At 70.8% G+C, this 55,419-nt stretch carries 53 protein-coding genes (2 of these 53 cut by a window edge); 20 read left to right on the plus strand and 33 right to left on the minus strand.

What is annotated here, in order from left to right:
• A protein-coding gene (locus ACZ3H8_RS12025) for a helix-turn-helix domain-containing protein (RefSeq protein WP_467400499.1) crosses the window boundary here: on the minus strand, positions 1-83 show its 5' portion. 796 nt of this gene lie to the left of the window's left edge; 83 of the gene's 879 nt are visible here — the first part of the coding sequence; the start codon lies at positions 81-83; its stop codon lies beyond the left edge, outside the window.
• Between the two features lie 151 nt (positions 84-234).
• Here ACZ3H8_RS12025 and ACZ3H8_RS12030 point away from each other — a divergent pair, with 151 nt between their 5' ends.
• The gene (locus ACZ3H8_RS12030) at positions 235-1,968 is read left to right on the plus strand and encodes a glycoside hydrolase family 35 protein (protein WP_467400502.1); all 1,734 of its coding nucleotides are present in this window, start codon (positions 235-237) and stop codon (positions 1,966-1,968) included.
• A gap of 109 nt (positions 1,969-2,077) precedes the next feature.
• On the opposite strand, the gene ACZ3H8_RS12035 is transcribed toward ACZ3H8_RS12030, so the two are convergent.
• Entirely contained in the window at positions 2,078-2,836 is a 759-nt protein-coding gene (locus tag ACZ3H8_RS12035) for a S1 family peptidase (RefSeq protein WP_467400504.1), read from the minus strand.
• Between the two features lie 254 nt (positions 2,837-3,090).
• Here ACZ3H8_RS12035 and ACZ3H8_RS12040 point away from each other — a divergent pair, with 254 nt between their 5' ends.
• Positions 3,091-3,999 carry a hypothetical protein gene (locus ACZ3H8_RS12040; protein WP_467400507.1) on the plus strand — a complete coding sequence of 303 codons (909 nt, stop codon included), beginning with the start codon at positions 3,091-3,093 and terminating at the stop codon, positions 3,997-3,999.
• A gap of 23 nt (positions 4,000-4,022) precedes the next feature.
• Complete coding sequence (locus ACZ3H8_RS12045) at positions 4,023-5,612, plus strand: ankyrin repeat domain-containing protein (RefSeq protein ID WP_467400509.1); 1,590 nt, start codon at positions 4,023-4,025, stop codon at positions 5,610-5,612.
• A gap of 150 nt (positions 5,613-5,762) precedes the next feature.
• Here ACZ3H8_RS12045 and ACZ3H8_RS12050 read toward each other — a convergent pair whose 3' ends face one another.
• The 3 genes from ACZ3H8_RS12050 to ACZ3H8_RS12060 all read right to left on the minus strand — a co-directional run bounded on the left by ACZ3H8_RS12050 (position 5,763) and on the right by ACZ3H8_RS12060 (position 7,981).
• On the minus strand, positions 5,763-6,152 hold the full coding sequence (locus tag ACZ3H8_RS12050; RefSeq protein ID WP_467400512.1) for a ribonuclease: 390 nt from the start codon (positions 6,150-6,152) through the stop codon (positions 5,763-5,765).
• Between the two features lie 115 nt (positions 6,153-6,267).
• Complete coding sequence (locus ACZ3H8_RS12055; protein ID WP_467400514.1) at positions 6,268-7,215, minus strand: SDR family oxidoreductase; 948 nt, start codon at positions 7,213-7,215, stop codon at positions 6,268-6,270.
• 1 nt (position 7,216) lies between these two features.
• Entirely contained in the window at positions 7,217-7,981 is a 765-nt protein-coding gene (locus tag ACZ3H8_RS12060; protein ID WP_467400516.1) for an SDR family oxidoreductase, read from the minus strand.
• Between the two features lie 56 nt (positions 7,982-8,037).
• Between ACZ3H8_RS12060 and ACZ3H8_RS12065 the strand changes: the two genes are divergently transcribed.
• Genes ACZ3H8_RS12065 through ACZ3H8_RS12080 form a run of 4 tightly spaced genes read left to right on the plus strand, consistent with a single transcriptional unit; the run spans position 8,038 to position 11,424 of the window.
• The gene (locus ACZ3H8_RS12065; protein WP_467400519.1) at positions 8,038-8,805 is read left to right on the plus strand and encodes an enoyl-CoA hydratase family protein; all 768 of its coding nucleotides are present in this window, start codon (positions 8,038-8,040) and stop codon (positions 8,803-8,805) included.
• Positions 8,802-9,662 (plus strand): CoA transferase subunit A, encoded by an 861-nt coding sequence (locus ACZ3H8_RS12070; RefSeq protein WP_467400521.1) that lies wholly within the window; start codon positions 8,802-8,804, stop codon positions 9,660-9,662. The genes ACZ3H8_RS12065 and ACZ3H8_RS12070 overlap by 4 nt, the downstream gene beginning before the upstream one ends.
• The gene (locus tag ACZ3H8_RS12075) at positions 9,659-10,375 is read left to right on the plus strand and encodes a CoA-transferase subunit beta (RefSeq protein WP_467400523.1); all 717 of its coding nucleotides are present in this window, start codon (positions 9,659-9,661) and stop codon (positions 10,373-10,375) included. Before ACZ3H8_RS12070 ends, ACZ3H8_RS12075 begins: the two co-directional genes overlap by 4 nt.
• Positions 10,375-11,424 (plus strand): NAD(P)H-dependent flavin oxidoreductase, encoded by a 1,050-nt coding sequence (locus tag ACZ3H8_RS12080; RefSeq protein WP_467400526.1) that lies wholly within the window; start codon positions 10,375-10,377, stop codon positions 11,422-11,424. The genes ACZ3H8_RS12075 and ACZ3H8_RS12080 overlap by 1 nt, the downstream gene beginning before the upstream one ends.
• 473 nt (positions 11,425-11,897) lie before the next feature.
• Here ACZ3H8_RS12080 and ACZ3H8_RS12085 read toward each other — a convergent pair whose 3' ends face one another.
• From ACZ3H8_RS12085 to ACZ3H8_RS12105, 5 genes are all read right to left on the minus strand, one after another.
• The gene (locus ACZ3H8_RS12085) at positions 11,898-13,430 is read right to left on the minus strand and encodes a DEAD/DEAH box helicase (protein WP_467400527.1); all 1,533 of its coding nucleotides are present in this window, start codon (positions 13,428-13,430) and stop codon (positions 11,898-11,900) included.
• Between the two features lie 93 nt (positions 13,431-13,523).
• Complete coding sequence (locus ACZ3H8_RS12090) at positions 13,524-13,727, minus strand: cold-shock protein (protein WP_003969786.1); 204 nt, start codon at positions 13,725-13,727, stop codon at positions 13,524-13,526.
• A 197-nt stretch (positions 13,728-13,924) separates the two neighbouring features.
• A complete protein-coding gene (locus ACZ3H8_RS12095) occupies positions 13,925-15,082 on the minus strand; it encodes an acetyl-CoA C-acetyltransferase (protein ID WP_467400529.1) in 1,158 nt (385 codons plus the stop codon).
• A 17-nt stretch (positions 15,083-15,099) separates the two neighbouring features.
• On the minus strand, positions 15,100-15,717 hold the full coding sequence (locus tag ACZ3H8_RS12100) for a TetR/AcrR family transcriptional regulator (RefSeq protein WP_467400532.1): 618 nt from the start codon (positions 15,715-15,717) through the stop codon (positions 15,100-15,102).
• A gap of 15 nt (positions 15,718-15,732) precedes the next feature.
• The gene (locus ACZ3H8_RS12105) at positions 15,733-16,521 is read right to left on the minus strand and encodes an SDR family oxidoreductase (RefSeq protein ID WP_467400534.1); all 789 of its coding nucleotides are present in this window, start codon (positions 16,519-16,521) and stop codon (positions 15,733-15,735) included.
• Between the two features lie 46 nt (positions 16,522-16,567).
• On the opposite strand from ACZ3H8_RS12105, the gene ACZ3H8_RS12110 reads away from it, so the two are divergent.
• Together ACZ3H8_RS12110 and ACZ3H8_RS12115 are read left to right on the plus strand one after the other, a co-directional pair.
• Complete coding sequence (locus ACZ3H8_RS12110) at positions 16,568-17,713, plus strand: acyl-CoA dehydrogenase family protein (RefSeq protein ID WP_467400537.1); 1,146 nt, start codon at positions 16,568-16,570, stop codon at positions 17,711-17,713.
• Positions 17,713-18,708 carry an acyl-CoA dehydrogenase family protein gene (locus ACZ3H8_RS12115; RefSeq protein ID WP_467400539.1) on the plus strand — a complete coding sequence of 332 codons (996 nt, stop codon included), beginning with the start codon at positions 17,713-17,715 and terminating at the stop codon, positions 18,706-18,708. The genes ACZ3H8_RS12110 and ACZ3H8_RS12115 overlap by 1 nt, the downstream gene beginning before the upstream one ends.
• Position 18,709: 1 nt before the next feature.
• Here the strand turns inward: ACZ3H8_RS12115 and ACZ3H8_RS12120 are convergent, their stop codons facing one another.
• The 3 genes from ACZ3H8_RS12120 to ACZ3H8_RS12130 all read right to left on the minus strand — a co-directional run bounded on the left by ACZ3H8_RS12120 (position 18,710) and on the right by ACZ3H8_RS12130 (position 20,575).
• Positions 18,710-19,183 (minus strand): pyridoxamine 5'-phosphate oxidase family protein, encoded by a 474-nt coding sequence (locus ACZ3H8_RS12120; protein ID WP_467400541.1) that lies wholly within the window; start codon positions 19,181-19,183, stop codon positions 18,710-18,712.
• Positions 19,184-19,274: 91 nt separating this feature from the next.
• Entirely contained in the window at positions 19,275-19,835 is a 561-nt protein-coding gene (locus ACZ3H8_RS12125) for a HutD/Ves family protein (RefSeq protein WP_467400544.1), read from the minus strand.
• A complete protein-coding gene (locus tag ACZ3H8_RS12130; protein ID WP_467400546.1) occupies positions 19,832-20,575 on the minus strand; it encodes a vWA domain-containing protein in 744 nt (247 codons plus the stop codon). The genes ACZ3H8_RS12125 and ACZ3H8_RS12130 overlap by 4 nt, the downstream gene beginning before the upstream one ends.
• 267 nt (positions 20,576-20,842) lie before the next feature.
• On the opposite strand from ACZ3H8_RS12130, the gene ACZ3H8_RS12135 reads away from it, so the two are divergent.
• From ACZ3H8_RS12135 to ACZ3H8_RS12145, 3 genes are read left to right on the plus strand one after another with little or no spacing between them, the layout of a single operon-like run.
• Complete coding sequence (locus tag ACZ3H8_RS12135) at positions 20,843-26,029, plus strand: caspase family protein (protein ID WP_467400549.1); 5,187 nt, start codon at positions 20,843-20,845, stop codon at positions 26,027-26,029.
• Positions 26,026-26,358: a hypothetical protein gene (locus tag ACZ3H8_RS12140; protein ID WP_467400551.1), complete on the plus strand. Its 333-nt coding sequence runs from the start codon at positions 26,026-26,028 to the stop codon at positions 26,356-26,358. The genes ACZ3H8_RS12135 and ACZ3H8_RS12140 overlap by 4 nt, the downstream gene beginning before the upstream one ends.
• Complete coding sequence (locus ACZ3H8_RS12145) at positions 26,355-26,807, plus strand: hypothetical protein (protein ID WP_467400554.1); 453 nt, start codon at positions 26,355-26,357, stop codon at positions 26,805-26,807. Before ACZ3H8_RS12140 ends, ACZ3H8_RS12145 begins: the two co-directional genes overlap by 4 nt.
• A 138-nt stretch (positions 26,808-26,945) precedes the next feature.
• Here the strand turns inward: ACZ3H8_RS12145 and ACZ3H8_RS12150 are convergent, their stop codons facing one another.
• The 3 genes from ACZ3H8_RS12150 to ACZ3H8_RS12160 all read right to left on the minus strand — a co-directional run bounded on the left by ACZ3H8_RS12150 (position 26,946) and on the right by ACZ3H8_RS12160 (position 34,066).
• Positions 26,946-28,406, minus strand: coding sequence for a glutamate synthase subunit beta (locus ACZ3H8_RS12150; protein WP_467400556.1), 1,461 nt, complete (start codon positions 28,404-28,406; stop codon positions 26,946-26,948).
• Positions 28,399-32,967, minus strand: coding sequence for a glutamate synthase large subunit (gene gltB / locus ACZ3H8_RS12155; protein WP_467400558.1), 4,569 nt, complete (start codon positions 32,965-32,967; stop codon positions 28,399-28,401). Before gltB ends, ACZ3H8_RS12150 begins: the two co-directional genes overlap by 8 nt.
• A gap of 370 nt (positions 32,968-33,337) precedes the next feature.
• Positions 33,338-34,066, minus strand: coding sequence for a VIT1/CCC1 transporter family protein (locus ACZ3H8_RS12160; protein WP_467400561.1), 729 nt, complete (start codon positions 34,064-34,066; stop codon positions 33,338-33,340).
• A gap of 209 nt (positions 34,067-34,275) precedes the next feature.
• Here ACZ3H8_RS12160 and ACZ3H8_RS12165 point away from each other — a divergent pair, with 209 nt between their 5' ends.
• The 7 genes from ACZ3H8_RS12165 to ACZ3H8_RS12195 all read left to right on the plus strand — a co-directional run bounded on the left by ACZ3H8_RS12165 (position 34,276) and on the right by ACZ3H8_RS12195 (position 42,104).
• Complete coding sequence (locus ACZ3H8_RS12165) at positions 34,276-35,349, plus strand: ADP-ribosylglycohydrolase family protein (protein WP_467400563.1); 1,074 nt, start codon at positions 34,276-34,278, stop codon at positions 35,347-35,349.
• An 89-nt stretch (positions 35,350-35,438) separates the two neighbouring features.
• Positions 35,439-36,617 carry an ADP-ribosylglycohydrolase family protein gene (locus ACZ3H8_RS12170; protein WP_467401279.1) on the plus strand — a complete coding sequence of 393 codons (1,179 nt, stop codon included), beginning with the start codon at positions 35,439-35,441 and terminating at the stop codon, positions 36,615-36,617.
• Positions 36,583-37,746: an ADP-ribosylglycohydrolase family protein gene (locus ACZ3H8_RS12175; RefSeq protein WP_467400565.1), complete on the plus strand. Its 1,164-nt coding sequence runs from the start codon at positions 36,583-36,585 to the stop codon at positions 37,744-37,746. The genes ACZ3H8_RS12170 and ACZ3H8_RS12175 overlap by 35 nt, the downstream gene beginning before the upstream one ends.
• On the plus strand, positions 37,743-39,221 hold the full coding sequence (locus ACZ3H8_RS12180; protein WP_467400568.1) for an ADP-ribosylglycohydrolase family protein: 1,479 nt from the start codon (positions 37,743-37,745) through the stop codon (positions 39,219-39,221). Before ACZ3H8_RS12175 ends, ACZ3H8_RS12180 begins: the two co-directional genes overlap by 4 nt.
• Positions 39,218-40,105 (plus strand): ribokinase, encoded by an 888-nt coding sequence (rbsK, locus tag ACZ3H8_RS12185; RefSeq protein ID WP_467400569.1) that lies wholly within the window; start codon positions 39,218-39,220, stop codon positions 40,103-40,105. Before ACZ3H8_RS12180 ends, rbsK begins: the two co-directional genes overlap by 4 nt.
• Entirely contained in the window at positions 40,102-41,307 is a 1,206-nt protein-coding gene (locus ACZ3H8_RS12190) for a CaiB/BaiF CoA transferase family protein (protein ID WP_467400572.1), read from the plus strand. The genes rbsK and ACZ3H8_RS12190 overlap by 4 nt, the downstream gene beginning before the upstream one ends.
• Entirely contained in the window at positions 41,304-42,104 is an 801-nt protein-coding gene (locus ACZ3H8_RS12195) for an HpcH/HpaI aldolase/citrate lyase family protein (protein ID WP_467400574.1), read from the plus strand. Before ACZ3H8_RS12190 ends, ACZ3H8_RS12195 begins: the two co-directional genes overlap by 4 nt.
• Positions 42,105-42,209: 105 nt before the next feature.
• Here ACZ3H8_RS12195 and lgt read toward each other — a convergent pair whose 3' ends face one another.
• The 11 genes from lgt to hisI form a co-directional block, all read right to left on the minus strand.
• On the minus strand, positions 42,210-43,169 hold the full coding sequence (lgt, locus tag ACZ3H8_RS12200; RefSeq protein WP_467400576.1) for a prolipoprotein diacylglyceryl transferase: 960 nt from the start codon (positions 43,167-43,169) through the stop codon (positions 42,210-42,212).
• A gap of 138 nt (positions 43,170-43,307) precedes the next feature.
• Complete coding sequence (locus ACZ3H8_RS12205) at positions 43,308-44,150, minus strand: DsbA family protein (protein ID WP_467400579.1); 843 nt, start codon at positions 44,148-44,150, stop codon at positions 43,308-43,310.
• Between the two features lie 63 nt (positions 44,151-44,213).
• On the minus strand, positions 44,214-45,029 hold the full coding sequence (gene trpA / locus ACZ3H8_RS12210) for a tryptophan synthase subunit alpha (RefSeq protein ID WP_467400582.1): 816 nt from the start codon (positions 45,027-45,029) through the stop codon (positions 44,214-44,216).
• Entirely contained in the window at positions 45,026-46,324 is a 1,299-nt protein-coding gene (trpB, locus tag ACZ3H8_RS12215) for a tryptophan synthase subunit beta (protein WP_467400584.1), read from the minus strand. The genes trpA and trpB overlap by 4 nt, the downstream gene beginning before the upstream one ends.
• 338 nt (positions 46,325-46,662) lie before the next feature.
• Positions 46,663-46,935 carry a tryptophan biosynthesis modulator TrpM gene (trpM, locus tag ACZ3H8_RS12220; RefSeq protein WP_467400586.1) on the minus strand — a complete coding sequence of 91 codons (273 nt, stop codon included), beginning with the start codon at positions 46,933-46,935 and terminating at the stop codon, positions 46,663-46,665.
• 8 nt (positions 46,936-46,943) lie between these two features.
• A complete protein-coding gene (gene trpC / locus ACZ3H8_RS12225; RefSeq protein ID WP_356232845.1) occupies positions 46,944-47,753 on the minus strand; it encodes an indole-3-glycerol phosphate synthase TrpC in 810 nt (269 codons plus the stop codon).
• A 151-nt stretch (positions 47,754-47,904) separates the two neighbouring features.
• Positions 47,905-48,342, minus strand: coding sequence for a DUF2752 domain-containing protein (locus tag ACZ3H8_RS12230; protein WP_467401281.1), 438 nt, complete (start codon positions 48,340-48,342; stop codon positions 47,905-47,907).
• 120 nt (positions 48,343-48,462) lie between these two features.
• Entirely contained in the window at positions 48,463-48,774 is a 312-nt protein-coding gene (locus tag ACZ3H8_RS12235) for an HGxxPAAW family protein (protein WP_467400589.1), read from the minus strand.
• A gap of 110 nt (positions 48,775-48,884) precedes the next feature.
• The gene (locus ACZ3H8_RS12240; RefSeq protein WP_467400591.1) at positions 48,885-49,529 is read right to left on the minus strand and encodes a TIGR02234 family membrane protein; all 645 of its coding nucleotides are present in this window, start codon (positions 49,527-49,529) and stop codon (positions 48,885-48,887) included.
• A gap of 17 nt (positions 49,530-49,546) precedes the next feature.
• Complete coding sequence (locus ACZ3H8_RS12245) at positions 49,547-51,031, minus strand: anthranilate synthase component I (RefSeq protein ID WP_467400593.1); 1,485 nt, start codon at positions 51,029-51,031, stop codon at positions 49,547-49,549.
• Between the two features lie 11 nt (positions 51,032-51,042).
• Positions 51,043-51,408 (minus strand): phosphoribosyl-AMP cyclohydrolase, encoded by a 366-nt coding sequence (gene hisI / locus ACZ3H8_RS12250; protein ID WP_467400596.1) that lies wholly within the window; start codon positions 51,406-51,408, stop codon positions 51,043-51,045.
• Positions 51,409-51,492: 84 nt separating this feature from the next.
• Between hisI and ACZ3H8_RS12255 the strand changes: the two genes are divergently transcribed.
• Complete coding sequence (locus ACZ3H8_RS12255; RefSeq protein WP_467400598.1) at positions 51,493-52,128, plus strand: TIGR03085 family metal-binding protein; 636 nt, start codon at positions 51,493-51,495, stop codon at positions 52,126-52,128.
• 94 nt (positions 52,129-52,222) lie between these two features.
• On the opposite strand, the gene hisF is transcribed toward ACZ3H8_RS12255, so the two are convergent.
• From hisF to hisB, 6 genes are all read right to left on the minus strand, one after another.
• Positions 52,223-52,978, minus strand: a complete 756-nt coding sequence (gene hisF, locus ACZ3H8_RS12260; RefSeq protein WP_467400601.1) for an imidazole glycerol phosphate synthase subunit HisF — start codon at positions 52,976-52,978, stop codon at positions 52,223-52,225.
• A complete protein-coding gene (locus tag ACZ3H8_RS12265) occupies positions 52,975-53,385 on the minus strand; it encodes a RidA family protein (RefSeq protein WP_467400603.1) in 411 nt (136 codons plus the stop codon). The genes hisF and ACZ3H8_RS12265 overlap by 4 nt, the downstream gene beginning before the upstream one ends.
• Positions 53,382-54,107, minus strand: coding sequence for a bifunctional 1-(5-phosphoribosyl)-5-((5-phosphoribosylamino)methylideneamino)imidazole-4-carboxamide isomerase/phosphoribosylanthranilate isomerase PriA (priA, locus tag ACZ3H8_RS12270; RefSeq protein ID WP_467400605.1), 726 nt, complete (start codon positions 54,105-54,107; stop codon positions 53,382-53,384). The genes ACZ3H8_RS12265 and priA overlap by 4 nt, the downstream gene beginning before the upstream one ends.
• Positions 54,107-54,748 carry an imidazole glycerol phosphate synthase subunit HisH gene (gene hisH / locus ACZ3H8_RS12275; RefSeq protein WP_467400608.1) on the minus strand — a complete coding sequence of 214 codons (642 nt, stop codon included), beginning with the start codon at positions 54,746-54,748 and terminating at the stop codon, positions 54,107-54,109. The genes priA and hisH overlap by 1 nt, the downstream gene beginning before the upstream one ends.
• Complete coding sequence (locus ACZ3H8_RS12280) at positions 54,745-54,912, minus strand: hypothetical protein (RefSeq protein ID WP_467400611.1); 168 nt, start codon at positions 54,910-54,912, stop codon at positions 54,745-54,747. Before ACZ3H8_RS12280 ends, hisH begins: the two co-directional genes overlap by 4 nt.
• Before the next feature lie 97 nt (positions 54,913-55,009).
• Positions 55,010-55,419 carry the 3' portion of an imidazoleglycerol-phosphate dehydratase HisB gene (gene hisB / locus ACZ3H8_RS12285; protein WP_307664069.1) on the minus strand. It continues 184 nt past the right edge of the window, so the window shows 410 of its 594 coding nt (coding positions 185-594); its start codon lies off the right edge, out of view; it ends in the stop codon at positions 55,010-55,012.

Genomic DNA, 55,419 nt, shown 5'->3' on the forward strand with positions numbered 1-55,419 from the left:
TGGAGGCCGACGCCGAGACAGACGAGGCCGAGGCGGTGATGGACGGGGCCGGGAGTGAAATAGCGCATCCAGGTGTGGTACATCCGCCTTCGTCCTTTCCCTGGGCGCCGGAGGCTCCGCACTGCGTCCAATCAGCGCCGATCTTTGTCCATGGACCGGCCCGCCGCCAGGGGGCGATCGTGTCGGCAACGGGTACGAGCGCCCGGAGGTGGACCGAGCGCATAAGGGGTGTCGGTGGGTGAGTTCACTGTGGGCGATGAGGACTTCCTGGTGGACGGGCGGCCGGTGCGGCTGCTGTCCGGGGCGCTGCACTACTTCCGGGTGCACGAGGCGCAGTGGGGCCACCGGCTGGCGATGCTGCGGGCCATGGGCCTCAACTGCGTGGAGACCTACGTCCCCTGGAATCTGCACGAACCGGAGCCCGGCCGGTACGCCGACGCGGACGCCCTCGCCCGGTTCCTCGACGCCGCGCACGCCGCCGGGCTGTGGGCGATCGTGCGGCCCGGTCCGTACATCTGCGCCGAGTGGGAGAACGGCGGGCTGCCGCACTGGCTGACCGGTCGGCTCGGACGGCGCGTGCGCACGGACGACGCCGAGTATCTGGGGCATGTGGAACGCTGGTTCACCCGGCTGCTGCCGCAGGTCGTGGAGCGCCAGTCCGGCCCCGGCGGCGGTCCGGTGATCATGGTGCAGGTCGAGAACGAGTACGGCAGTTACGGCTCCGACCAGGGCTATCTGCGCCATCTCGTGGACCTGCTGCGCGGCTGCGGGGTGACAGTGCCGCTGTTCACCTCCGACGGGCCCGAGGACCATATGCTGACCGGCGGTTCGGTGCCGGGGGTGCTCGCGACCGTGAACTTCGGCTCGGGGGCGCGCGAGAGCTTCGAAACGCTGCGCCGCCATCGGCCCACCGGGCCGCTGATGTGCATGGAGTTCTGGTGCGGCTGGTTCGACCACTGGGGCACGGACCATGTCGGACGGAATCCGGCGGACGCGGCCGTGGCGCTGCAGGAGATCCTGGCGGCCGGGGCCTCGGTGAATGTGTACATGGCGCACGGCGGGACGAGCTTCGGAGGCTGGGCGGGGGCGAACCGCGCGGGCGACATGCACGACGGTGCGCTGGAGCCGACCGTCACGTCGTACGACTACGACGCGCCGATCGACGAGGCCGGCCGGCCCACGGAGAAGTTCTCGCTGTTCAGGGACGTGCTGGCGCTGTATCAGGAGAGTCCGCTGCCGGAGCTGCCGGAGCTGCCGCCCGCGCCGCCCGCTCTGGGCGCGCCGGTGCGGGCGGAGTTGGGCGAGTGGGCGCCGCTCGGCGACGTACTCGAGGCCCTCGGTGACGCGGAGGTGGACTCGCCCGTTCCGCCGACGTTCGAGGAGCTGGGCGTGGACCGCGGCGTGGTCCGCTACCGGGTGGACGTGCCGGGGCCCAGGGCCGCGTACCCGCTGACCGTGAGCGGGCTGCGGGATCTGGCGGTGCTGTACGTGGACGGGGTGCGGGGCGAGTTGGGCGACCTGGTGGCCGGGCCCGCCGCGGTCGAGCTGTGGGTGGAGTCGCTGGGGCGGGTCAACTACGGGCCGCTGACGGGCGAGTCCAAGGGCATCACCGGCGGCGTACTGCACGAGCGGCAGTATCTGCACGGCGTACGGGCCCGGGCGTTGCGGCTGGCCGCCTTCGACGAGGCGGGCGCGGTAGCGAAGGTGCCCTTCCGGTCCGCGGAGGCGGGTGGCGGTCCTGGGCTGTACCGGGGTACCGCGAAGACCCCTGCCCCCGGGGACGCCCGGCTCGAACTGCCCGGCTGGGGACGGGGGTTCGTCTGGGTGAACGGCTTCTGTCTGGGGCGGTACTGGAGTGCCGGGCCGCAGCGGTCCCTGTTCGTCCCGGGCCCTGTGCTGCGGGCGGGCGCGAACGAGGTGTGGGTGCTCGAGCTCGACGGCGCGACCGGGGACGTACGCCTGGCCTGAGCGCGCCGCCAGGGACGAGCGCGCCGCAGGGACAAACGCGCCCATGGCCAAAGGAGGGGCGGGTGTTGGACTGACGCGTCCAACACACCTACCCCTCCCCGCTCAGGTTCTAGAGGCCTGCCGCGGCGGACTTGATGGCGGCGGCGAAGGTGGACACCTCGGTGTAGACACCCGGGAGGTTGGGCCGTGCGCAGCCCTCGCCCCAGCTGACGATGCCGACCTGGATCCACGCGTTGTTGTTGTCCTTGCGGAACATCGGGCCGCCCGAGTCACCCTGGCAGGTGTCGACACCGCCCTGCGGGAGACCGGCGCAGATCTCCTCGCGGGAGACGAGCTCGGGGTAGGCCTGCTTACAGCTGGCGTCGGAGACGAAGGGCACCTTGGCCTTGAGGAGGTAGCGCTGCTGAGCGCCGCCCTCGCGGGCCGCGCCCCAGCCGGCGACGTCGAACGTGCCGTTGTCGAGCGCCTTCGTCTCGGCGATCTTCAGGGTGGGCAGGTTGATCGGCTTGGCGAGCTTGATCAGCGCCCAGTCCTTGCCCGTGCCGTTGTAGCCGGGGGCCTGGAGGACCTTGGTCGACTTGACCTTTATGGCGCTGGGGCTCTGCAGGTCGACGACGCCCGCGGTCGCGGTGATGCTGGTGTTGTTGCCGGAGCCGTTCACGCAGTGGGCGGCGGTCAGCACGATGTCCTTGGCGTACAGCGCGCCGCCACAGCCCATGGAGAGCCGGACCATGAACGGGAATTCGCCCTGGGCGGCGCGGGTTCCGCCGACGACGGGCGGCGCGGCGGCCGAGGCCGATGTGGGCTGGAGGCTGATCGCGGCGAGGACGACGGCGCCGGCCGCCGCGCATCTCTGGAGCACACGCATAAGCTTCAACGGACTGCCTTTCGTGGGGGGTTGAGCCTTTCGCTCGCGCCGGATCCACGCAGCATCGTCCGCGCTGACATGGGCCCGACAAAGCGTGATCCGGATTATGGAGAGTGGATCACCCGTGCCACAAGGAGCAGTTTTCGGCCACCGTCACGGCGGGGATTCGCCCACCGTCACCAGCGGGGATTCGTCGCCGCTTCGCCGTAGAGTTGAGTCGGGCCGACCGTCGTGCATGGGGGTACGGGGACGTGGTGGCGAAGGACAGTGAGGTCGTACGCGGCTATCCGCACCTCGACACCGTGCGGGCGGCCATCACCGCGCTGCACAGACGGCTCTCACCCGAAGGCGTGCTCTCCTACGCGCCCAGCGTCCTGCCCGCCGATGTGGCCTTCGCCGACCATGACGATCTGCACCTGGGCGCACAGCGCGTCGCCCACGCCCTGGTCCAGCATCTGCATCTGCCCGAGGCCCGGGTGATCGTGAGCTTCCGCGAGATGCACCACGCCGCGAGCGTCGAACTCACGGCGGGCCCCGAGTACTTCATCGAGCTGAACGACCGCTTCCGCACCCACCGCAGGGACATCGGCGCCGCCCTCGCCCACGAGATCATGCATGTGCTTCTGCACAGGCTCGACCTGTCCTTCCCCGGCACCCGCGCCAACGAGATCCTCACCGACACCGCGACCACCTATCTCGGCGCGGGCTGGCTGCTGCTCGACGCGTTCCGGGAGGACAGCCTCTCCAGCCAGAAACTGGGCTACCTCACGCCCGAGGAGTTCGGTTACGTCCTCGCCAAGCGGGCGATCGCCTTCGACGAGGACCCTTCGCCCTGGTTCACCAGCCCGCAGGGCTACACCGCGTACGCAAAGGGCCGTGCCCAGGCGCTGCGCGACGCCCAGCGGCCGCCGCTGACCACCGCGGGCTGGACGGGCCGCCACCGCTATGCCAAGGAACGGCGCTACGCCATGGAGAACCCGGACCGGGCCGCCGCCCACCACCCGGACGCCGGCTCCTCCTCGTACGCCTTCGAGCACGGCCCGGACGGGCTGCGCGTCTCCTTCCCCTGCCCCACCTGCCACCAGCGCATCCGGGTGCCCGTGCGCGGACGGGTGCGGGCCCGCTGCGGGCTGTGCCGGACGATTCTCGAATGCGACACCTGACCGATCTTCCGTACGCTCGAAGCATGACGAAAGAACCGGCGGCGGACGTCCGCGCGCTGTTCGAGGCGGTGCACAGCGGCGCGGACGACGCCGTCGTGGGACTGCTCCGGGCCGGGGTCCCCGCAGATGTGACCGATGAGGACGGGCAGACCCCGCTCTATCTGGCGGCGGTGAGCGACGAAGTCGGGATCGTCCGGGTGCTGCTGGCGGCGGGCGCCGATCCCGGGCACGCGAGCGGCCCCGAGGACGGGGACCTGCCGCTGTGCGGGGCCTCGGTCGGCGGGCACACCGAGGTGGTACGAGCGCTGCTCGCCGCGGGCGCACCGCCCGACCAGCAGGAGGCATACGGCTTCACGGCGCTGCGGTGGGCGGTGACGCAGGGCCACGCCGCGACCGCGTGGGCGCTGCTCGAGTACGGCGCCGACCCCGACCTGCCGGGCCCCGGCGGCGAGCAGCCGCTGGTGCTGGCCACCCGCCGCGGCTCCCCGTCGACCGTGCGGGCCCTGCTGCGGCACGGCGCCGCCGCGAAGGAGGCGGCACTCGCAGAGGCCCGGCAGTGGCTCGTACGGGATGTGGAGCGGGAACTGCGTGAGGGGCTGTTCCGTGCGTTCGCGAAGGACGAGGGGTACGAGGCGGTGGCGCACCGGATCGAGGAGGACGGCGGGGTGACCGTCGTCGTCGAGCTGCTGCGGGACGGCACGCTGTTCGCGGGCAATGAGCAGCAGACCGGCCACGCGGCGATCGTGACGCTGCTCGAAGGGGAGTTGGGGGTCCGGACGCCGTACGCGGAGCTCGCCGAGCGGGCCCTGCGCTGCGGGGACCCTGAGCAGGACGACTGGATCGAGTCGGTGCTGGCGCTGTGGGGCCGCGGCGACGAGGAGACCTTCCAGGCGGCGTCCGCGTGGTGCGCGAGCGACGACCCGATGAGGCAGGCGTTCGCGGCGGATGTGCTGGCGCAACTGGGCTTCGCGAGCCCTGGTTCCGGTTCAGGTTCGGGGTCGGGTTCGGGGTCGCGTTCACGTCCGGGCTCGAAGGCTCCGGGCGAGTCGGCCGGACAGGACACCCGGCGGCCGTTCGCCGCCCGTGCGCTGCCCCTGCTGCGCGAGCTGTCCCGCGAGGCGCGGGAGCCCGAGCTGATCCAGGCGGTCGTCCTCGGGCTCGGGCACCACGGGGACGCGGCCGCGCTGCCGGAGATTCTGCGGCATGCCGCCCACCCGGACGCGGAGGTGCGCAACCAGGTGGCGCTCTCGCTGTTCGGGCTTGTGCCGGGCGACCATGCGGAGGGCATCGAGGCGCTGATCGCGCTGAGCCGGGACGCGGACGCCCATGTCAGGGACTGGGCGACCACGGCGCTCGCGGGCGTGGACGCGGATACGGCCGAGATACGCGAGGCGCTGGCGGCGCGGCTCGGCGACCGTGCGGAGACCGCGGCGGAGGCGGCCCGGGGCCTGGCGATACGTCAGGATCCGCGTGCCGCACCGGCGTTGGCCCGGATTCTCGCGAACGAAGACCCGGACGGGTACGCCCGCGACACGGCAGCCGAAGCCGTACGCCACGTACACGACGAGAAGCTCAGGCGGCGGCTCGAGCAGACCGCGCCGCGCCACCGCTGACCCGACGGCAGCCTCGGCCACCCAGGCCCCTCCCGCCCCGGCATCCGGCGGGAGACTTCATGGCCGCGCCACTCGATGGCGAAGTCGCCGGCCGGTGACCTCCGCCCCGTCGATCACACAGGTCCTGGTCACGGGGCGGAGGATTCCGGCTCAGCAGCCGTGGTCGACGAGGTCGAACGAGGCGTAGTGATCGGCGGTGTAGTAGTCCTCCTGGGCCGTGTCACCCGTGACGATGCGGCGGGCGCCGCGGTTGGAGGAGCCAGGAGTCTTGACGGTGTACTCGTGGTAGTACCCGGTCGAGTGCGACGGCAGGATGCCCTCGCGGTTCTGGAAGACCGTGCCGTCCTGGGGGTACGGGTACGGCCCGCCCGACTCGATCAGATCGAGCGTGTCGTGCGCCTGGGAGGGGAGGTCGGAGTAGCAGATGTCACCGACTGCGGCCGCGGTTGTGGGGGTGGCCGTGGCCTGACCGCCGATGAGGAGAGTCGAGACGAGGGCGGCGATGCCACCGAGGGTGGCGATTCGTGGGGGGATTCGCATACGCACTATTGATGCGCGTAGAACTTGACGGGTCAATGTCAACTAAGTCGAATTTCCCGGAAGTTAACCGGGTCGCGGGCGGGCGGTGTACGACCTTCACCTGTTGTCCGCGCGGCTATCGCACCCCGTACACAGGCTGCGGCTGCTCCGCCTCGGTTAGCAGCTTCAGCGCCGCGACGCCCGCATCGGCGGGGGTCCAGCGCGTGCCCTTGTCGACGGTGGGGCCCGGCCGCCAGCCCTCCATGACGGTGATGCGGCCGCCCTCGGCCTCGAAGACGCGACCGGTCACGCCGGCGCTGTCGGCCGAGCCGAGCCAGACGACGAGCGGCGACACGTCCTCGGGCAGGGCGGCAAGTCCGGCGAAGGCCGCCTCGGTCATACGCGTACGGGCCGCGGGCGCGATGGCGTTGACCTGGACTCCGTACCGGCTCATCTCGGCCGATGCGACCAGTGTGAGGCCGATGATCCCGGCCTTGGCTGCGGCGTAGTTGCCCTGGCCGACGCTGCCCAACAGCCCTGCGCCCGAGGTGGTGTTGACGACCCGGGCCGCCACCGGCCGTCCCGCCTTGGCCTCGGCACGCCAGTGCGCGGCGGCATGCTTGAGGGGCAGGAAGTGGCCCTTCACATGCACCCTCATCACGGCGTCCCAGTCGTCCTCGTCGAGGTTGACGAGCATGCGGTCGCGCAGGAAGCCCGCGTTGTTGACCAGGGTGTCGAGCCGTCCGTACGTCTCCAGCGCGGCGGCGACGAGAGCCGAAGCGCCATCGGTCGTGGCGATGTCGCCGCCGTGCGCCACGGCTTCGCCGCCCGCCGCCCTGATCTCGTCGACGACCCGCTGAGCGGGTCCGCCCGATCCGCCGGTCCTGTCCAGGCTCCCGCCCAAGCCCCCGTCCAGGCCGACGTCCAGGTCGTTGACGACGACCTTCGCTCCCTCGGCGGCGAAGGCGAGCGCATGGGCCCGCCCGAGACCGCGTCCGGCGCCGGTGACGATGACGACACGTCCCTCGCACATGTTCCTGCCGGGGGTCCGGGGGGTGTCCCCCGTGATGGCACTGCCGGTCATCTCACTTCTCCTTGTTGACAGTTGCAGCATCGAGGAAGGCGGGGCGCTCCCCGCCCCCGTGCACGAGCAGCGAGGCTCCGCTCACATAGGCCGCACGCTGCGAGGCGAGGAAGACGGCCGCTTCGCCGATCTCCGAGGGCTCGGCGAGCCGCCCCAGCGGCACCGTGCGGCCGACCGCCGCGATGCCTTCCTCGTCGCCGTAGTGAAGATGGGACAGTTCGGTGCGGACCATGCCGAGGACGAGCGTGTTCACGCGGACTTCCGGCGCCCACTCCACGGCCATGGAGCGGGCCAGGCTCTCAAGACCGGCTTTGGCCGCCCCGTACGCCGCCGTGCCCGGCGAGGGGCGGCCGCCGCTGACGCTGCCGATCATCACGATGGACCCTCGGGACGCTCTGAGGTGCTCGTGGGCGGCGAGCGAGGCGGTCAGCGGCGCGGTGAGGTTGAGCTCGATCACGCGGGCATGGCGGGCGGCGGCGTCTGCGCATTCGCCTTCGGCGAGCAGCCGGTAGGACGTCCCGCCGGCGTTGTTGACGAGGGCGTCCAGCCGCCCGTGCCGCGCCACAACCCCGGCGAAGAACTCCCCCACCGCGGCCGGATCACGCAGATCAAGCGGTACGAACTCAGCTCCGGCGACTGGGACTTCGGGCGGCCTTCGCGCACAGACCACCACTTGGGCGCCAGCCCGCAGGAACGCCCGGGCGATGCCGGCGCCGACGCCTCGCGTGCCGCCGGTGACGACGGCGACCCTCCCGTCCAGCTCCATCGGCTGCTACCTTCCTCACCTAACAAATGTTTGGTGGAAAGGTAGCTGATCCGCTCATGGGTGTCTCCACCGCAAGCCCCGAGAAAGGCATCTGTGTCGTCACGGTCGACTTCCCACCCGTCAACGCCTTTCCCGCACAAGGCTGGTACGACCTCGCCGACGCGGTACGGACAGCAGGCCGCGACCCCGGGATCCGCTGCGTCGTACTCACCGCGGAGGGCCGCGGCTTCAACGCGGGAGTCGACATCAAGGAGCTGCAGCAGGATGTCGGCCACCGCGCCCTGGTGGAGGCGAACCGCGGCTGCTACGAGGCCTTCGCCGCCGTGTACGAGTGCGAAGTGCCCGTCGTCGCCGCCGTGAATGGCTTCTGCCTGGGCGGCGGCATCGGACTCGTCGGCAACGCGGACGCGATCGTCGCCTCCGACGACGCCACCTTCGGGCTGCCGGAGCTGGACCGCGGCGCACTCGGCGCGGCCACCCACCTCGCCCGGCTCGTCCCCCAGCATCTGATGCGCGCGCTGTACTACACCTCGCGCACCGCGACCGCACAGGACCTGCACGCCCACGGCTCGGTCTGGAAGGTCGTCCCCCGCGCTGAACTGGCCGATACAGCACGGGAGTTGGCGCGGGAGATCGCCCGGAAGGACGGGTACCTCATCCGGCTCGCCAAGGCCGCCATCAATGGCATCGACCCCGTCGACGTACGCCGCAGCTACCGCTTCGAGCAGGGCTTCACCTTCGAGGCCAACCTCAGCGGGGTCGCCGACCGCGTCCGCGACACCTTCGGCAAGGACCCCTTCGGCAAGGAGGACCAGCAGTCGTGACCGACAAGACGATGACACCCGAAGAGGTCGTGGGCCGCCTCCGCAGCGGAATGACCATCGGCATCGGCGGCTGGGGTTCGCGCCGTAAGCCCATGGCGCTGGTGCGGGCACTGCTCCGCTCCGAAATCACTGATCTCACCGTGGTCTCGTACGGCGGCCCCGACATCGGCCTCCTCGCCGCCGCCGGCCGGATCCGCAAGCTCGTCACGGCCTTCGTCACCCTCGACTCGATCCCGCTCGAACCGCACTACCGCGCAGCCCGCGAGCGCGGTGACTTCGCCCTCACCGAGATCGACGAGGCGATGTTCATGTGGGGGCTGCACGCCGCCGCCAACCGGCTGCCATTCCTCCCGGTACGGGCGGGCATCGGCTCCGACGTGATGCGGGTCAACCCCGGGCTGCGCACGGTGACTTCGCCGTACGAGGAGGAGGGAGCCCGCGAGGAGTTCGTCGCCGTACCGGCCCTGCGGATGGACGCGGCGCTGGTCCACCTGAATCGCGCGGACCGGCTCGGCAACGGCCAGTATCTGGGACCCGACCCGTACTTCGACGATCTGTTCTGCGAGGCCGCCGACGCCGCATACGTCTGCTGCGAGCAGCTGGTGGAGACCGCCGAGCTCACCAAGGACGCCGCCCCGCAGACCCTGCTGGTGAGCCGACACTCGGTCACCGGCGTGGTCGAGACCCCGAACGGCGCGCACTTCACCTCCTGCGCCCCCCACTACGACCGGGACGAGGTCTTCCAGAAGCTGTACGCGACCACCCCCTGGCCCGAGTTCGCCGAGCGCTTCCTGTCCGGCGTCGGCGAGCACCATTACCAGTTGGCCGTCCAGACCTGGCACGAGGAGCAGCGGTGACCGTCAGCCGATCCGAGTACTGCGTGATCGCGTGCGCCGAGGCGTGGCGCGACAACGGCGAGGTGCTGGCCAGCCCCATGGGCCTGATCCCGTCCATCGGGGCCCGGCTGGCCAAACGCACCTTCTCGCCCGATCTGCTGCTGACCGACGGCGAGGCGATGCTGGTCGGACTCGACGGGACGGTCGAGGGGTGGCTTCCGTACCGCCGGCATCTGGCCATGGTCACCGGTGGCAGGCGGCACGTGATGATGGGTGCCGGCCAGATCGACCGCTTCGGCAACCAGAACATCTCCTGCGTCGGCGACTGGGAGCGGCCGAAGCGCCAGCTGCTGGGGGTGCGCGGCGCTCCCGTCAACACCCTGAACAATCCGGTCAGTTACTGGGTGCCGAAGCACTCCGCGCGGGTCTTCGTCGGGCGCGTCGACATGGTGTGCGGTGTCGGCTACGACCGAGCGGCCGGGGCGCGCTATCACCGTATCCCTAGGGTGGTGTCCGACCTGGGCGTCTTCGACTTCGCGACCCCCGACCGCTCGATGCGCCTGGCGTCCCTGCATCCCGGCGTCACCGTCGAGCAGGTCCGGGAGGCGACCGGCTTCTGCCTGGTGATCGGCGACGACGTCCCCTGCACACGCGAACCGAGCGCCGATGAGCTGCGTCTGATCCGCGACGTCATCGACCCGAAGGGCCTGCGCGAGCGCGAGGTCAAGGGCTGATGGAGACCGCCCTCACCAAGCTGACCGGCGTCAGGCACCCGGTCGTGCAGACCGGCATGGGATGGGTGGCCGGCCCCCGGCTGGTCTCCGCCTCCGCCAACGCCGGCGCACTGGGCATCCTCGCCTCCGCCACGATGACCGCCGACCAGCTGCGGCAGGCTGTCCGCGAGGTCAAGTCCCGTACGGACGCGCCCTTCGGGGTCAATCTCCGCGCCGACGCCGGCGATGCCGGGGACAGGGTCCGGATCATCATCGACGAAGGCGTACGGGTCGCCTCCTTCGCCCTGGCGCCCTCCCGCGAGCTGATCGCCGAGCTGAAGGACGCGGGCGTGATCGTCATCCCCTCGGTCGGGGCCCGCAGGCACGCCGAGAAGGTGGCTGCCTGGGGCGCGGACGCGGTGATCGTCCAGGGCGGCGAGGGCGGCGGCCACACCGGCGATGTGGCAACGACCGTGCTGCTTCCGCAGGTTGTGGACGCGGTCGACATTCCTGTGATCGCGGCCGGGGGCTTCCATGACGGGCGGGGGCTGGTCGCGGCGCTCGCCTTCGGCGCGGCGGGCATCGCGATGGGGACCCGTTTTCTGCTCACGTCGGACTCGACCGTGCCGGACGCGGTCAAGGCCCGATATCTGGCGGCGAGCGTCAAGGACATCACGCTCACCACCGCCGTCGACGGGCTTCCGCACCGGATGCTCCGTACGGATCTCGTCGACTCCCTTGAACGGGCGGGCCGTACGAGAGCACTGGTGCAGGCCGTCCGCCGGGCTGCCGGCTTCAAAAGGATCTCGGGCCTGTCCTGGTCTCAGATGATCCGCGACGGTCTGGCCATGAAACACGGCAGGGAGCTGAGCTGGAGCCAGGTCCTGCTCGCCGCCAACACCCCCATGCTTCTCAAGGCATCCATGGTCGAGGGCCGCACCGACCTGGGCGTGATGGCCTCGGGGCAGGTCGCCGGGCTGATCGAGGACCTCCCCAGCTGTGCGGAGCTCGTCGCCCGGGTGATGTCCGAGGCCCGGCACGTGCTCGGCGCCCTGCCCGTCGCAGAGTGATCCTGGCTTCGAGGTCAGGCCTCGATCGTCGGCGTCGCGGCGAGGGAGGGCGGCGACGCCTGACGGGGCGAGGTTTGTTGCGCGGGCTCGGTGACGCCGGCCGGGCGCGGGGGGTCGCCGGGGGCGTGTGGCTCGGGCTGCGGCCGCTGCGGGTAACTGGGGGGCAAGCCCCCAGACCCCCGTACGCCCTTCGGGCGCTGTCCTCAATCGCCGGACGGGCTTGGATTTCCCGGACGAAGTCTGGGGGAGATTGAGGCCCGGGGCCCGGGGCGGAGCCCCGAACTCAGCGCCGTCGGCGTCCGAGGCTCGGAGTCCGGGGCAGAGCCCCGTGATTCAGCCTCGCCGGCGTTTGAGGCGCGGGGTCCGGGGCGGAGCCCCGGTCAGGGCCGAATGTTCAGCCCCGCCGGCGATTGAGGCGCGGGGTCCGGGGCGGAGCCCCAGGGGGACGTCCGCGGCCGCGACCCCGCTGCGCGCTAGACCGCCGTGCGGCGGCCCCCCTGCGCCCCGCCCTGCGCGCCGCGGCCAGGGCGGCCGCCCTGGCCACCGCGGCGGCCGCGGGTGCGGGCGCCGGACGCGGTGCCCGACTGGGCGCCGCCGCGGCCGCCCTGGGCCGGGACCTGGGCGCGGCGGCGCTGCGGGCGCTGCTGGACCACCGGCTGCGGCACCTCGATCGCGATCGCGACCCCTGACGGCTCACGCGCCCCGGTGAGGCGGCTGAGCTCTTCGTCGCTCGACTTGATCCTCGCCGTGCGCGGGGCGATACCCGCGTCCGACATCAGCCGGGTCATCTCACGCCGCTGCTCCGGCAGCACCAGCGTCACGACGCTCCCGGACTCGCCCGCCCGCGCGGTGCGCCCACCGCGGTGCAGATAGTCCTTGTGGTCCACGGGCGGATCGACGTTCACGACCAGGTCGAGATCGTCGACATGGATCCCACGGGCCGCCACATTCGTCGCGACCAGCGCGGTGACCTGCCCGTTCTTGAACTGGTCGAGCGTGCGGTTGCGCTGCGGCTGCGAGCGGCCGCCGTGCAGGGCCGCCGCCCGTACGCCGCTGGCGAGCAGCCGCTTGGCGAACCGGTCGGCGCCGCGCTTGGTGTCCACGAAGAGGATCACCCGGCCGTCGCGGGCCGCGATACGCATGGCCACGGCCTTCTTGTCCGTCTCGTCCGCCACGTGCAGCACATGGTGCTCCATCGTGGTGACCGCGCCCGCGGACGGGTCGACGGAGTGCACGACGGGATCGGTGAGAAACATCCGTACGAGCCGGTCGATGTTCTTGTCCAGTGTCGCCGAGAACAGCATCCGCTGACCGTCCGCCTCGACCTGCTTGAGCAGCGCCGTGACCTGCGGCATGAAGCCCATGTCGGCCATCTGGTCAGCCTCGTCGAGGACGGTGATCGCCACCCGGTCGAGCACGCAGTCGCCGCGCTCGATCAGGTCCTTGAGCCGCCCGGGCGTGGCCACGAGCACCTCGGCGCCGCGCCGCAGCGCGCCCGACTGCTTGCTGATCGACAGCCCGCCGACGACCGTCGCCAGCCGCAGCTGCACGGAGGTCGCGTACGGCGAAAGGGCGTCGGTGACCTGCTGTGCGAGCTCACGCGTCGGTACGAGGACGAGCGCGAGCGGCGCCCGCGGCTCGGCGCGCCGGCCCGCGGTGCGGGCGAGCAGCGCGAGCCCGAACGCGAGGGTCTTGCCGGATCCGGTGCGCCCGCGGCCGAGTATGTCGCGGCCGGCGAGGGAGTTCGGCAGCGTCGCTGCCTGGATCGGGAAGGGCTCGGTCACGCCCTGCGCCGCGAGGGTCTTCAGCAGGGCAGCCGGCATGTCCAGCTCGTCGAACGCCTCGACGGCAGGCAGCGCGGGTGTGATGGATTCCGGCAGCGTGAATTCCTGCGGGGGCGCCACCTTGCGGGCGGGAGCCTTGCCGGAACCCTTCACTGGGCCCTGGGCGCGAGAATTGACCGGGCGCTTTCGGGTCGGGCGGGCCGGGCGTTCGGAGCGAGTCATGCGGATATTGCCCTCCTGGGCATGTGAGACAGCACAAGCCGGGGCCCGCACCTTCACGGTGCGGGCCCCGGCTGCGAGGTTCGCGTCCAGCTATTAGGCCGGGACGATGTTCTCCGCCTGCGGGCCCTTCTGGCCCTGCGTGACGTCGAAGGAAACCTTCTGGCCCTCCTGGAGCTCGCGGAAGCCCGAGGTGGCGATGTTCGAGTAGTGGGCGAAGACGTCGGCGCCGCCGCCGTCCTGCTCAATGAAGCCGAAGCCCTTTTCCGAGTTGAACCACTTCACGGTTCCAGTAGCCATGTCATTCTCCTAAAACAGGGGCAAGCCGGAAACCCACACCTCGTGAGTTTCCCGTCGCGATATTGAGCCCCATCCGGAGAAGCCGGAAACAATAATGTGCGCCTGAGGAAGCATTCCCGTCAGGCGCACACAAAGTTCATGGGTACCAAAACTGCAACGCCCTCACCGTAGCACGCCCGCGCCGAAAAGGCTCGTGTTCACAGCCGTTCGATGATCGTGACGTTGGCCTGACCTCCCCCTTCACACATCGTTTGCAGACCGTACCGGCCTCCCGTGCGCTCCAGTTCATGCAGGAGCGTCGTCATCAGCTTCACGCCCGTGGCGCCCAGGGGATGGCCCAGTGCGATCGCGCCGCCGTTCACGTTGACCTTGTCCGGGTCCGCGCCGGTTTCCTTCAGCCAGGCGAGCACTACGGGCGCGAAGGCCTCGTTGATCTCGACCAGGTCGATGTCGTCGATCGACATGCCGGTCTTCTTCAGCGCGTACGCCGTCGCCGGGATCGGTGCCGACAGCATCCGGATCGGGTCCTCGCCCCGTACGGAGAGATGGTGGATCCGCGCCCGCGGGGTGAGGCCGTGCTCGGCCACGGCCCGCTCGCTCGCGATCAGCATCGCCGCCGCGCCGTCCGAGACCTGCGAGGAGCACGCGGCCGTGATGGTGCCGCCCTCCAGGACCGGCTTCAGGGCCGCCATCTTCTCCAGCGTCGTGTCGCGCCGCGGACCCTCGTCGGCCGTCACGTCTCCGTATGCCACGAGCTCCCGCTCGAAGCGGCCCTCGTCGATCGCGCGGATCGCACGCCGGTGGGAGGTGAGTGCGAACACCTCCATGTCGCGCCGCGAGATCCCCCACTTCTCCGCGATCAGCTGCGCGCCGTGGAACTGGTTGACCGGCTGGTCGCCGTACCTGGCCCGCCAGCCCTCGCTGCCCGCGAACGGGCCTTCGGTCAGCCCGAGCGGCTCGGCGGCCTGGCGGGACGCGAACGCGATCGGGATCTGCGTCATGTTCTGGGTGCCGCCGGCGACGACCAGGTCCTGGGTGCCCGAGAGCACGCCCTGCGCCGCGAAGTGCACGGCCTGCTGCGACGACCCGCACTGGCGGTCGATCGTCACGCCCGGGACCTCTTCGGGCAGTCCCGCCGCCAGCCATGCCGTACGGGCGATGTCGCCGGCCTGCGGGCCCACCGTGTCCAGGCAGCCGAAGACGACGTCCTCGACGGCGGACGGGTCGACTCCGGAGCGTGCGACCAAGGCCTTCAGTACATGCGCGCCCAGGTCCGCCGGGTGGACCTGGGCAAGGCCGCCCTTGCGCCTGCCCACCGGGGTGCGTACCGCTTCGACTATGTAGGCCTCGGCCATGACAACTCCTCGATCGGTTACGTACGTACGGCGATTCCGTCCAGCACCATCGACAGGTACTGCCGGGCGATCTCCTCGGGGCTGTGCTGCCCGCCCGGCCGGTACCAGGAGGCGGCCACCCACACGGTGTCGCGCACGAACCGGTAGGTGAGCCGGATGTCCAGGTCGGCACGGAAGACCCGGTCCGCGACGCCGCGCTCCAGCGTCCCGAGCCACGCCTTCTCGAATTTCTGCTGCGAGTCGGTGAGGTAGTGGAAGCGGGGCTGGGCCGCCAGATGCCTGGACTCCTTCTGGTAGATCGCGACGGCGGCGCGGTGCCGGTCGATCTCCCGGAAGGACTCGGTGACGAGGGCCTCGATGGTCTTCCTGGGCCCGAGCCCGGCGGCGAGCACGGCGTCGTATCCCTGCCAGAGCTCGTCGAGGAAGGTGGAGAGGATCTCGTCGAGCATCGATTCCTTGGAATCGAAGTGGTAGTAGAGGCTGCCGGCGAGCATCCCCGCCTCGTCCGCGATCTTGCGGACGGTGGTGGCGTTGTACCCCTGGGCGGCGAACACCTCGGCGGCGGTGTCGAGGAGCTCGCGGCGGCGCTCGGGCGAGGCGGTCACCTGGGTCTTCTTCTTGCTGTTGGTCGGCACCCGACCATTCTCGTCCTACGCATGCTGGCTGCTGACGGAGAGGACCTCGCCGGTCAGGTACGAGGAGTAGCCGCTGGCCAGGAAGACGATGGCGTTGGCGATCTCCCACGGTTCGGCGTACCGCCCGAAGGCCTCCTTGGCGGTCAGCTCCTGAAGCAGTTCGGCCGATGTGACCTTCACCAGGTGCGGATGCATGGCGAGGCTGGGGGCTACGGCGTTGACGCGTACGCCGTACTCCGCGGCTTCGATCGCCGCGCAGCGGGTGAGCGCCATGACTCCGGCCTTGGCGGCGGCGTAGTGGGCCTGGCCGGCCTGGGCGCGCCAGCCGACGACGGAGGAGTTGTTGACGATCACCCCGCCGCGGCCGGTCGCCCGGAATGAGCGCAGGGCGGCCCGGGTGCAGCGGAACGTGCCGTTGAGGGTGACGTCGAGGACCTTGTCCCACTGCTCGTCAGTCATGTCGACGAGTGGGGCGGTGCCGCCGAGGCCGGCGTTGTTGACCACGATGTCGAGGCGGCCGTGGTCCCGTACCGCCTTCTCGAACAGTGCCTGGACCTGGGCCTCGCCGGTGACGTCGCAGGGCAGTGACGTCACGGTGGCTGTGCCGAACTCCTCGGCGAGCGCGGCCTCGGTCTCCTTGAGGCGGCGTGCGTGCGCGTCTGAGATGAGGATGCGCGCACCCTCCTGAAGGAATTTCCGGGCGGTCGCGCCGCCGATCCCGGCGCCGGCCGCGGCGGTGATCACGGCCGTACGGCCTTTCAGCAGGTCGTGACCCGGTACGTACTGCGCCCTGTTGTCCGTCACGGCGGCAGGTTAACCTACCAAACACTTGTTAGGGAAGGATGCGCGAATGGACCTGCACCACTCCGCCGACGAGCAGGCCTTCCGGGCCGAGGCCCGCGCCTGGCTCGCCGCGCATGTGCCCGCCGAGCCACTGCCGTCCCTGGAGACGCGGGAGGGCTTCGCGGCGCACCGCGCGTGGGAGGCGCGGCTCTACGCGGACCGCTGGTCGGTCGTCTCCTGGCCACGGGAGTACGGCGGCCGGGGCGTCGACATCTTCCAGTGGCTGATCTTCGAGGAGGAGTACTACGCGGCGGGTGCACCGGGCCGGGTCTCTCAGAACGGCATCAACCTCCTCGCCCCCACGCTCTTCGACCACGCCACGCGGGAGCAGCGGGCCCGCGTGCTGCCCGCGATGGCGAGCGGCGAGGTGATCTGGGCGCAGGCCTGGTCGGAGCCCGAGTCGGGCTCCGACCTCGCGTCGCTGAAGTCCCGCGCGGTGCGGACGGACGGCGGCTGGCTGCTGAGCGGGCAGAAGACCTGGTCCTCACGGGCGGCCTTCGCGGACCGGGCGTTCGGCATCTTCCGCACCGACCCCGATGCGCCGAAGCCGCATCACGGCCTCACCTACCTGATGTTCGACCTGTCGGCGCCGGGTGTGACGGTGCGTCCCATCGGCCGCCTCGACGGCAAGCCCGCCTTCGCCGAGCTCTTCCTCGACGAGGTCTTCGTCCCCGACGAGGACGTGATCGGCGAGCCGGGTCAGGGCTGGCGGATCGCGATGTCCACGACGGGCAACGAGCGGGGGCTGACGCTGCGCTCCCCCGGCCGTTTCCTCGCCGCGGCGGACCGTCTCGTACGGCAGTGGCGCGCGAGCGCCGATCCCGCCGACACGGCGCTGCGCGACCGGGTCGCGGACGCGGTGATCGGCGCGCGTGCGTATCAGCTGTTCACCTGCGCGAACGCCTCGCGCTTCGCGGCGGGGGCGAACATCGGCGCGGAGTCGAGCCTGAACAAGGTCTTCTGGTCGCAGTACGACATCGCACTGCACGAGACCGCGCTCGATCTGCTGGGCCCGGCCGGGGAGTTGGCGGAGGGCGAGTGGGCGGAGGGATACGTCTTTTCGCTCGCCGGGCCCATCTACGCCGGTACGAACGAGATCCAGCGCGACATCATCGCCGAGCATCTGCTCGGCCTTCCGAAGGGCCGCCGCTGATGCGTTTTCTGCTTGATGACGAACAGGCGGCGTTCGCCCGCTCGCTGGACGCGCTGCTGACGGCGTCGGACACACCGTCGACCGCCCGCGCCTGGTCCACCGGGAACCACGCGCCTGGCCTGGCGCTGTGGTCACGCCTGGCCGAGGCGGGGGTCTTCGCGCTCGCGATCCCAGAGCCGTACGAGGGAGTGGGCCCGCTCCCGGTCGAACTGTCGGTGGCCTTCATGGAGTTGGGCCGCCACGCGGTGCCGGGCCCGTTGGTGGAAACGGTGGCTGCGGCGGCGCTGCTGACGCGTCTGGGCGAGCTGGGCGACGCGTCCTCCGCCAAGCGGCTGCTGCCGGGGCTCGCGTCGGGCGAGTCGACGGCGACGCTCGCGATGGCAGACGGCGGACCGTACGCGCTGGACGCGGACGCGGCGACGGTGACGCTGGTGGTGTCGGCCGCGGCTGCTCCGGGCGCCGAGCTGCGTATCGCGGCCCGGCACGGCGTGGCGCAGGCGTCCGCCGACCCCGCGCGGCGGCTGTCCGTGCCCGCCGACGGGGGCGAGGTGCTGGCCGCCGGGCCGCACGTGGACGCCGCCGCCGCGTATGCCGCGGACGTCGCGCGTCTCGTCACCGCCGCGCAAGCCCTCGGCGTCGGGCTCGCTCTCCTCGACCGGACCGTTGCGTACGTCAAACAGCGCACCCAGTTCGGGACCGCCATCGGGTCCTTCCAGGCGGTCAAGCACCGGCTGGCGGACACCCTCATCGGGCTCGAGTTCGCCCGGCCGCTGCTCTACGGGGCCGCCCTGTCGATGGCCCCCGCCGATATCGCCGCGGCGAAGGTGACCGCGGGCGAGGCCGCGTACGCCGCGGCCCGCACCGCGCTCCAGCTCCATGGAGCGGTGGGCTACACCGACGAGCTCGACCTCTCGCTCTGGCTGCGCAAGGCGCGTCCGCTGCGCGACGCCTGGGGCACCCCCGCCCAGTGCCGGGCGCGGGTGCTGGGCGTATGACTCAGCGGCGCCGCTGCGTGCGGACGGCCGCGCCCGGCTGCCAGGTCCGTACGACCAGTTCCTCGCCGTCGACGTACGTCTGCACCACCTCGCCCAGCTCGACGCGGAAGAGATGGAACGGCTCCGGCGGCTTGACCTCCGCCACGAACCGGGCCATCTCCGCGGCTTCGGTGACCTCCACCGCGCGCCCGGCGATCCGGACGTCACCGCCGCCCATGGAGTCGTCGGCGCCCGGGTTCGTGTGGATCGCGAAGCGCGGATCGCGCTGGAGGTCCTGCGCCTTACGGGAGCCCGGCATCATGCCGAGCCACAACTCACCGAAGCGGAACGTCACCTCAAGACCCGTCACCCGCGGCGAACCGTCCTTGCGCAGCGTGGCCAGCACATGGTGCTTGTACTGCTCGAATCGCTTCTGCACGGTCTCCGCGAAGCCCGGCTCCGCCGCCCGGAAGTCTGCCCATGAATTCAATGTCATGGAGCCATGAAACCGGGAAAGCAGGACATCTCCTGTCGGGATTGGCCCGCCCCCGGCACCGCCCCGGCCCCGCCCCGTGTCCCGCCCCCGCTCACCGGCTCTGCAACGTGACGACCGCCGCATGCCCCTCGGTACGCAGCGAGCCGGGCGAGTCGTCCAGCACCGCCGCGTCGTACTGCCCGAGCGTCACGCGCGCATCCTCGAGGACCGTGGGCCCGTCCAGCGCGACGATCACGACCGTCGAGCCGGGCTCCACCACAACCCGAAGTCCGCCGCGCACCACCGAGGTCAGGCACGCCGTACGGCCCCTGCGGTGCATGACGTTGAAGTTGACGACGGGCCCGCCGAGGAGGCGTCCGTCCGTTTCCACATCACCGGGGAAGTCGTAGGGCCGGTACCGCTCGTCGGCCAGTGTGCGCTGCCCGCCGACCGTGAGGTCCATCCCGGCCCCCTCGACCACGGTCAGGGTCCGGTCGATCCCGGAGAACGCGGAGAACGGTCCGTCCGCGCCGACGTCCGCGAGGCTGATCCGCCAGTCGAAGGCGTCCATCCCGGCGCCCTCGGGCGAGACGGCGATCTCACGGGTGACGCCGCCGCCGTTCTTCCACGGCACGGCCGCCCGGTCGGCTGCCCTGAACACCCGTACCGTCATCGCACGATGCCCTGCGCACGGGCCGCCGCCAGCCAGCTGGGGAACTCGGCGACCAGCCGGTCGTAGAGTTCCACGTCCGGGACCTGCCGCGGGTCGAGTCCGGCGTGGAAGAAGCCCGCGTTGTCGACGGCGCGCTTGGCGGGCACGGCGAGTTCGTCGAGCTTGTGCAGGAAGTCGAACTGCGAGCTGCGCTTGTTGCCGAAGCCGATGAACTGCCAGAACAGCGGCAGCTTCGCGGCCTTGCACAGATAGCGTTCCGCCGCGTGCTTGCTGATCGGGCCGCCGTCCGTCTGGAAGACGACCAGCGCGGGCGCGGTCGAGCCGCTGTCGATGTAGTGGTCGATAACCGCGTCCATGGCCAGGTGGTAGCTGGTCTTGCCCATGTGCCCGAGGCCCGCCACGATCTCGTCGACCCGGCCGCGGTGGTTCTCCAGGGCGATGTCCGTGACCGCGTCGATTTCCGTGGAGAAGAAGACGACGGGCACGGATCCGTCGTCGTCGAAGTGGGCCGACAGACCGAGCACCCGGTCGGCCAGCGCCTGAACGCTGCCGTCCTTGTAGTAGTCCTTCATGGAGCCGGAGTAGTCGAGCACCAGATAGACGGCCGCGCGCTCCCCGCTCAGCCGGTGCTTCTCCAGACAGACACCGGCGCTCTTGTAGAGGCTGACGAGCGCGGGCGCCCGCTCCTCGATCTTGCGGAGGCTAACGGCCGGTCCTGCGGTGGTGGGCGCTACGGCCATGAAGCGGCTCCGTTCGACGGCTGTGACGGTATGCCGAGATTACCGTCACCCCTTGACCTGGAAGGCGGGCAGCTCGAAGATCCGCTGCTTGCCCGCATCGTCCATCAACTCGACCAGCGGCAGCACCAGTTCCCACAGATCGACTGACTCTTAGTCAATAGTGTGGAATGGAAAGGGATTCGACGCTCTGAGTGACAACCTGCTCGTACGATGGGGGGATTGGGCTGACATGGCACGACAGGCAGGCGCGAAGGGCATCGATTCAGCGTGGCATACGGGACGTACAGGAGTGGAGGCCGACGACGCGCACTGCTCATCGGCATCACCGAAACCCCTTCACTCCGCCAGGTGCCGGACCTCGCGCAGCGCTTCCCGCACCTCGTCTGCGCCGACCGGGACGTCGAACTGATCGGCAAGGCGCTGGAGCAGTCGGACTACCTGGTCACGGCCCATCACTCGGGCCATCCCGAACAGCAGAACCGGAACGTGGGTCGCGGCACACTGCTGGGCCGGTTGCACGATCTCTTCGCCTCGTGCGAACCCGGTGACACCGCGTTCGTCTACGTCTCCTGCCACGGCGAGTCCGTGAATGGCCGCGACTACCTCGTGCCGGCCGACGCCCAGCCGGGAGATCTGCGTCCCGATGGCAGCAGGGGACTTCTGACCGGGACTCTGCTCGGCGCCGACCCTCGCGACCTGCTCGACGGGCTGAAGCCCGGCGTGACCGCCGCCATCTGTCTGGACATGTGCCGCACGGCCAGCCCCCGAAACCCGGCCGAGACCGAACAGACTCTCCTGGTCAACGGCGGAGAGGACGTGTTCTGGCTGCACAGCTGCGCTTCCGGTCAGCAGTCCTTCGCCGATCCCCACGAGGGCAGTCACTTCGGCCGGGCACTCGCCGAGGCTCTCTCCCCCACCAGCCCGCCGACGACGTTCGGCGAGATCGTCGAGTACACACGGAAGACCGCACGTCGGCTGGCCAAGGATCTTCCGTTCCCGCCTCCCGAGATCCAGCCGTTCATCCCGCACCAGCGGCGGGAGGCGGCGGACGAACTCCCGCTCTGCGAAGGCTCCCAGGAGACCCTCCGCTGGACCAAGTCGCTCACCGAATCGGCCCTCTGGGCCCACACATCCGGGAGCCCAGCCGCTCATGACCGGGTCAAGGCCCGGCTCACCGGCCTCGTCCTCAAGGTCGCCGAGAGCCGGTCCGGGATCGGTGCCCATCTCGACGACCCCTGGGGCGATCCCGCCCACCCCGTCCGGGTCGAGCGGTATCTCACCGACCTTGTGCGCCGGTCCGGACTGCGGGACAGCGAGATGCTGTCGCCGGCAGAAACGGCCGTTCTGCTCGCCGCCCCTGTCGTGTACGAGGGCGTCGTGGCCGTGGCACTCGGGGAACTGTCCGCCATCTTCGGCGACCGGCTGGACGGAGACGGATCACCGCAGGCCGACGGTGCCCTTTGCCCGAGCGAGCATCAGCGCCTGGTCCGCAGTGCCGTCGTGGATGTGTGCCGCTCCCATGCACGGGTCCAGCGCATGGCCGAGGCGCTGCGCCGCCGTCGGCTCGCCGAGGCCGCCCTCGCCGCCGACCACTGGCTGCGGCACCGCTACATAGCGGACTGGGACAGGCTCTGGGAGCGCACAGGTGACTACCCGAGCATCGACGCCCTCATCGAGATGACCGTCGACGCCGTCATCGCGTCGGCAGAGGACCCGTCGGCGCACACGCCCACCGACGCCGAACGCCATGCCATCGACCGCCAGGTGCGCCAGGTCCTGGGCCACGTGACCGTACGTCCCGGAAGCAGCCCCCGCATCAACGAGGCCCATCAGGACGACGACTGGAACCACTACCCGCCCGTCCCCGGAAGCCAGTGGCGTGGCGGCGACCTCGCCCACCTGCTGTGGACGGCGGGGCTGCTCGCGGCGGACCCGCGCCGGATGTCCAGCGTTCTCATCGACCATCTCACCGCACACAAACCGCTGGTGCCGCGGGAAGTCATTCCCGTGCTCTCCACCGGCTACGCCTACGACGACACCCGGTTCCCGGCAGGTGACGGCGCCTATGGTCTGGCCGTGCGCTTCCGGTGCCCGCACCCCGCCCTCCATGCTGCGATTGAGGAACTCGTCGCGTGCGCTGACGCGGCGGTGCGTTCCCTGCACCGGCACTGGCACAAACAGGGTACGAGCGCGCCCGCGCTGTTGCGCGGACTCCCTGTCGAGGTGACCACTGAGCATCTGATCCCGTACGAGGGCGAGTACACGAAGCCGCTGGAGCGACTGAGACTGGCCGAGGACGAGATCCGCCCGTTGCTGATGGGCACCCAACTGTACGGGGACCGCACCCTCGCCGTACGGGAGCTGTACCAGAACGCCCTGGACGCGTGCCGCCACCGCGACATGCGCGTGCAGTACGGCGTCCGGCGGGGCCGCCCCGACCCCGGCTGGCGCGGAAGTATCACCTTCACCCAGGGCTGGGACGAGGAGGGCCGCCCGTACATCCAGTGCGAGGACAACGGCACCGGCATGTCGAGGGAGAAGCTCACCTCGATGTTCGCCCGTGCGGGCAAACGGTACGAACAGGACCCGGACTTCCTCCAGGAGCGCCGCAACTGGCGCCGGTACGGCATCGACGACGTGGCGATGAACAGCCGGTTCGGCATCGGGGTGTTCAGCTACTTCATGCTGGCGGAGGAGGTCGTCGTCTGGACCGGAGCGGTCGACTTCCACGGCAAGGCCATGGGGCAGAGCGCCCTGCGCGCGGACATCCACGCGGGCTCGAACCTGCTCCAGATCCGTCCAGACGCAAACGCCCCCGTCAACGGTGGAACCCGCGTCCGTCTCTACCTCACGGCGCACGAGGAACCCCTTCCTTCGTTGGTGGACACCCTCAACTCGCTTCTGTGGGTGAGCGACTACGACGTGAAGGCGGTGGAACTCGCCGAGGACGATCCGGGACGGACCGTGCGCAGTTCCCGCTGGCGGCCGAACGAACTGCGCTCACAGCGCCAGTGGCGCGACAGCAGGACGTCCGGAGAGGGCACGTGGATCGTCCAGGGCCCTGGAAGACTCCTGTTCGACGGCGTCACCATCAAGGACTCTCCGCGCAAGTTCGGTTATGTTTTCAACCTCCGGGAAGCGCACCATCCCGAGCTCAGCGTGAACCGGAACGAGTTGCTCTCCTACGACGAGGACCGGGTCATGGAGGCGCTCCTGGCCTCGGTCGGGCCCGCGCTCGAAGGCTGCGTGTGGGCTTCCATGAACTGGCTGTGGCGACTGACGCAGGCCGAACCACGGCTCGCGCTGAGGGTGTTGGCGGAACTCTCCGGCGACACCCGTTGTCTGCTGGAAGTGCACGACGAAGAATTCCAGGAAGAGCGGTATACGACATACCTGCTCCTCGCGGATGTCGGCTGCCTCCCCTTCGACGGCTCGGTGTTGAGTCATGGCACGGGGAGAGTACGGGCCGGGTCAACTCTTTCGGCATGGCGAAAATCCCTGCTCCAGGCTCCCGAACAGGAGCAGCAGTTCCTGCCTGAGGGCTATCCCACACCCTCCGTTCTCGACTTCGCCCTCTTCCCGGAAGAGCAACCGGTGGACGGCTGGAAGGGGCTGCTACCGGCCGCGGTATCGCTGCGAGTCCCGCTGCACGAACTTCTGCGCGCCCTGCGCCGATATGCCGTCGTCGGCGCCTTCGTCCCCGCGACGGGAGACATCCGGGCTCTTCGTTCCCTCCGCCTCGACGCGCTCGCTGTGGATCTTTACGATGCGTATCAGCACGTATCCGACTACAGGGAAGACATATCACCAGCCGTCCACGCGCCTTTGCTCCTGACTGCCTCGAAGCACGATGTCACCCTCGGGCACACCCTCGAGGCCCTTCGCACCCTGAAGGCCATCGACCGGCGGCTGCCCTCTCTGCCGCAACTCGAGCCGGCGCTGCTGGGCGAACGGTTCTCCACGTCCGACGTCGAGTTGCTGATCGGCTCGGTGGACGAGGACAACGACGAGCGCGATTGGCACCCGGGGGTCGTCGACGCATTTGAGCTGATCCAGCGTACCGACGACCCCGCCTCCCGGGTCTATCTGGCCGACCGTGTGCGCGTCCTCGCGCCGCTGGGCTTCTCCCTCGCCGCCGAACCGTCCGACGAGACGCTGAACTCACCATCCCTGGACAGGGTCCAGCGAGAGCTGCTGTCCGTGGACATCGACGGCGTAGCGCCGTGGTACCGGGGCGAGGTGCCGCTCATGCATGTGGTGCTGTGCTCCGCCCACCATGAGCTCACACTTGACGACGTCAGCAACATCATCGACGAAACCAGCGAAGCCACAGGTGTGCGGACGCCGGCTCTCCCCGACGGAACCGGCGAATCGACCGCTCCCGCCTGGCTTCGTCCCGTGAACTACGACCCCAGGGAGCCGGACCGCCTCATCGGCCCCTGGGAGATTGTCTGCAGCCTCCCGGACGACGAGGCCACGTTCGACAACCTGGACGCCAGGCTGGCGGAAGCATCGGAGGAGATCGCACTGCTCGAAGCGTGCGGTGTACTCACCGAGGGGTGCCGTTCCCAGCTCGAAGCCATCCAGCCACGGCTGGCGAGCATCCAGGCGATTCTCTTTCCCGCCCCTCACCGGGGTTCGGCCACCTCACGTCGCAGTCGGTTGGCCTATGAAGTCTCCAGGGACTTCGACCGGGAGGAGGTCACTCCTGCCTATCTCCTGTCTCTCGCGATGCGGGGCGAGACCACGCTCGGAGAGGTCGTCGCCAGGTTCGCCGGCCTGCCCGAAGACCTGCCCCTGTCCGTCGTCGCGCTTCCGGACGAGGCCATGGCGCTGGCCCCCACGCCAGACCTCGCCCAGCTCCTGCTGGGCGCCAGGAACGTCCAGAGCCGTTTCCGGGGGCGGCTGACCGTCCGCTCTTTGTTGCTGCATTGCAAGTCACAGCGGATCAGCCTTGGCACATGTGTCGACATGCTGGCTCCCTACGCCGTCATCGGCGCCCCTCCCGTGCCCGGCGAATTCACGGGCGAAGACGCCCTGGCGATCAGAGACCTGCACCCCGACATGTTCGACATCGCCGCTTTCGAGGACGACCTCCTCGGCTCCGCGCCCCTCGACCCGCTCCGACTCGTCCTCGTCGCGGGCCGCTTCGGCTGGACCCTCGAAAAGGCCTACGCTCGCTTCGCGCCCTTCCGCTGCCTGGGACTCGACGTCACGGTCCGCGAGCCCACCCCGGAGGAGGCGGACCTTGTACCTGACTGGCGCGACGTCATCGTCCTCACCGAGGAGCTGACGGGGCGCGCGCCCGCACTCTCGGGGCCCGTCGACCCCGACCACATCGCGCTGTGCGCGGAGGAGACCGATCTTTCCGAGGCCGAGGTGCGTGAGCGGTTCGCCCGCTACAGCGCACTCTTCTCCCTCGTAGTCCCGTCAACAGAGGTGCAGGATCGATGAGTTCAGTTAGGTCCTACGACGAGACGGTCACCCGCGGAACACCCGTGACCGGCTTCCAGTGGATACGGCGCCGTGACGGCCAGGACCGGTACGAGGCGACCGGAACCTGCCCGGTCTGTCAGTGCTCCATGACCAAACGCTGGCCGGTCGGGCAGTATACGGTCGCCAAGGGAGGCTTCCTGGGCCGCGAGGCGGCGCCGGACTCCTCCACGCCCTGGTACACGGTCTGCACCTGCCGCTCGCTGCACATGGGGCGGCCTGCCGGCGAAGACGGCGGCTGCGGGGCCGGGCTGTTCATCGCCCTGCCTGCCACCGGGCTTCCCCAGTGAGCGGGTTCGGCCCGGAACAGCTGCGGGACGCGGACCGCAGGGCGCGGGCGATGGCCGAGCCGCGGCGTCAGCTGGAGGAGGCCAGGACACAGGCCGAGGGGTACCGGAACTTTCTGGCATCGCTCACCGGGCTACTCACTACGGTCTTCGTGCTCAAGGGCCAGGAGAGTCTGAGCAAGCTGCCACATTGCCACCGGACATGGGTGATCGCCCTTCTCGTCACCGGCTTCGTCGCCCTGATCAGTGCGTCGTGGCTGGCGGTTTCCGCGGTTCACGGCCGGCCGGGCGAGACCCGGGTACTGGAAGCCACCCACATCCTGCGCTACGAGACCACCCGCACTCGGACGATCTGGAAGCTGGTGGAGTGGGCACGCTGGCTCGGACTGCTGGGCGTGGTCTGTGTCGCGGCGGCGGTGCTGGTGACCTGGCTGGCCCCTTCTTCCGCTTAGGCCCCGCGCAGACGCACCGCGGCGCCTGCCCAGTCCGGTCGGGGAAAGGGGCAGGCGCCGCGTTACAGGGTCCGGGGGGTGAGCCCCGGTTCTACCAGCCCGTACGTCGTTGTACGGGACGTCCATTGGGGGTGGAACTCAGACCGTCAGCGCACGGTCCGTCGGGCGGATCGGAGCCGGCAGTTCGCTCGCCCCCGTCAGGTAGCGGTCCACGCCGCGCGCCGCCGAGCGGCCCTCGGCGATCGCCCACACGATCAGCGACTGACCACGGCCCGCGTCACCCGCGACGTACACGCCGTCGACGTTCGTCGCGAAGTCCGCGTCCCGCGCGACGTTGCCCCGCTCGTCGAGCTCCAGGCCGAACTGCTGGACCAGACCGTTCTCCTGGTCCGTGCCGGTGAAGCCCATCGCGAGGGTGACCAGCTGCGCGGGCAGCTTGCGCTCCGTGCCCGGCTTCTGGGTGAGCTTGCCGTCGACGAACTCCACCTCGACCAGGTGCAGGAACTGCACGTTCCCCTCGTCGTCGCCCTCGAAGTGCGTCGTCGAGACGGAGTAGACCCGCTCGCCGCCCTCCTCGTGCGCCGAGGTGACCTTGTAGAGCATGGGGAACGTCGGCCACGGCTGGCCCGACGGCCGCTCCTCGCCGGGACGCGGCATGATCTCCAGCTGGGTGACGGAGGCCGCCCCCTGGCGGTGGGCCGTGCCCACACAGTCCGCGCCGGTGTCGCCGCCGCCGATGACGACGACGTGCTTGCCCTCCGCGGTGATCGGGGGAGCGACGAAGTCACCCTCCTGCACCTTGTTGGAGAGCGGCAGGTATTCCATCGCGAAGTGGATGCCGTTCAGCTCACGGCCGGGAACGGGCAGGTCGCGGGAGACGGTCGCGCCCGCCGCGATGACCACCGCGTCGTAGCGCCGGCGGAGCTTCGCCGCGTCGATGTCACGGCCGATCTCCACCTCGGTACGGAACTTGGTGCCCTCCGCGCGCATCTGCTCGATACGGCGGTTGATGTGCACCTTCTCCATCTTGAACTCGGGGATGCCGTACCGCAGCAGCCCGCCGATGCGGTCCGCGCGCTCGTACACCACGACCGTGTGACCCGCCCGCGTCAGCTGCTGCGCCGCGGCCAGACCAGCCGGGCCCGAGCCGATGACCGCGACCGTCTTGCCGGAAAGCCGCTCCGGCGCCTGGGGCCGTACGTCATTGCTGTCCCAGGCCTTGTCGATGATCGAGACTTCGACGTTCTTGATGGTGACGGCCGGCTGGTTGATGCCGAGGACGCAGGCCGACTCGCACGGAGCGGGGCACAGCCGGCCGGTGAACTCCGGGAAGTTGTTGGTCGCGTGCAGCCGCTCGCTCGCGGCCGCCCAGTCCTCGCGGTAGGCGTAGTCGTTCCACTCGGGGATGAGGTTCCCCAGCGGACAGCCGTTGTGGCAGAACGGAATGCCGCAGTCCATGCAGCGCCCGGCCTGCTTGCTGATGATCGGCAGCAGCGAGCCGGGAACGTAGACCTCGTTCCAGTCCTTCACGCGCTCCGCGACGGGGCGGGTCTTGGCGACCTCGCGCCCGGTGGTCAGGAAGCCCTTGGGGTCAGCCATTGGTCGCCGCCTCCATCATCTTCTCGGTGGTCTCCTGCTCGGAGAGACCGGCGAGCTCAGCGGCGTCCTTGGCGGCGAGCACTGCCTTGTACGTGGTCGGGATGATCTTGCTGAATCGGTCCGCCGCGACGGACCACTCGGCCAGCAGCTTCGCTGCGACGGTGGAACCCGTCTCCTCCTGGTGGCGGCGCACGACATCGTGCAGCCACTCCTTGTCGGCGTCCGAGAGGGCCTCGATGGCACCGACATTGCCGACGTTGACGTTGTCGCGGTCGAGATCGATGACGTACGCGACACCGCCGGACATGCCGGCTGCGAAGTTACGTCCGGTCTCGCCCAGCACCACCGCGTGGCCGCCGGTCATGTACTCGCAGCCGTGGTCGCCCACGCCCTCCGAGACGACCGTGGCGCCGGAGTTACGGACGCAGAACCGCTCGCCGGTGCGGCCGCGCAGAAACAGCTCGCCGCCGGTCGCACCGTAGGCGATGGTGTTGCCCGCGATGGTGGAGTACTCGGCGAGGTGGTCGGCGCCCCGGTCCGGGCGGACGATGACGCGGCCGCCGGAGAGACCCTTGCCGACGTAGTCGTTGGCGTCGCCCTCCAGGCGCAGCGTGACGCCCCGCGGGACGAACGCGCCGAAGGACTGGCCCGCCGAGCCGGTGAAGGTGATGTCGATGGTGTCGTCGGGCAGGCCCGCACCGCCGAACTTCTTCGTCACCTCGTAACCGAGCATCGTGCCGACGGTCCGGTTGATGTTGCGGATCGCGACCTGCGCGCGGACCGGCTGGGCTTCCTCGGCGGTGGCGGCGTTCAGCGCTTCGGCGGCGAGCTCGATCAGCTCGTTGTCGAGCGCCTTCTCCAGGCCGTGGTCCTGCTCGACCAGCGCGTAGCGCACCGCGCCGTCCGGCAGCTCGGGGACGTGGAAGAGCGGAGCCAAATTGAGGCCCTGCGCCTTCCAGTGGTCCACGGCCCGCTCGGTCTCGAGGAGTTCGGCGTGGCCGACGGCCTCCTCGATCGTACGGAAGCCCAGCTCGGCGAGGAGCTCACGGACCTCCTGGGCAATGAACTCGAAGAAGTTGACGACGTACTCGGCCTTGCCGGAGAACCGGTCCCTCAGGGTCGGGTTCTGCGTGGCGATGCCGACCGGGCAGGTGTCCAGATGGCAGACGCGCATCATGATGCAGCCGGAGACGACGAGCGGCGCGGTCGCGAAACCGAACTCCTCGGCGCCGAGCAGCGCGGCGATGACGACGTCACGGCCGGTCTTCAGCTGGCCGTCGGTCTGGACGACGATGCGGTCGCGCAGGCCGTTGAGCAGCAGGGTCTGCTGAGTCTCGGCGAGGCCGAGCTCCCAGGGGCCGCCCGCGTGCTTCAGCGACGTAAGGGGAGAAGCGCCGGTGCCGCCGTCGTGGCCGGAGATCAGGACGACGTCCGCGTGCGCCTTGGAGACACCCGCGGCGACCGTGCCGACGCCGACCTCGGAGACCAGCTTCACATGGATGCGGGCGGCCGGGTTGGCGTTCTTGAGGTCGTGGATCAGCTGAGCCAGGTCCTCGATGGAGTAGATGTCATGGTGCGGCGGCGGGGAGATCAGACCGACGCCCGGGGTCGAGTGCCGGGTCTTGGCGACCCAGGGGTAGACCTTGTGGCCGGGCAGCTGGCCGCCCTCGCCGGGCTTCGCGCCCTGCGCCATCTTGATCTGGATGTCGTCCGCGTTGACCAGGTACTCGGAGGTCACACCGAAGCGGCCGGAGGCGACCTGCTTGATGGACGAGCGGCGCTCCGGGTCGTACAGACGGTCCGCGTCCTCGCCGCCCTCACCGGTGTTGGACTTGCCGCCCAGCTGGTTCATGGCGATGGCGAGGGTCTCGTGCGCCTCGCGGGAGATCGATCCGTACGACATCGCGCCGGTGGAGAAGCGCTTGACGATCTCGGAGACCGGCTCGACCTCGTCGACGGAGATCGGCCGGCGGTCCGACTTGAAGCCAAACAGGCCGCGCAGCGTCATCAGCCGCTCGGACTGCTCGTTCACACCTTCCGTGTACTTCTTGAAGATGTCGTACCGCTTGGTGCGCGTGGCGTGCTGGAGGCGGAAGACCGTCTCCGGGTCGAACAGGTGCGGCTCGCCCTCACGCCGCCACTGGTACTCGCCGCCGATCTCCAGCGCGCGGTGCGAGGCGGCGATGCCGGAGGCCGGGTACGCCTTGGCGTGCCGGGCGGCGACCTCCTTGGCGATGACGTCGAGTCCGGCTCCGCCGATCTTCGTGGCGGTGCCGTTGAAGTACTTCTCCACGAACGCCTCGTCGAGGCCGACGGCCTCGAAGACCTGCGCGCCGCGGTAGGAGGCGACCGTCGAGATGCCCATCTTCGACATGACCTTCAAAACGCCCTTGCCCAGCGCGTAGATCAGGTTGCGGATGGCCTGCTCGGGCTCCAGGCCCTCTATGAAGGTGCCGGCGCGGACCAGGTCCTCGACGGACTCCATCGCCAGGTACGGGTTGACGGCGGCCGCGCCGTAACCGATGAGGAGCGCGACATGGTGCACCTCGCGTACATCGCCGGCCTCGACCAGCAGGCCCACCTGGGTGCGCTGCTTGGTGCGGATGAGGTGGTGGTGCACGGCGGAGGTGAGCAGCAGCGACGGGATCGGCGCGTGCTCGGCGTCCGAGTGCCGGTCGGAGAGAACGATCAGGCGGGCGCCGTCCTCTATGGCGGCGTCGACCTCGGCGCAGATCTCCTCGATACGGGTCGCGAGGGCGTCGCCGCCGCCGCTGACGCGGTAGAGACCGGAGAGGGTCGCGGCGGTCATGCCGGGCATGTCGCCGTCGGCGTTGACGTGGATGAGCTTGGCCAGCTCGTCGTTGTCGATCACCGGGAAGGGCAGCGTGACCGACCGGCAGGAGGCCGCGGTCGGCTCGAGCAGGTTGCCCTGCGGGCCCAGTGAGGAGTGCAGCGAGGTGACGAGCTCCTCGCGGATGGCGTCCAGCGGCGGGTTGGTGACCTGCGCGAACAGCTGGGTGAAGTAGTCGAAGAGCAGCCGGGGGCGCTCGGACAGGGCCGCGATCGGGGAGTCCGTACCCATGGAGCCGAGCGGCTCGCCGCCGGTCCTGGCCATGGGCGCGAGAATGACGCGCAGCTCCTCCTCGGTGTACCCGAAGGTCTGCTGGCGGCGGGTGACCGAGGCGTGGGTGTGGACGATGTGCTCGCGCTCGGGGAGGTCCTCGAGCTCGATCTCGCCGGCCTCCAGCCACTCCTGGTACGGCTGCTCGGCGGCGAGGGCCGACTTGATCTCGTCGTCCTCGATGATGCGGTGCTCGGCGGTGTCGACGAGGAACATCTTGCCGGGCTGAAGGCGGCCCTTGCGGACGACCTTGGCCGGGTCGATGTCGAGGACGCCGACCTCGGAGGAGAGGACGACGAGTCCGTCGTCGGTGACCCAGTAGCGGCCGGGGCGCAGGCCGTTGCGGTCGAGGACCGCGCCGACCTGGGTGCCGTCGGTGAAGGTGACGCAGGCCGGGCCGTCCCAGGGCTCCATCATCGTGGAGTGGTACTGGTAGAAGGCGCGCCGGGCCGGGTCCATGGAGTCGTGGTTCTCCCACGCCTCGGGGACCATCATCAGCACGGAGTGGGGCAGGGAGCGGCCGCCGAGGTGCAGGAGCTCCAGGACCTCGTCGAAGGACGCGGAGTCGGAGGCGTCCGGCGTACAGACCGGGAAGATCCGCTCCAGCTTCTCCGCCCCGAAGAGCTCGGAGGCGAGCTGCGACTCGCGGGCGCGCATCCAGTTGCGGTTGCCCTTGACCGTGTTGATCTCGCCGTTGTGCGCGACGAAGCGGTACGGGTGGGCGAGCGGCCAGCTCGGGAAGGTGTTGGTCGAGAACCGCGAGTGCACGAGCGCGACGGCGGTCGCCAGGCGGCGGTCGGAGAGGTCCGGGAAGAAGGGCTCCAGCTGGCCGGTGGTCAGCATGCCCTTGTAGACGATGGTGCGGGCGGAGAGCGAGGGGAAGTAGACGCCGGCCTCGCGCTCGGCGCGCTTGCGCAGCACGAACGCCTTGCGGTCCAGTGCGATGCCCTTGCTGGCGCCGTCCGGTCCGTCCGACACGAAGAGCTGGGAGAAGGCCGGCATGGTGGCGCGCGCGCCGTTGCCGAGCAGATCCGGGGTGACCGGGACCTCGCGCCAGCCGAGGACCGTCAGGCCCTCCTCGGCGGCGATCTTCTCAATGCGTGAGACGGCTCCCGTGGAGTCGTCGGCCGGCAGGAAGGCGATGCCGACGGCGTAGGAACCGGCTTCGGGAAGTTCGAAGTCGCTGGCCTCACGCAAAAATGCGTCCGGGACCTGAAGCAGGATGCCGGCGCCGTCACCCGAGTCGGGCTCGGAGCCGGTGGCACCGCGGTGCTCGAGGTTACGCAGTACGGTCAGCGCCTGCTCGACCAGCTCATGGCTGGCAACACCGGTGAGGGTGGCCACGAACCCGACGCCGCATGCGTCGTGTTCGTTACGGGGGTCGTACATCCCCTGGGGGGCGGGGCGACCGTCCATGGGCGACCAGGCGTCGGAACGCATCGGCACTCCCGTCGTCGTCGTGGCATATGCAACTGCCGAGGGACGACGTTGGCCCTCCGCGAAATTTCGTGCAGGTTACATGATGGAGTGCTTCTCGGAAAGCGGATAGCTCGTTCCAGCATGCGGACACCGCGCAAAGCGGTGAAGGTGGGTCACAGTCGGACAGATCGATATCCGCCGGCCCATCGCAGAGCAGGCTCCATTGCCCACAGCGTCTACGGCTCATGCCCAGTGGTTAAGGACTCGAAACCGCAGAGTAACGGCTACATATGTAGCTCCATGCATAGTGTCTCACCTGAGGCGGTTTTCTCAGAGAGGGCGTACGTCACAACCTTCGGGGGCGACCGGCCCGGACCGCAAGGGCCGCGGGTCAGAGAGCCGCGCCGAACAGCGCCCCGAGCCCGTAGGTGACGGCCGCCGCCACGCCGCCGAGGACCAGCTGGCGCAGTCCGCTGTACCACCAGCTGCGCGCGGTCACCCGGGCGACGAGCGCACCGCAGGCGAAGAGCCCGACCAGAGCGAGCAGCACCGCGGGCCACAGGGAGCTCGCGCCGAGGAGATAGGGCAGAACGGGCAGCAGCGCGCCCAGCGCGAACGAGCCGAAGGACGAGACGGCGGCGACGGTCGGCGACGGCAGGTCGTCCGGGTCGATGCCGAGCTCCTCGCGGGCGTGGATCTCCAGCGCCTGCTCGGGGTCCTTGGAGAGCTGCATCGCCACCTCGCGGGCGAGCGCGGGCTCGACGCCGCGGGCCACGTACAGCGCGGCGAGCTCCTCCATCTCATCGACCGGGTGCTTACGCAACTCCCGCCGCTCCACGTCCAGTTCGGCCTCGACGAGCTCTCGCTGGGAGGCCACCGAGGTGTACTCACCGGCCGCCATCGAGAAGGCGCCCGCTGCGAGTCCGGCGAGCCCCGTGATGATGATGGTCTGCTGGGACACGGCGCCGCCCGCGACACCGGTCATCAGGGCGAGGTTGGAGACCAGTCCGTCCATCGCGCCGAATACCGCGGGGCGCAGCCAGCCGCCGTTGACATCACGGTGGGTGTGGTTGTCACGGTGCGCCGCGTGGAGCGTCGCCCCGGTTTCGATGATGGACACAGTTCTCCCCTTCTCCGGCAGCGGGCCCGGTGGTCCCGCTCCCCCCTCAACACCCTCGAAAATACGCACTATGTAAGGGGCCCGCCAGCAAGGCAGGCCGTACTTACCTGTAGTCAGGCGGGTGACAGACACGTTTCTCAGACTCGTCGCGCGCCGCATGTGGCACAGATGCAGGAACAGGCTCGGTGCGCGCGAAAGGGGCCCGCCCCATGGAGTTGATTGCATGCAATCCCGCTGATCCCGCCGCCCGCGCCCCCACCGCCCCTGTTACGGCCGCCGCAGTTACGACCGCCGCCGTACTCCGCGACCGGGCCTGTGGCGCACTGCTCGGCCTCGCGGTGGGCGATGCGCTCGGCGCTCCCGCCGAGAACATGCGGCCGTCCGAGATCCGCCGCCGGTGGGGCCGTATCGAAGGCTTCGTGAGCGAGGACCCGGCGGGTACGGACGACACGGAGTACGCGATCTTCTCCGGCCTGCTGCTGGCGCGGCACGGCTCGGCGCTGACCGTCGCGCATGTCGAGAAGGCGTGGCACCACTGGATCGCGGATCTGGACGAAGGCCCCTTCCGCGGGGCGGGGTTCAGCGAACGCGGCACCCTGGAGAACCTGCGGCGCGGGCTCGCCGCCCCGATCTCTGCCCAGCACCGGCACGCGTGGAGCGACGGGCTGGCGATGCGCGCGGCGCCGTTCGGCGTCTTCGCGGCGGGCCACCCGGCGGAGGCGGCGCGGCTGGTCGCGATCGACGGCACCGTCAGCCACGACGGCGAGGGCATCTACGGCGGGCAGGCGGTTGCGGCGGGCGTCGCCGCGGCGATGGCGGGCGAGGGCCCGGCCGGGGTGATCGGAGCGGCGCTCTCGGTGGTTCCGATGGACTCCTGGACGGCCCGCTCCCTGCGCCGCGCGGTGGTCGCGGCCCAGCGCACCCATGCGCACACCCTGGCAATGGAACGGGCGGTCCGCTCGGCGGTGGTGATCGGCGGCTACCCGTGGACGGACCTGGCCCCGGAGGCGGTGGGCCTGGCGTTCGGCGCGTTCGCGGCGGCGCGCGGAGACTTCCGTACGTCGGTTCTCACCGCGGTCAACATGGGCCGCGACGCGGACACCACGGCGGCGGTCGCGGGCGCGCTGGCCGGGGCGATGTCCGGGGCCACGGCGATCCCCCCGGAATGGTCCTCGGCCATCGGCCCGGTCCGCGGCAGCTGCCTCCCGTCGATGACCGGCTACCACGTCCTGGACATCGCGGAACTGCTCACCCCGGACGACGACCCACAGGCGGCGTCATGACGTGCGAGCCGCGGTGGCGCGAGGACGCGGGACCTGCCGAGCCTGCCCCGGCAGGCCCGCCGCCGAGCGTCTCCCAGGGGCTCTGGGGCATGCCCGCGGGCTCCGGCCGCACACCGTCCCGTCCCATCGAAGGGCTGCTCCTCGGGCTCGCCGCGGGCGACGCCGCCGGGTGGCCGTCCGCGCGGCATCGGGCCGCGCGGATGCCCGAGTGGACCCGTCGGCTCACCCGTGAGCTCGACGACTTCGCCGAGCAGAACGCGACCACCACGCTCCCCGTCCCCATCGCCCTCAACCAGTCCCCCGAACCCCTCCGCCTCGGCCCCTCCGACGACGCCGAGTGGGCCGCCTTCGCCGCCGAGACCGTGCTCACCGCCGCCGGTGATCTCTTCGCCGGGCTCGCGCCCGGCCGCCGGATGCGCGCCGCCGTCGATCTCGCCTGGAACTCCCTCGCCAGCGAGGTCGCCGCGGCCGCCGACCGTGCTCCCGAGGTCGAGTCCGCCGTACTCCCCCTCCGCGCCCGGATCTCCGTACGCGCCGGGCTCGGCAATCTCGCCACCGGCCTCCGCCCGCCCGCCACCGGCCACGACAACCCGCACTTCTTCGACGACGCCGCCTGCGTACGTGCCGCCGTCCTCGCCGTCGTCCACCCCGGCGACCCGGCCGCCGCCGCCGCGCTCGCCGAGTTCGACGCGCGTTACAGCCAGGACGGCGACGGGGTGCACGGCGCCCGCGCCATGGCCGCCGCCGTGGCCGCGGCGCTCGGCGGCGCGCCCGTCGACGACGCCGTCGACGCCGCCCTCGCCGAACTCCCCGACGCCACCGAAATCGGCCGCAACGCCCAGCACGCCGTCAAGCTCGCCCGCGACGCCCACGGCGCCTTCGAACTCGTACCGCTCCTCGAGCACCAGATCGTCGACCACGTCTACAGCTACGGCATCGCCGCCGCCGAGACCGTCCCCGTGGCCCTCGCCCTCGCCACCGCCGCCCGCGGCCGGGTCGCCGAAGCCGTGCCCGCGGCCGCCTGCCTGTCCCGCGTCGCCGACTCCGCGCCCGCCCTCGCCGGCGCCCTGACCGGCGCGCTCGGCGGCGGGGATGCCGTGCCCGCCACCTGGCGCGACGCCTGCCGCACCCTGGCCGGCTGCGCGCTCCCCCGGCTCGCCGGCACGGATCTCGTCGAACTCGCCGGGCTGCTCGCACACACGGAACTGACCGCCCCGGGTGGACAATTCCGGCATGACGACGACACTCGCGACGCTCACACTCGATGACCGGATCAGCGGCAGCCTGATCGGCGCGGCGGTCGGTGACGCGCTCGGCGGCCCGGTCGAGGGCTACACCCCGGAGCAGATCGTGGAGCGGCACGGCGGCCGTGTCCACGGCATCGTCGGCCCGTGGCACGGCGACGAATGGCGCACCGCCCGCCCCATCGCGCCGTACCACAAGGGCGACGGACACGTCACCGACGACACCCTCATGACGCACGCGCTGATCCGCGTGTACACCACCGTCCGCGACCACCTCGACGCCTACGCCGTCGCCGACCATCTGGTCCCCGACCTGATCTCGACCCCCCGCTGGATTCCGGAGCTCGAGGCGGAGGCGCTCCCCGTGCAGCGCGTCTTCCTCGCCGAGAAGTGGATGGTGGCCCGCCTCCACTACGGGCACAACGACCCCCGCGAGGCGGGCGTCGGCAACATCGTCAACTGCGGCGCGGCGATGTACATGGCCCCGGTGGGCCTGGTCAACGCGGCGCATCCGGCGGCCGCCTACGCCGAGGCCATCGACATCGCGGGCGCGCACCAGTCCTCGTACGGGCGTGAGGCGGCGGGCGTCTTCGCGGCGGCGGTCGCCGCGGCGTGCCTGCCCGGCGCCACGCCCACAACGGTCGTGGACGCGGCACTCTCGCTGGCCAAGGACGGCACGGGCTCGGCGATCGAGGCGGTGGCCGAAGTCGCCCCGCACCACACGGACTTCGAGTCGGCGCTGGCCCCGCTCCGAGCGGCCGTCGCCCCCTTCGACACAGTCGGCCCGGACTACCGCGCCCCGTCGCTGGCCGCCCGCCGGCCTTCCCGGCTGCACGCCATCGAGGAACTCCCGATCGCCCTGGGCATGCTTCTGGTGGGCGGCGGCGACTACCGCCGTACGGTCCTCGGAGCCGTCAACTACGGCCGCGACTGCGACTCGATCGCCACGATGGCAGGGGCGATCGCGGGCGCGCTCCACGGCGAGTCCGCGGTGCCGAGCGACTGGGCGAAGACAGTCGCCGAGGCCAGCCGCCTCGACCTGCACTCCCCGGCGGCGGCGCTGACCGCGGTCACCCGCGAGATCTTCGCCCGCGACACGACCCGCCGCCGCACCCACGAATCGGCGTTCGCCCGTCTGACGGATCCGCGATGACCGGCCTCCGCCTCACCTGGGTCCAGCCGGAGGACCTGGTGCGCCACGAACTGCGCCAGGCGGACGAGGACGGCCGCGACGCGACGGAGATCCGCACCCGCTGGGCACGCGCGGGCGGCCCCGAGTCCCCGCCGCGGGGTGGAGCGTCTCCGGCACCCGCGCCACCGGAGCTGAGGGCCCTGGCGTACGAGCTCCTGGACGAACTGGCCCTGCTGCCGTCCCCGTTGACGGAGCAAGAGCCGACGCCGCTCGCATTGATCAAGGCCGCCTGCCCGGCCTGGCCCACGCGCGAAGCGCCAAGGAACCGGGGGGCTGGAGGCTTGCCCCGAGTTTCGGGAGGGGGGTACTCCCCCTGGCTGCGCCGGGGGCACCCCCACCCAGGCGAAGCTCTGGGGGAGGGCGGGCCAGGGGAGAGACACCCCCGCCCCAACACCCTGCACGCCTCCTGGCTCGGCCGCGCCATCGGCTGTCTCCTCGGCAAGCCGGTCGAAAAGCTCCCCCTCCACGCCATCCGCAGCATCGCCCGCGCCACCGGCAACTGGCCCCTCCACACCTGGTTCACCGCCAAGGGCCTCCCCCCGGAGCTCGCCGCCGCACACCCCTGGAATCGCCGGTCCGCCGGCACCTCACTCGCCGAGAACATCGACGGGATGCCCGAGGACGACGACCTCAATTACCCCCTCCTCAACCTGCTGCTCCTCCAGCGCCACGGGAAGGCGTTCACCACCGCCCAGCTCGCCCAGCTCTGGCTCGACGAGCTCCCGGCCGGCCGTACCTTCACCGCCGAGCGCGTCGCCTACCGCAATCTCCTCTCCGGCGTCGAACCCCCGCTCACCGCCGGCCACCGCAACCCTTTCCGGGAGTGGATCGGTGCCGCCATCCGCGCCGATGTGCACGGCTGGACGCACCCCGGCGACCCCGCGGCCGCCGCCGCGCAGGCCCATCGCGACGCGTCGCTCACCCACACCGCGAACGGCGTCTACGGCGCGATGTTCATCGCGGCCACCATCGCCACCGCAGCCGACGGCCGGAGCGACGTCCACCAGTGTCTGCGGACCGGCCTCACCGTCGTCCCCCCGCGCTCCCGGCTCGCCAATGCCATCCGTCTCGGCATCGCCACCGCCCGCGCGGAACCCGACTTCGACACCGTCGTGGACGGGCTTCACACCGCCCTCGGCCACCACCACTGGGTCCACGTCGTCCCCAACGCCGCCCTCCTCGCCGCCGCACTCACCCACGCCGACGGCGATTTCACCGGCTCCATCTGCCGTGCCGTCTCCGGGGGCTGGGACACCGACTCCAACGGCGCGACCGCCGGTTCCGTCGCGGGCCTGCTCGCCGGCCACCCCGCCGCGATCCCCGACCGCTGGACCACCCCCCTCAAGAACCGTCTCGCCACCTCTGTCGCCGGCTTCGACGGCATCGGCTTCGACACCCTCGCCCACCTCACACACCAGGAGGCACTCCGCCCATGACCGGCATCGCGGTGCTCGGCAGCACCAACATGGACCTCGTCGCGTACGTCTCACACGCGCCGAAACGCGGAGAGACCGTCACCGGAAGGGAGTTCCTCACGATCCCCGGCGGCAAGGGCGCCAACCAGGCCGTCGCCGCCGCCCGCGCCGGCGGCGACGTCGCCATGATCGGCGCGGTCGGCTCGGACGACTTCGGCGTACGGCTACGGCACACACTTGAATCGTCCGGCGTCGACACCGACCTTCTGCGCACCGCGGAAGGCCCCTCCGGCACCGCGCACGTCGTCGTCGACGACGAAGGCGGCAACTCGATCGTCGTGATCCCCGGCGCGAACGGCACCGTCACCGCGCTCGCCCCCGGCGACGAGGCTCTCATCGCTTCCTCCGTCGCGCTGCTCCTCCAGCTCGAACTCCCCCTGAGCGCCGTGCTGGACGGCGCCGAAGCCGCGCGCCGGAACGGTGTACGGACCGTCCTCACCCCCGCCCCGGCGCAGCCCCTTCCTCCCGAACTCCTCGCCGTCACCGACCTGTTGGTGCCCAATGAGCACGAGGCGGCCACCCTCGCCGGCGTCGCCGACCCGCACCTGGCCGCCGAGGCGCTGCTGCGCCAGGTGCCCGAGGTCGTGATCACGCTCGGCTCGGCGGGCAGCCTGTACGCGGCCCGGGGCACGGCTCCCGTCACCGTGCCCGCGCCTCGCGTACGGGCCGTCGACACGACCGGCGCCGGCGACACCTTCGTCGGCGCCCTCGCCGTCGCGCTCGTCGAAGGCAGGCCCGTACAACAGGCCCTGACCTGGGCCTCGGCCGCCGCCGCCCTGTGCGTCCAGCGCCCCGGCGCCTCCACGTCCATGCCGTACCGCTCAGAGATCGACGACGCCTCATGACCCAGACTCCCCCGCCGGCCGCTCCCCTCACCGGCCTGCGCGTCCTCGACCTGGCCACTCTCTTCGCGGGCCCGCTCGCCGCCACCATGCTCGGCGACTTCGGCGCGGAGGTCATCAAGGTCGAGCACCCCACCCGGCCCGATCCCTCCCGGGGCCACGGCCCCGACAAGGACGGCGTCGGCCTGTGGTGGAAGCTGCTCGGCCGCAACAAGCGCACCGTCACCCTCGATCTGTCCACCCCCGGCGGCCGCGAGACCCTCCTCCGTCTCGCGAAGACCGCCGACGTGATCATCGAGAACTTCCGCCCCGGCACCCTGGAGAAGTGGCAGCTCGGCTGGGAGGAGCTGAGCACAGCCAACCCCCGCCTCGTGCTGACCCGCGTCACCGGCTTCGGACAGTTCGGCCCGTACTCCCACCGACCCGGCTTCGGCACCCTCGCAGAGGCGATGAGCGGCTTCGCCTCCATCACCGGCGAGCCCGAAGGTCCGCCCACCCTCCCTCCGTTCGGCCTCGCCGACTCGATCGCGGCGCTCGCCACCGCGTACGCCGTCATGACCGCGCTCACCGCCCGCACCGCCACCGACCGCGGTCAGGTCGTCGACATGGCAATCATCGAGCCGATCCTGACCGTGCTCGGCCCGCAGCCCCTCTGGTACGACCAGACCGGGTACGTACAGAAACGGACCGGCAACCGCTCCTGCAACAACGCCCCGCGCAACACCTACCGCACGGCCGACGGCTCCTGGCTGGCCGTCTCCACCTCCGCCCAGTCCATCGCCGAACGCGTCATGCATCTGGTCGGCCGCCCGGACCTGATCGACGAGCCGTGGTTCAGCACCGGCAGCGGCCGTGCCGAGCACGCCGACGTGCTCGACGAGGCGGTCGGCGGCTGGATCGCCTGCCGCACCCGCGCCGAAGCCATGGCCGCCTTCGAGAAGGCCGAAGCGGCGATCGCACCGATCTACGACGTCCGTGACGTCATGGAAGACCCCCAATACCAAGCGCTGGACACCATCACCGAGGTCCCCGACCCCGAACTCGGCACCCTCCGGATGCAGAACGTCCTCTTCCGGCTCTCCGAGACCCCGGGCGCCATCCGCTGGGCAGGCCGCCCGCACGGCGCCGACACGGACGAGGTCCTCAGCGAACTCGGCCTGTCCCGGGCCGAAATCACCGCTCTGCGCGCCCAGGGCGCCCTATGACCACACCCCTCACCTGGCTGTACGCCCCCGGAGACCGGCCCGAGGTCGTGCACAAGGCCCTCGCCTCCAACGCCGACGTCGTGATCGTCGACCTGGAGGACGCCGTCTCCCCCGACCGCAAGAAGTACGCGCTGGCCGCCACAGCCGAACTCCTCGCTTCCCCCCAGACGCTTCCGGTCCATGTCCGCATCAACACCCCCCATGACATCGAGGCCCTGACCGCACTCCCCGGCCTCTGTGCTCTGCGTATCCCCAAGGTCGCATACGCCACTGACATCCGGCGGATCGCGGCCCGCGCCCCCGGCGTCCCCCTCTATGCGCTCCTCGAATCGGCTCTCGCCATCGAGCACGCGTATTCCATCGCCACCGCACACCCCGCCGTCCACGGCATCGCCATCGGCGAGGCAGACCTCCGCGCCGACCTCGGCATACGGGACGGCACCGGCCTCGACTGGCCGCGTACCCGCATCGTGGTCGCCGCCCGCGCGGCCGGTCTGGCGCCACCGGTCCAGTCCGTCTTTCCCGACATCCGTGACCTGGACGCCCTCTACGCCTCCTGCACCCACGGCCGCGCTCTCGGCTTCCTGGGCCGGGCGGCCATCCACCCCCGCCAGCTCCCGGTCATCGAGCGGGCGTTCCGCCCCACGCCCGAGGAGATCGAGGCGGCGGAGGAGGTCGTCAAGGCGGCGGCCACGGACGAGGGCGCGCTGGCCCTGCCGGACGGCCGCTTCGTGGACGCCGCGATTGTGGCCGCGGCGCAGCGGACCCTCGCCCTCGCGCGACGCGAGGGCGGATAGGAGCGGAGGAACGGAGGGGCAGAGGAGCATGCGGGGAACGCACGAGGCCGCCGGGACCTCTCGGTCCCGGCGGCCTCGTCATGTAAGTCGCGCAAGCGCCCGCGGTCAGCCCTTCTTGGCCGACTCCGCGTCCGCGTCTGCGCCCGAGTCCTCCGCGGCAGCCTCGTCCCCGTCCGCCGGGTCCTCAGCCAGGTCGCCCGCAGCATCGTCCGCCTCCGGCTTCGCAGCCGCCGCCTTCGCCGACTTGTCGGGCCTCTCCGGCTCGACGATCTCCTCGCGCCCGGGCCGCACCCGCGCCGAGATCACCATGTACGTCACCGCCAGCACGAAGACGACAATCGAGGTCCACACATTGAGGCGCAGCCCCAGCACGTGGTGCGCCTCGTCGACCCGCATGTACTCGATCCAGGCCCGGCCCACGCAGTACGAGGCGACGTAGAGCGCGAACGCCCGGCCGTGTCCCAGCTTGAAGCGCCGGTCGGCCCAGATGACCAGCAGCGCGACGCCGATGCACCACAGGGACTCGTACAGGAACGTCGGGTGGTAGAGGCCCGCCTCGCGGTTCGTACCCTCGGTGATCTTGAGGGCCCACGGCAGATCCGTCGGCTTGCCGTACAGCTCCTGGTTGAACCAGTTGCCCCAGCGGCCGATCGCCTGCGCTATGGCAATGGCGGGCGCGAGGGCGTCCGCCCAAGCCGGCAGCGGGATCCCGCGGCGGCGGCAGCCGATCCAGGCGCCGACCGCGCCCAGCGCGATCGCGCCCCAGATGCCGAGGCCACCCTCCCAGATCTTGAAGGCGTCGACCCAGTTCTCACCCTCGCTGAAGTACAGCTGGTAGTCGGTGATCACGTGGTACAGCCGGCCGCCGACGAGACCGAAGGGCACCGCCCAGACGGCGATGTCGGCCACGGTGCCGGCCTTGCCGCCGCGAGCGATCCAGCGCTTGTTGCCGTACCAGACGGCCGCGAAGACACCGATGATGATGCAGAAGGCATAGCCGCGCAGCGGGAGCGGTCCGAGGTGGATCACTCCGGTCGACGGGCTGGGAATGTAGGCAATATCCATGGCAGGACCGACGCTACCCTGCCGGGCAGGACGCACGGCAACCCACCCGGCAACTTCTGGATAACGAGCCGCGCCCCGGACGTACGCCGAATGTACGTGGATGTACGCCGATGTACGCCAGGAGGCGGCCCGGGGCCGTCAGGAGGAAGCCGGGCCGCCCGGACTCGGCGTGGACCGCTTGGTGCCCGGCTTCTTGCCCTTGTTCGCCTCTTCGACCCACTTCTTGAAGTTGGCGACGGAGATCTGCTCGGAGCCCTTCTGCGGGAAGACGGACTCCCCGTTGAGCAGCACGGTCGGGGTACCGCGGAAGCCGCCGTTCTTGAAGGCGGTGTTCGACTTGGTCACCCAGCTGTTGTGCTTGCCGTCCTCCACGCAGCTGCGGAATTCGGGCGTGTCCAGGCCGTCGACCTTGCCCGCGAGCTCGATCAGCCTGCTGTTCTGGGCGAAGGCGTCGTCGGTCTCCGGCGGCTGGTTCTGGTACAGCACGTCGTGGTAGGGGGCGAATTTCCCCACGTCCTGCGCACACGCCGCGGCGTTCGCCGCGTGCAACGAGCCGCTGCCACCCATGTTCCCGTCGATGATGGTGGCGAGGTGGTACTCGATCTTGAGCTTGCCCGCCTGCTCCAGCTCATGGATGGTGTCCCGGAGAGTGTTCTCGAAAGCGGCGCAGGCCGGGCAGCGGAAGTCCTCCCACACCGTGAGCGTGGACGGGGCGTCGCTCGCGCCCACCGGGATCGCGAGCTGGTCCTTGCCCTGCACGCCCGCGGGCGCGAGGAGCGGACCGGCGTCCGAGCCGCCGTCCTTCTTCTTCCCGGCGTTCGCGGCGATCACGCCGACGACGGCGGCGAGGCCGAGGACGCCGACCACCGCGGCGGAGACGATCAGCAGCCGCCGTCGTTTCTCGCGGGCCTTCTCCGACTCACGTTCCTGTTGGAGCCGCTCGCGCGCGGTCCGCTTCCGTTCCTGGTTCTTCTCGCTCACATCCGGCAAACGAACCGGGGAGGCATGTGCATGCCTCCCCGGTCCGAGATCCACCCTTATGAGCTACGCGTCCCGGCGCACGCCTTCGGCGAGTTCGGCCGCCAGTTCCCGCACCGCTGCCAGGCCCGCGGCCTGGTCCGGTGCGTCGAGGAGCCGCTTCACAAACGCGGACCCGACGATCACGCCGTCCGCGAAGGAGGCGACCTCGGCGGCCTGCTCGGGGTTGGAGACGCCGAGGCCCACGCAGACCGGCAGCTCGGTGGTGGCACGGGTGCGCCGCACCAGGTCCTGGGCCTGCGCGCCCACCGACTCACGGGTGCCGGTCACGCCCATCAGCGAAGCCGCGTACACAAAGCCGGAACCGGCCGCCGTGATCTTCGCCAGCCGGGCGTCCTTGCTGCTCGGCGCGACGACGAAGACCGTGGCGAGGCCGTGCTTCTCGGCGTGCTCGCGCCACACGCCGGCCTCCTCGACCGGCAGGTCGGGCAGGATGCAGCCGGCGCCGCCCGCGTCGGCGAGCTCGGCGGTGAAGCGCTCGATGCCGTAGCGGTCGATGGGATTCCAGTACGTCATCACGAGGACCGGCCTGCCGGTGGCCTCGTGCGCCTCGCGGACCGTACGCATCACGTCGGCGATCTTGACACCACCGCGCAGGGCGATGTCGTCGGCGGTCTGGATGACAGGGCCGTCGAGGACGGGGTCGCTGTGCGGCAGCCCGACCTCGACCACGTCAGCGCCGCCGTCCAGGGCGGCCTTGACCGCCTCGATACCGCCGTCGACGGTCGGGAAGCCGGCCGGGAGATACGCGATGAGCGCGGCCCGGTTCTCGTTCCTGGCCTGCGCCAGGGTGTCGCTCAACAGCTGGATGTTGCCGCTCACTTCGCGTCCCTCCTGATCTCGGCGTAGCCGTTCTCCGCGGAGGCGTCGGCGGCGACCCTCGCGTCCCCCTCGCTGTCGTACAGCCCGAAGTAACGGGCGGCGGTGTCCATGTCCTTGTCGCCGCGGCCGGACAGATTGACGACGATCAGCCCGTCCTTGCCCAGTTCCCGGCCGACTTCCAGCGCACCGGCCAGCGCGTGCGCGGACTCGATCGCCGGGATGATGCCCTCGGTACGGGACAGCAGCAGCAGCGACTGCATGGCCTCGTCGTCGGTCACCGCGCGGTACTCGGCCCGGCCGGTGTCCTTCAGGTACGAGTGCTCGGGGCCGATGCCGGGGTAGTCGAGTCCGGCGGAGATCGAGTACGGCTCGGTGATCTGACCCTCCTCGTCCTGCAGGACGTACGAGCGCGAACCATGCAGGATGCCGGGCTCGCCCGCGGTCAGGGTGGCCGCGTGCTCGCCGGACTCGATGCCGTGGCCCGCGGGCTCGCAGCCGATGAGCCGTACGGACGCGTCCGGGATGAAGGCGTGGAACAGCCCGATCGCGTTGGACCCGCCGCCGACGCAGGCGACGGCGGCGTCCGGCAGCCGGCCGGCCCGCTCCAGGATCTGGCGGCGGGCCTCGACGCCGATGACGCGGTGGAAGTCGCGGACCATCGCGGGGAAGGGGTGCGGTCCGGCGACCGTGCCGAAGAGATAGTGCGTACGGTCCACGTTGGCGACCCAGTCGCGGAACGCCTCGTTGATGGCGTCCTTCAGGGTCCGGCTGCCGGAGGCCACCGGGATGACCTCGGCGCCGAGCATCCGCATCCGGGCCACGTTCAGGGCCTGGCGCTGGGTGTCGATCTCGCCCATGTAGATGGTGCACTCGAGGCCGAAGAGCGCGCAGGCGGTCGCGGTCGCGACGCCGTGCTGGCCGGCACCGGTCTCGGCGATGACCCGGGTCTTGCCCATGCGCTTGGTGAGCAGCGCCTGGCCCAGCACGTTGTTGATCTTGTGCGAGCCGGTGTGGTTGAGGTCCTCCCGCTTCAGGAAGACCCGCGCCCCGCCGGCGTGCTCGGCGAACCGGGGCACCTCGGTGAGGGCGCTGGGGCGGCCGGTGTAGTTGACCATCAGGTCATTGAGCTCGGCGGCGAAGGCGGGGTCGGCCTTGGCCTTGTCGTACTCGACGGCAACCTCGTCGACCGCGGCGACGAGCGCCTCGGGGATGAACTTGCCGCCGAATGCGCCGAAGTAGCCCTCGGCGCTGGGGACTTGACCCTCGGGGTCCGGGATGAAGAAGTCGCTCGACATGCGACATGCTCCTTGTCGGGGCGGTTGCCCCAGAAGTCTGGTGTGCAAGGGACACGGTATGCGCGTGCGCGGCTGCCCGGCGGGGCGTTGTTCCCCACCCCGCCCCTTCCCGTAACCGGGGCTCCGCCCCGGACCCCGCGCCTCAAACTCCCCCAGACTTCGTCCGGGGGGACCCCCACGGGGCTTGATTTGCCCGTCCGGGCTTGAAGTTCCGCCCGGACGGGCGGAACTTCAAGCCCGGACGGCGATTGAGGACACGCCCGAAGGGCGTACGGGGGTCTGGGGGCTTGCCCCCAGTTCGGGAAGGGGCGGGGGGGAAAGCACCCGCCGGCGATCGCCTAGTGGCAGTTGCACGCGCGGACCGCGCGCCATCGCATGCCGTTGACCTGGCCCGGCTCGGAGCCGATGACATACCGCACCCGGCGGCCGTGCACCCGGCGGGCCGGGGCCCGGCAGCCTCGGGGCTTGCAGCCTCGGGCCAGCCGCGCGTACGGGTCGCGCGCGGCGGCGAGCGCCGCGCCGCGGGGAGCCGTGACCGTCCTGCACACGTCGCCCGCCGCCGGACGCGACGGCGTCCGGTACTGCGGGGCCACAAGGCCGACGGCGGTCATGGGGAAGGTCAGCTCCGCCCGTGACGCAGGGCCGGGTGCGCGCCCGCGGCGACCAGGTCGGCGACTGCCGACTTCGGGTCGCGGCCGGTGACCAGGGACTCGCCGACCAGCACCGCGTCGGCGCCCGCGTTCGCGTAGGCGATCAGGTCGTGCGGACCGCGCACACCGGATTCGGCGATCTTGACGATGTGCGCCGGAATCTCGGGGGCGACCCGCTCGAACGTCGAGCGGTCGACCTGCAGCGTCTTCAGATCGCGGGCGTTGACGCCGATGATCTTCGCTCCGGCCTCCACCGCGCGCTCGACCTCGTCCTCGTCGTGCACCTCGACCAACGGGGTGAGCCCGATCGACTCGGCGCGCTCGATCAGCGAGACCAGGGCCTCCTGCTCCAGCGCTCCGACGATCAGCAGGACGAGGTCGGCGCCGTACGCCCTGGCCTCCCACAGCTGGTACGCGGTGACGATGAAGTCCTTGCGCAGCACCGGGATGTCCACCCTGGCGCGGACGGCTTCGAGGTCGGCGAGCGAGCCGCCGAAGCGGCGCTGCTCGGTCAGTACGGAGATGACGGCCGCGCCGCCCGCCTCGTAGTCGGCGGCGAGTCCGGCCGGGTCGGCGATCGCGGCCAGCGCGCCCTTCGACGGGCTGGAGCGCTTGACCTCACAGATCACATGGACGCCCTCGCCACGCAGCGCGGCGACGCCGTCCTTGGCCGCAGGAGCCTTGGCGGCGCGCTCCTTCAGCTCGTCGAGGCTCACACGCGCCTGCCGCTCTGCGAGGTCGGCGCGCACGCCTTCAATGATCTCGTCGAGCACACTCACGCGAGCGGCCCCCTTCCGGGACGGTTCAGATGGATCAGGATCAGCCATGTCGATGGTATCCGCAGGAGGGCCCGGGCCTCGCATCCGGTTGACGCCCGTCCCACTACCTGGGACTTTGCGGGTCCGAGGTCATCCCCCGGACCCGGCACAGTCACGGCGCGAGCGCCGAGCCGAACGGCAGGTTGCGGATCACGCTGAATACCAGCAGAACACCACCGAGCGACCACCACCACGCCGACGGGACCGCGATCCGCAGGGGCACGCCCCGTACGGCGTGAATCAGCCACACCACCCACACTACGGCGAAGATTCCGTAGCCCGCGACGGCCATGGCATTGGCCCCGAGCGCGGTGGTCAGATCGCCGTGGATGAAGGCGTGGGCACTGCGCAGCCCGCCGCAGCCCGGGCAGTAGATCCCGGTGAAGCGGAGCAGCGGGCAGACCGGGTAGTGGCCGGGTTCGTTGGGGTCGACCGTGCCGACGTACGCGAAGGCCGCGGCGACCCCGGCGAGGGTGGCCAGGGGAGTCGCCAGTCGCCGTGCGAGCGGGGCAGGGCCGGGCTCACGGGCGGGTGCGGCGGAGGAAGGCATGGCGTCCACCCCGTGATTGTCGCCGTTGCTACGCAAGGGCGCATACGGAAAAAGGCATACGGAGAGGCGCAACCCGGCAACGCTGGGCTGCGCCTCGCAGCGTGCAGCCGTACGGCAGCGTCAGGAGGACGCCTGCGCCGTGGCGGGCTGTGCCGTGGCGGGCTGCGCCGTGGCGGGCTGTGCCGTGGCGACCTGCGTCTGGCCCGCCTGCGACCTCGCCCGCACGTGGGCCTCCGACTCCTTCGGCATACCGAGCCCGGCGGCCTTCATGGCCAGGCCGACGACGCCGCCGAGGATGATCACGGCCACTCCGGCCCAGAAGCCGAGCGGATTGGCCGCCACCATGAAGACGCCTGCGACACAGAAGCCGATGAAGGCGATGGTGACACCGGTCCAGGCGGCCGGGGTGTGTCCGTGGCTGCTGCCCGCCATGAGTTTGCTCCTCGTTGCTGATGCTCTGGGGTGACCTGTTGCGCTGTGGTGAGCCGGACGCTCACCGCATATTGTCCCGTACGCCGTGGCATGCGATGACGTGGGGTGTCTCACGCTTCCCGCGTCGGGTCCTCGCCGCGGTCCAGGGCCTTCCACAGATCCTCGGGCCGGTCCGGGTCCACGACCGGGGCCTTGCGCGGCCGGGGGGTGCCGTCGCGCTCGTACCGGCCGGACATCGTGGGCCACTGCTTGCCGTACCGCAGCGCGAACAGGCCCGCGAGCAGGATCAGCAGGCTGCCGGCCACGGTCACATAGGGCCAGGCGGTGTGGGTGAGTGCCTCGACCGTGGCGGCCGCGTCGCCGGTGGTCTTCGCCGCCTTCTCGTCGAGGGCCGCGCTGTCGGAGGCCCCGAGGAAGGCGGCGAGCGCCGCGCCGGCCCCGCTCAGGGCGAGCAGTGCGGAGACGAGCAGCCGGCCCGCGCTGCGGACCGCGAAGACGGCGACGAGGGCGGCCAGGCCGACGATGGCGAGCGCCGTCGGGACACCGGTGACATCGCTGCCTTGGGCGTCGAGCGGCAGCGTGCCGCCGCCGACGGCTGCCCTGCCCTCGGCCCAGACCTGGCCGGCGGCGAGCAGTACGACGGTCGCGCCGACGGCGCCGAGGAACAGGGCGGCGGCAAGACTGCGGCGGCTGCCGGTGGCGGATGCCGATCCGGCGCGGGGCTGGGGTACGGGTACAGCGCTCACATACCCCACTATCCCTTACCGCCCAGTCAGCTGTTGAGGCGGTTCGCGGTGTGTACGGCGCGGAGCACCGCGGCCGCCTTGTTGCGGCACTCGGTGTCCTCGGCGACCGGGTCCGAGTCGGCCACGACCCCCGCTCCGGCCTGCACGAACGCCGTGCCGTCGCGCAGCAGCGCGGTGCGGATGGCGATCGCGGTGTCGGAGTCACCGGCGAAGTCGAGATAGCCGACGCAGCCGCCGTACAGTCCGCGCCGCGAGGGCTCCAGCTCGTCGATGATCTGCATGGCGCGGGGCTTGGGGGCGCCGGAGAGGGTGCCGGCGGGGAAGCAGGCGGTCAGCACGTCGAAGGCGGTACGGCCCTGGGCGACCTGGCCGGTCACCGTCGAGACGATGTGCATGACGTGGGAGTACCGCTCGATCGACATGAAGTCGACGACCTCGACGCTGCCGGGCTCGCAGACCCGGCCCAGGTCGTTGCGGCCGAGGTCGACCAGCATCAGGTGCTCGGCGCGCTCCTTGGGGTCGGCCATCAGCTCGTCGGCGAGCGCCTGGTCCTCCTGCGGGGTCGCGCCGCGCGGCCGGGTCCCGGCGATGGGGTGGACCATGGCGCGCCCGTCCTCGACCTTGACGAGCGCCTCGGGACTGGAGCCGACGACATCGAAGCCGTCGAAGCGGAAGAGGTACATGTACGGGCTGGGGTTGGTGGCCCGCAGCACGCGGTAGACGTCCAACGCGCTTGCCGAACAAGGGGTTTCGAACCGCTGGGAGGGCACGACCTGAAAGGCCTCGCCGGCCCGGATGCGCTCCTTGATGTCCTCGACGGCGTCCTGGTAGTCCTCGCCGCCCCACAGCGCGGAGAACTCCGGCAGCTCGGAGGGCGGCAGCACGGCGGGCGCGGAGGCCAGCGGCCGTGTGAGGTCGGCCTCCATGGCGTCCAGGCGCGCGACGGCGTCGGCGTAGGCCTCGTCGACTCCGGTGTCGAGGTCGTTGTGGTTGATCGCGTTGGCGATCAGCAGGACGGTGCCGTCCCAGTGGTCGAGCACGGCGAGGTCGGAGGTGAGCAGCATGGTCAGCTCGGGGAGCTTCAGGTCGTCGCGCTCGCCGGGGCCGATCTTCTCCAGCCTGCGGACGATGTCGTACCCGAGATAGCCGACCATGCCGCCGGTGAAGGGCGGCATTCCGGAGGCGAGGTCGCGTGGGGTGTGCAGCGCCTCGACGGTGGCGCGCAGGGCCTGCAGGGGGTCGCCGTCGACCGGGACGCCGACCGGCGGGGTGCCGAGCCAGTGCACCCGGCCGTCACGTTCGGTGAGGGTCGCGTCGGAGCGTACGCCGATGAAGGAGTACCGGGACCAGGAGCGGCCGTTCTCGGCGGACTCCAGGAGGAAGGTGCCTTCGCGCTCGCCGGCGAGCTTGCGGTAGAGCCCGACCGGGGTGTCGCCGTCGGCGAGGAGCTTACGGCTGACGGGGATGACACGGCGGTCGGCGGCGAGCTTGCGGAAGGTGTCGAGATCCATGGCGCCCGACCCTACTGGTCCAGCGGGAGCACGTCGGCGTCGAAGCAGGTGTGGGCCCCGGTGTGGCAGGCGGCTCCGACCTGGTCGACCTTGACGAGGACCGCGTCGGCGTCGCAGTCCAGGGCGACGGACTTGACGTACTGGACGTGGCCGGATGTATCGCCCTTGACCCAGTACTCCTGGCGGCTGCGGGACCAGTAGGTGCAGCGGCCGGTGGTCAGGGTGCGGTGCAGGGCCTCGTCGTCCATCCAGCCGAGCATCAGCACCTCACCGGTGTCGTACTGCTGGGCGATGGCCGGAACCAGGCCGTCGGCGCTGCGCCTGAGGCGGGCGGCGACGGCGGGATCGAGGGAGCTGGCGGGGACACTGCTGGTCATATGGCCATTGTGCCGTGCCCGGCGGGGGTGGCGGGCGGTGCGTCCACTGGGCGGACCCGGTGCGGCCGCCGTAGGCTGGCAGACATGTCGACCCATGCCAAGCGTGAACGACTTCTGCTCGCCGACCTGTTGGAGACGGCGGGCCCCGATGCTCCGACCCTGTGCGAAGGCTGGAAGACCCGCGATCTGGCCGCCCACGTGGTGGTGCGAGAGCGGCGGATGGACGCGGCGGGCGGGATTCTGATCGGCGCGCTCAAGGACCGGCTGGAACGGGTCCAGGCGGAGTTCGCCTCGAAGCCGTACGAGGAGCTGATCCAGCTGATCCGTACGGGACCGCCGCGGATGTCTCCGTACGGGATCAAGCAGCTCGACGAGGCGGCCAACACCGTCGAGTTCTATGTGCACACCGAGGATGTGCGGCGGGCCCAGCCGGACTGGACGCCGCGCGATCTGGACCGGGTTTTCGAGGACGCCCTGTGGTCGCGCCTCGAGAAGGCGGCCAGGCTGCTGGGCCGCAAGGCGCCGGTCGGGCTTGTGCTGCGGCGTACGGACGGACAGACGGCGGTCGCCCACCGCGGCACCCCCGTGGTGACGGTGACCGGGGAGCCGGGTGAGCTGACGATGTTCGCCTTCGGACGGCAGGACGTGGCGCGGGTGGAGCTGGAGGGCGACAAGGACGCGATCGCCCGGCTGCACGAGGCCGAGGCGTTCGGGATGTAGGTCACCCGGTCACCCGTACGGCGGACGGCAACGGTGCCGCGCCGGAGCCGGTGGGCCCCGCCAGGTCCTCGATGCCGGCGTCAGGTCCTCCAGGTCAGCGGACGGGGTGCCCCGCCTCCCGCAGGGCGTCCTTGACCTGGGAGATACGCAGATCGCCGAAGTGGAACACGGAGGCCGCCAGCACCGCGTCCGCGCCCGCCGCGACGGCCGGGGGGAAGTCAGCCAACTTGCCCGCGCCGCCGCTCGCGATGACTGGGACGGACACGTGCTTACGGACAGCCGCGATCATCTCGATGTCGTAGCCGTCCTTCGTGCCGTCGGCGTCCATCGAGTTGAGCAGGATCTCGCCCGCGCCCAACTCGGCGGCCCGGTGCGCCCATTCGACGGCGTCGATGCCGGTGCCCTTGCGGCCGCCGTGCGTGGTGACCTCGAAGGAGCCATCGGCAGTACGCCGCGCGTCGACCGACAGCACCAGTACCTGGCGGCCGAAGCGCTCAGCGATCTCGCGGATCAGCTCGGGGCGGGCGATCGCGGCGGTGTTCACGCCCACCTTGTCCGCGCCGGCGCGCAGCAGCTTGTCCACGTCGTCGGCGCTGCGCACCCCGCCGCCCACGGTCAGCGGGATGAAGACCTGCTCGGCGGTGCGGCGCACCACGTCGTACGTCGTCTCACGGTTGCCGGACGAGGCCGTGATGTCGAGGAAGGTCAGCTCGTCGGCGCCCTCGGCGTCGTACAGCTTGGCCATCTCGACGGGGTCGCCCGCGTCGCGCAGATTCTGGAAGTTGACTCCCTTGACGACCCGGCCGTTGTCCACGTCCAGGCAAGGGATGACTCGGACCGCGAGGGTCATTCGGCACCTCCTCGGTAGGCCTCGACCTCGACCTCGACGACCAGGCTCGGGTCGACGAAGCCGGAGACGATGAGCATCGACGCGGCCGGACGGACCTCGCCGAACAGTTCCTTGTGGGCGCGGCCGACCTCGTCCACGTCCCGGGCGTGCGTGATGTACATCCGCGTACGCACCACGTCTTCCCGGCCGAGACCGAGCTCCTTCAGTGCGTCGAAGGCGACCCCGAAAGCGGTCACCGCCTGCTCGTAGGGACCGCCCGCGGCGATCTGGCCGCCCACGACCGAGGTGCAGCCGGAGACCAGGACCAGACCGTTCGGCAGCTGGACGGCGCGGGAGTAGCCGAAGGCCTCCTCCCACGGCCCGTCCGAGCCGATACGCCGGACGGAATCAGAGCCTGAATCGGTCATGCCGACACCGCCGCGAGTGCCTCTTCCAGGGTGAACGCCTTCGCGTACAGCGCCTTGCCGACGATCGCGCCCTCGACGCCCTCGGGGACCAGCGAGGCGATCGCCCGCAGATCGTCGAGCGAGGAGACGCCGCCGGAGGCGACGACCGGCTTGTCGGTGGCCGCGCAGACGTTCTTCAGCAGCTCCAGGTTGGGGCCCTGGAGGGTGCCGTCCTTGGCGATGTCGGTGACGACATAGCGGGCGCAGCCCTCGGAGTCGAGCCGGGCGAGCGTCTCGTAGAGGTCGCCGCCGTCGCGGGTCCAGCCGCGGCCGCGCAGCGTCGTGCCGCGTACGTCCAGGCCGACCGCGATCTTGTCGCCGTGCTCGGCGATGACCTTGGCGACCCACTCGGGGGTCTCCAGCGCGGCCGTCCCCAGGTTGACCCGGGTGCAGCCGGTGGCCAGCGCGGCCGCGAGCGAGGCGTCGTCGCGGATGCCGCCGGAGAGCTCGACCTTGATGTCCATCGCGCCGGTGACCTCGCCGATCAGCGCCCGGTTGTCGCCGGTGCCGAAGGCCGCGTCCAGGTCGACCAGGTGCAGCCACTCGGCGCCCGCGCGCTGCCAGGTCAGGGCGGCCTCCAGCGGAGAGCCGTACGACGTCTCCGTACCGGACTCGCCGTGCACGAGGCGGACGGCCTGGCCGTCGCGGACGTCGACGGCGGGGAGGAGTTCAAGCTTCGGCATTACAGCGTCTCAATCCAGTTGGTCAGCAGCTGGGCGCCGGCGTCGCCGGACTTCTCGGGGTGGAACTGGGTCGCCCACAGCGCGCCGTTCTCGACGGCCGCGACAAAGCGCTCGCCGTGCGTGGCCCAGGTGACCTGGGGCGCGCGGATGGCGGGGTTGGTGACTTCCAGGCTCCACTCGTGCACGGCGTAGGAGTGCACGAAGTAGAACCGGGCATCGGCGTCGACTCCGGCGAAGAGCTTGCTGTCGGCCGGCGCTTCGACGGTGTTCCAGCCCATGTGGGGAACGATCGGGGCCTTCAGCGGGCCGACCGTGCCGGGCCATTCGTCGAGGCCGTCGCTCTCCACGCCGTGCTCGATGCCGCGCGCGAAGAGGATCTGCATACCGACGCAGATGCCCATGACCGGGCGGCCGCCGGAGAGCCGGCGGCCGACGATCCACTCGCCGCGGGCCTTCGTGAGGCCTTCCATGCAGGCGGAGAAGGCGCCGACGCCGGGGACGAGGAGCCCGTCGGCGTTCATGGCAGTGTCGAAGTCACGGGTGATCTCGACGTCCGCGCCGACGCGGGCCAGCGCCCGCTCGGCGGAGCGGACATTGCCGAATCCGTAGTCGAAGACGACGACTTTCTTCGTAGTGCTCATTCCCAGATCCCCTGAATCCGCAGGACGCCGGCGACCAGGCACATCACGGAAGCGATGGTGAGAAGCACGATCAGGCCCTTGGGCATCTTCTGCTTGGAGAAGGAGTACACACCGCCGGCGAGGAAGAGCCCGACGACGATGAGAACGGTGGAGAGGCCGGTCATGGGGTTGCTGCGCCCTTCTGGTTCGCTTCTCCGCCCGCGCGGCGCAGAGGTGCCACTATCGCTGTCGCCTGCGGCCCGGCGGCCGCGCGCGCGTCGCTCACAGCGCGCCCTTCGTGGAGGGGAGGATGCCCACCGCGCGCGGGTCGCGCTCGGAGGCGTACCGCAGAGCGCGGGCCAGCGCCTTGAACTGGCACTCCACGATGTGGTGCGCGTTGCGCCCGTACGGGACGTTGATGTGCAGCGCGATCTGGGCCTGGGCGACGAAGGACTCGAAGATGTGCCGGGTCATGGTCGTGTCGTACGAGCCGATCATGGGCGCCATGTTCTCGGGCTCGGTGTGCACGAGGTACGGGCGGCCCGAGAGGTCCACGGTGACCTGGGCGAGGGACTCGTCCAGCGGCACGGTGCAGTTGCCGAATCGATAAATCCCCACCTTGTCGCCCAGCGCCTGCTTGAAGGCGGCGCCGAGCGCGAGGGCGGTGTCCTCGATGGTGTGGTGCGAGTCGA

This window comes from Streptomyces sp. NPDC002868 (genome assembly GCF_055563295.1).

Bases quoted from the DNA above. Each gene is read 5' to 3' on its own strand.
- ACZ3H8_RS12165 (WP_467400563.1), top strand. From the start codon at position 34,276: ATGGAGTTGATTGCATGCAATCCCGCTGATCCCGCCGCCCGCGCCCCC.
- ACZ3H8_RS12120 (WP_467400541.1), bottom strand. From the start codon at position 19,183: ATGACATTGAATTCATGGGCAGACTTCCGGGCGGCGGAGCCGGGCTTC.
- hisI (WP_467400596.1), bottom strand. From the start codon at position 51,408: ATGACCAGCAGTGTCCCCGCCAGCTCCCTCGATCCCGCCGTCGCCGCC.
- hisF (WP_467400601.1), bottom strand. From the start codon at position 52,978: ATGACCCTCGCGGTCCGAGTCATCCCTTGCCTGGACGTGGACAACGGC.
- ACZ3H8_RS12255 (WP_467400598.1), top strand. From the start codon at position 51,493: ATGTCGACCCATGCCAAGCGTGAACGACTTCTGCTCGCCGACCTGTTG.
- ACZ3H8_RS12140 (WP_467400551.1), top strand. From the start codon at position 26,026: ATGAGTTCAGTTAGGTCCTACGACGAGACGGTCACCCGCGGAACACCC.
- ACZ3H8_RS12090 (WP_003969786.1), bottom strand. From the start codon at position 13,727: ATGGCTACTGGAACCGTGAAGTGGTTCAACTCGGAAAAGGGCTTCGGC.
- ACZ3H8_RS12085 (WP_467400527.1), bottom strand. From the start codon at position 13,430: ATGACTCGCTCCGAACGCCCGGCCCGCCCGACCCGAAAGCGCCCGGTC.
- gltB (WP_467400558.1), bottom strand. From the start codon at position 32,967: ATGCGTTCCGACGCCTGGTCGCCCATGGACGGTCGCCCCGCCCCCCAG.
- ACZ3H8_RS12150 (WP_467400556.1), bottom strand. From the start codon at position 28,406: ATGGCTGACCCCAAGGGCTTCCTGACCACCGGGCGCGAGGTCGCCAAG.
- ACZ3H8_RS12055 (WP_467400514.1), bottom strand. From the start codon at position 7,215: ATGACCGGCAGTGCCATCACGGGGGACACCCCCCGGACCCCCGGCAGG.
- ACZ3H8_RS12130 (WP_467400546.1), bottom strand. From the start codon at position 20,575: ATGGCCGTAGCGCCCACCACCGCAGGACCGGCCGTTAGCCTCCGCAAG.
- trpB (WP_467400584.1), bottom strand. From the start codon at position 46,324: ATGTCGAGCGACTTCTTCATCCCGGACCCCGAGGGTCAAGTCCCCAGC.
- ACZ3H8_RS12110 (WP_467400537.1), top strand. From the start codon at position 16,568: ATGGACCTGCACCACTCCGCCGACGAGCAGGCCTTCCGGGCCGAGGCC.
- priA (WP_467400605.1), bottom strand. From the start codon at position 54,107: ATGCCGAAGCTTGAACTCCTCCCCGCCGTCGACGTCCGCGACGGCCAG.
- ACZ3H8_RS12190 (WP_467400572.1), top strand. From the start codon at position 40,102: ATGACCCAGACTCCCCCGCCGGCCGCTCCCCTCACCGGCCTGCGCGTC.
- hisH (WP_467400608.1), bottom strand. From the start codon at position 54,748: ATGAGCACTACGAAGAAAGTCGTCGTCTTCGACTACGGATTCGGCAAT.
- ACZ3H8_RS12180 (WP_467400568.1), top strand. From the start codon at position 37,743: ATGACCGGCCTCCGCCTCACCTGGGTCCAGCCGGAGGACCTGGTGCGC.
- ACZ3H8_RS12065 (WP_467400519.1), top strand. From the start codon at position 8,038: ATGGGTGTCTCCACCGCAAGCCCCGAGAAAGGCATCTGTGTCGTCACG.
- ACZ3H8_RS12230 (WP_467401281.1), bottom strand. From the start codon at position 48,342: ATGCCTTCCTCCGCCGCACCCGCCCGTGAGCCCGGCCCTGCCCCGCTC.
- ACZ3H8_RS12095 (WP_467400529.1), bottom strand. From the start codon at position 15,082: ATGGCCGAGGCCTACATAGTCGAAGCGGTACGCACCCCGGTGGGCAGG.
- ACZ3H8_RS12080 (WP_467400526.1), top strand. From the start codon at position 10,375: ATGGAGACCGCCCTCACCAAGCTGACCGGCGTCAGGCACCCGGTCGTG.
- ACZ3H8_RS12050 (WP_467400512.1), bottom strand. From the start codon at position 6,152: ATGCGAATCCCCCCACGAATCGCCACCCTCGGTGGCATCGCCGCCCTC.
- ACZ3H8_RS12245 (WP_467400593.1), bottom strand. From the start codon at position 51,031: ATGGATCTCGACACCTTCCGCAAGCTCGCCGCCGACCGCCGTGTCATC.
- ACZ3H8_RS12195 (WP_467400574.1), top strand. From the start codon at position 41,304: ATGACCACACCCCTCACCTGGCTGTACGCCCCCGGAGACCGGCCCGAG.
- ACZ3H8_RS12035 (WP_467400504.1), bottom strand. From the start codon at position 2,836: ATGCGTGTGCTCCAGAGATGCGCGGCGGCCGGCGCCGTCGTCCTCGCC.
- ACZ3H8_RS12060 (WP_467400516.1), bottom strand. From the start codon at position 7,981: ATGGAGCTGGACGGGAGGGTCGCCGTCGTCACCGGCGGCACGCGAGGC.
- ACZ3H8_RS12265 (WP_467400603.1), bottom strand. From the start codon at position 53,385: ATGACCGATTCAGGCTCTGATTCCGTCCGGCGTATCGGCTCGGACGGG.
- lgt (WP_467400576.1), bottom strand. From the start codon at position 43,169: ATGGATATTGCCTACATTCCCAGCCCGTCGACCGGAGTGATCCACCTC.
- ACZ3H8_RS12115 (WP_467400539.1), top strand. From the start codon at position 17,713: ATGCGTTTTCTGCTTGATGACGAACAGGCGGCGTTCGCCCGCTCGCTG.
- trpM (WP_467400586.1), bottom strand. From the start codon at position 46,935: ATGACCGCCGTCGGCCTTGTGGCCCCGCAGTACCGGACGCCGTCGCGT.
- ACZ3H8_RS12280 (WP_467400611.1), bottom strand. From the start codon at position 54,912: ATGACCGGCCTCTCCACCGTTCTCATCGTCGTCGGGCTCTTCCTCGCC.
- rbsK (WP_467400569.1), top strand. From the start codon at position 39,218: ATGACCGGCATCGCGGTGCTCGGCAGCACCAACATGGACCTCGTCGCG.
- ACZ3H8_RS12175 (WP_467400565.1), top strand. From the start codon at position 36,583: ATGACGACGACACTCGCGACGCTCACACTCGATGACCGGATCAGCGGC.
- ACZ3H8_RS12235 (WP_467400589.1), bottom strand. From the start codon at position 48,774: ATGGCGGGCAGCAGCCACGGACACACCCCGGCCGCCTGGACCGGTGTC.
- ACZ3H8_RS12170 (WP_467401279.1), top strand. From the start codon at position 35,439: ATGCCCGCGGGCTCCGGCCGCACACCGTCCCGTCCCATCGAAGGGCTG.
- ACZ3H8_RS12045 (WP_467400509.1), top strand. From the start codon at position 4,023: ATGACGAAAGAACCGGCGGCGGACGTCCGCGCGCTGTTCGAGGCGGTG.
- ACZ3H8_RS12125 (WP_467400544.1), bottom strand. From the start codon at position 19,835: ATGACGGTACGGGTGTTCAGGGCAGCCGACCGGGCGGCCGTGCCGTGG.